Here is a 56,548-nt window from a genome sequence, read left to right as displayed (position 1 = left end):
AGGGCGTCGTCCGGGTCCGGGCGCAGACCGGCGAGGTCGAGCACGGTGGGCACGATGTCCACGGTGCGGATCCGGTGCCGGTGCAGGCCGGCGGCGACGCCGTCACCGACCAGGACGACGGGCACCCGCAGCACCGCCTCGGCCATCGAGTTGAAGTGCCCGTTGGTGTGCTCGTCGAACTCCTCGCCGTGGTCGCTGAAGACGACCAGCAGCATGCGTCGACCGGCGGCGGCGACCCGGCGGGTGAGTCGGTCGAGGAAGGGTTCCAGCCGGGTGGTCAGGAAGTGCGCGACACCGTCCAGGTAGAGCTGCATCAGCAGGTCGTACGCGCCGGTCTCGTAGAGGTGGCCGGCGGCCCGCTTGTAGCGGAACAGCAGCTCGGCGTCCTCCGGGTCGCGGTGGCTCTCCACGAGCCGGTCGACGAACGCCGGCTTCTCCGCCGGCAGCATCGCCTCCAGTTCGTCGACCTTGTCGCGGAATGCCTGGCCGCCGAAGCGGAGGTTGTGGAAGCCGTAGGGAATGTGCACGCCGCCGAAGTGGGCCAACGCGACGCAGCCCTCGGAGGCGGCGACGGCGTCGACGAAGGCGTCGTCGTCCTCGTCGAGATAGACGTCGACGTCCCCGGTGAAGCCGAGTTCGGGGCCGAGGATGATCGGGAAGTCGACCTTCATGATGGTCTGTTTGCCGGCCCGCCTGCCGTGGGTGAAGATCGACGGTGCCCGCAGCCGGCCGTTGTAGAACTCGTGCAGGCCGTTGTGCAGGGGGTAGCGGCCGGTGAGCAGCGCGCCGTGCGCGGCGGCGGTGTAGGGGGCCGCGGTGATCGTGTTCGGGAAGAACGCGCCCCGGCCGACGAGGTCGTCGAGGACGGCGGTGGGTGGTGCCGCCAGGTCCGGGAAGCGTCGACGCCAGAGGTTCAGCGGGTTGGCGGCGATCGCGTCGCCGCGCAGCGTGTCGATCGAGACGAAGACGATGTGGTCGTACGGCTGCTCGCCCACGGTGCTCCGATCCTTCGGTCCGGCGTGCCGGGACTGGTCGACGGCATCGATAGATTCCACTATTATCATGCCGATGATCTCGATCTACAACGGTCGGCGACACCGACGTCGAGGACGTTGATGCGCGTCCTGGTGACCGGAGCGGCCGGTTTCATCGGCAGCCATCTGGTGGAGCGGCTGCTCGCGCGCGGCGACGAGGTACGCGGCGTCGACTGCCTCACCTCCGGCTATCCGCCCACGGCGAAACTGGCCAACCTGGCCGCGGTCCGCCACCACCCCCGTTTCGAGCTGACGACCGTCGACCTCGCCGGTACGCCGGCCGCTCCCCTGCTGGACGGGGTGGAGGTGGTCTTCCACCTGGCCGGTCAGCCCGGTGTGCGGACCTCCTGGGGCAACGGGTTCGGCGACTACGTGACGCACAACGTGCTCGTCACCCAGCGGGTGCTGGAAGCCGCCGCCGCGACCGACCCGGCCCCCCGCGTCGTGATGGCCTCCAGTTCCTCGGTGTACGGCGAGGGGCACCGATGGCCGACGCCGGAGGACGCACCGGCACGGCCGGTCAGCCCGTACGGCGTCACCAAGCTCGCCGCGGAGCACCTGTGCCGGGTCTACGCCGACCTGCGCCGGGTCCCCACCGTGGTGCTGCGGTACTTCACCGTCTACGGGCCCCGGCAACGACCGGACATGGCCTTGCACCGGATGTTCGACGCCCTGGCCACGGGCCGGGAGTTCCCGGTCTACGGCAGCGGCGGGCAACTGCGCGACTTCACCTACGTCGACGACGTGGTGGCCGCCACGCTGGCCGCCGGGACGCGTCCGGTGCCGCCCGGCAGCGTGCTGAACGTGGCCGGCGGGTCGGCACGGTCCCTGACCGACCTGATCGCGCTCGTCGAGGAGGTGACCGGCCGGTCCGTACCGGTGCGCGACGGCGGGGCGCCCCCGGGCGACGTGTCCCGCACCGGCGGGTGCATCGACCGGGCACGGGAGCTGTTGGGCTGGACGCCCCGGGTCGGGCTGCGCGACGGGGTGCGGGCCCAGGCGGAATGGCACCTGCGTGCCGACTGAGCCGACCGGCGTCATCGCCGACCTGCACGGGCACTCCCGGCTCTCGGACGGCTGGAACCGTCCCGCCGAGCTGGTCACCGTGCAGGCCCGCGCCGGTGTCGAGCTGGTGTCGCTGACCGACCACGACACGCTGACCGGCACCGCCGCCGCAGCGGCCCGGGCCGCCGAGCTCGGTCTGTCCTACGTGGTCGGTGTGGAGATCACGGCGGCTCCGGTGCGGCACGACAACCACCTGTTGGCGCACGGCGTACGCGCTGACGACCCCGACCTGGCCGCGTTGCTGGCCACCAACCGGCGGATCTGGCGACGGGACGCGTTGGCCGCCCGCGCGGCGCTGCGCGAGGCCGGGTTGACGGTGCCGGACAGCGCCGCGTACGACGACAGCGCCGCCCTCGTCATGCCGCACAGTGTGGCGCGTGACGTGATCCGGACCGGCCGGGCGACCCACCCGCAGGTCTGGCAGGTCATCGACGACGCGCTGGCGCGACAGCCTCCCGAGGCGTACGCGGGGATGCCGGAGCCGGTGGAGATCGCCGAGGTGGTGCACCACGCGGGCGGACTGCTGGTGTGGGCGCACCCGGGACGGTCCCGCAGCCCGGAGCGGATGCGGGCGGTGCTGCCGCTGCTCGACGCGATCGAGGTGCACACTCCCCGGCACGACAGCCACGCCACGGCCGAGTGGGCCGCGCTCTGCGCCGAGACCGGCATTCCCGCCTGCACCGGGCGCGACCACCACGGCTATCCGAGGTACCAGCCGCCGCCGGTGCCGTTGGACGCGCGCTACCTGCAACGGTTGGCGGACCGGATCGTCCGGCCGGACGGTCCGGTCCCGCCGGCGCGGTCAGCCGCTGGTGTCGACGGTCGACCCGACCAGGGTGGACCGGCGTAGCTTGCCGGTGTCCGTGTGCGGAATCGCCTCCCGAAACTCGTAGGTCAGCGGCATCTTCGCGGTGGAGAGCAGTAGCTGGCAGTGCCGTCGCAGGTCCGCCTTCGCCGGTGGTGCGGCGGCGACCGCCGGGACCACCACGGCGTGCACGGCCTGCCCGAGTACGGCGTGCGGACGGGCGGCGACGGCCACGTCCGCGACACCGGGATGTTGACGCAGTACCTCCTCCACCTCGGCCGGATAGACCTTCACCCCGCCGACGTTGATCATTTCCGCGCGCCGACCGACGATGTGCAGGTAGCCCTCCTCGTCGAGGAAGCCGGCGTCACCGAGGCTCATGAAGCCGTCGCGCTCGGGCAGGGCCGGCCCGTCGCCGAGATAGCTGGGCTGCCGGGTGAAGCGGGAGCGTAGGAAGACCTCCCCCACCTCGCCCGCCGCCGCGACGCCACCGTCCTCGCGGTAAACCCGTACCTCGCAGTCCACCGGTCGCCCGACGCTGCCCGGGTGCCGCAACCACTCGTCGCCCCGGATCCACAGCGCACCTATGCGCTCCTGACTGGAGTAGCCCTCGTAGAGGGTCTCCGGCGCAAACACCTCCATCCAGGCGCGCTTGAGCTCCGGCGGGGCGCCCGCCGAACTCTGGTGCACGCAGGTCACCGAGGAGACGTCGACCTCGCGCAGTGCCGGCACAGCCAGCAGCCGACGCATCAGGCTGGGCACGATGATGAAGTAGTTGACCCGGAATCGCTCGATCAGTTCGGGGATCCGGGCCGGCACCACCTGCGGCACCAGCACCACCGTGTGGCCGAGCGCCAGGCCGTGGTAGAGCTTGGTGAACCCCGCGTGGTGCAGCGGGATCATGGCGAGCTGGACCTGCCCGACGTCCAGGCCCACCGCCCGGTCCCCGGCCGACGGGAAGTCCTCGGCGGCGTACACCCAGTCGGGTCGGCGCAGGATGATCCGGGGACGTCCGGTGCTGCCGCCGGTGGCGTGTGCGGAGCGTGGGGTGCCGGCGGGGAACGCCGCGGGGTCGACCTGCGGTGCCGTCCACAGCTCCGCCGCCGGGACGGTGGTCACCGCGTCGTGCGGTGCGGTGGCCACGACCACGGCCGGGTGAGCGGTGTCGAGCAGGACGGCGAACTCCCGTTCGGTCGACTCGGGGTCCAGCGGTAGTACGGTGGCGCTCAGCTTCCAGGCGGCCAGGGTGGCCACCACATGCTCCAGGCCCATCGGCAGGCGTACCGCGACGAGCACGCCGGGGCCCACTCCGGCGGCTGCCAGTCGACCGGCCGCCGCGTCGCTGGTCCGGTCCAGGTCGCCCCAGGTCAGCGAAGGGGTCCCGACGGCGTCCGGCACGGTGACCGCCGTTCGCTCGGGATGCCGGGCGGCCAGCTCCCTGATCCGGTCGCCGATGCGGATCGTCGGGGCCGTCGTTGACAGCTTCTCGGAATGGATCATAGGGTCAATCATATCGAGATCTGTCTTTCGCAAAGACCTCCGAGCCCGGTCCGGGCCGAGCCGCCCACGGCCCTGCGGCCGGTCCGCCTCGATGTCAGGGAGTCCTGAATGCGGGTGCAGGAAGCGATCGCCGCCTCGGTCCACCGGCTCGGGGTTCGGCACGTCTTCGGCCTGATGGGCCGGGGCAACATGGGCTTCCTGCTCGACATGGTGCACCGGCACGGGATCGGCTACATCGGTGCGCGGCACGAGACGAACGCGGTCACCATGGCCGACGCGTACGCGCGCAGCACCGGTCGGCTCGGTGTCGCGACGGTCAGTGTCGGTCCGGCCTTCAGCAACGCGCTGACCGGGATCCTGGAGAGCGCACGGGGCCAGACGCCGCTGTTGCTGTTCGCCGGGGACACCGTCACCACGCACGGGGACTACGGGCAGTTCCTGGCTCAGGCGCCGCTGCTCGACGCGGCCGGGGTCGCCCACCGTCGGCTCGACGCGCCGCACCGGATCGGCCCGGAGATCGCCGAGGCGGCCCGGCGTGCCGTGCACGAGCGTCGGCCGGTGGTGTTGACGGTGCCGCTGGACGTGCAACGCCAGCCGGTCGAGACGTTGGTCGAACCGGTCGGGCCGCCCGAGCCGGCACCGCACCCGCTCCCGGACGCCGCCGCCCTGGACGCCGCGGTGGAGGTGATCCGGCGTAGCCGTCGACCGGTGCTGGTCGCGGGCCGTGGCGCGCTCGCGCCGCAGGCCCGGGCGGCGCTGATCGAGCTGGCCGAGCGGGCCGGCGCGGTGCTCGGCACGACCCTGCACGCCGACGGGCTGTTCGCCGGTGAGCCGTGGAACGTGGGACTGCTCGGCGCGCACTGCACCGCGTACGCCGCCGAGCTGAGTGCGACGGCGGACACGATCATCGCGTTCGGCACCGGGCTGGACCGGTACACCACCCGGGGCGGGCACCTCTTCCCGCAGGTGCGGGAGATCGTGCACTGCGAGCTGGATCCCCGGCGTAGCGCCTCGGCTCCGGTCACCGTCCGGCTGACCGGGGACACCACTGCCACCGCCCGATCCCTCGCCGCCGAACTGCGGCGCGGCGGACACCGGGCCACCGGGTTCCGGACCGGCCCGTGGGACCCGCCGCCGCCGTCCCCGGCACCCGCGACCGGCGCGCCGGCACCCGGCTTCGTCGACCTCACCGAGTTGCTGTCCACACTGGACGCCTGGCTGCCGGCGCACCGCTCGGTGGTGCAGGAGAGCAGCCACGCGGCCGGGAACGCGGTGGGTCACCTGCGGGTGGCCGCGCCCCGGGCACGGGTCAGCACGTTCGACTTCGAGTCGATCGGGTTGGGTCTGGCGACCGCCGTCGGCACCGCCGTGGGCCGTCCCGACGCCCCCACGGTCGCCGCCGTCGGTGACGGCGGCGCGCTGATGGCCCTCGGCGAGCTGGAGACGGCGGTCCGCCACCGGTTGCCGATCCTGCTGCTGGTGCTCAACGACAGCGCCTACGGCGCGGAGGCACGGGAGTTGGAGATGCGCGGCCTGCCCATCACCGACGCGCTCTTCCCGACCACCGACTTCGCCGCCGTCGGCCGGGCGTTGGGGGCGGCCGGGACGGTGGTCCGGGACGTCTCCGACCTGGTGGCGATCCGGGACTGGATCGCCCGCCCGGAGGGGCCGTACGTCCTGGACTGCCGGCTCGACCCGACCCTGGTCTCCGGCTGGTTCCAGCTCGCCATCGCCTCGCCCGACGGTTACCTGCGCAAGCCCCGGTGGCAGCCATGACGAGACGACGGCCGGCACCGGTCGGGCAGGAGGGACGAGACACATGATCGTCATCATCGGAGCCGGACCGGCCGGTCTGTCAGCGGCCTATCACCTCGGCGACGAGGAGTACACCGTCCTGGAGTCGGAGGACGAGCCGGGTGGCCTCTGTCGCTCCTTCGACCTGGGGGGCGCCACCTTCGACCTCGGTGGGCACGCCTTCTTCACCAAGCACGACTACGTCCGGGACCTGGTCGAGCAACTCTGCGAGCCGGGGGTGTTCGCGCAGCCCCGCGAGGCGTGGGTGCACAGCCACGACACCTTCGTCCGGTACCCCTTCCAGAGCCACCTGCACGGGCTACCGTCGGAGGTGGTGGAGGAGTGCCTGGTGGGCCTCTACGAGGCCGCCCGTCGGCAACCGCTCGCCGCGCCACCGGCGAACCTACGGGAGTGGATCGAGCTGACCTTCGGGCCCGGTATCGCGGCCCGCTTCCTGCTGCCCTACAACGAGAAGCTGTGGGCCTTTCCGCTGACGGACATCGCGCCGGGCTGGACCAGCAACCGGGTGGTCACTCCGGACGTGGCGGCGATCGTCGGCGGGGCGCTGCGCCCGGACCGCTTCTCCGACTTCCCGAACGCCGTCGTGCGGTATCCCGCCACCGGCGGCTTCGCCAACCTCTACCAGGGCTTCCTGCGTACGGTCGGCGACCGGATCCGGCGGCATGACGTCGTGGAGGTCCGCCCCGGGGAGTCGACGGTACGGGTCGAGGGTGGCGCCACGATCGGCTACGACCACCTCGTCTCCACCATGCCGCTGGACGAGTTGGTGCGGCGTACCGACGGTCTCGACGACTGCTGCCGGGACGCCGCGAACGAACTGCGCCACAACAGCCTCTATCTGGTGAACCTGGTCTTCGACCGGCCGGCCATGACCGAGATGCAGCGGGTGTACTGCGCCGATCCCGACATCCCGTTCCACAAGCTGGTGCTCAACTCGAACTCCAACCCCGAGCTGCGCGCACGCTCGTGCTTCGGCATCCAGGCCGAGGTGAGCTTCTCCGCGCACAAACGGGTCGACCCGGAGGGCCTGTCGGAGCGGGTGCTTGCCGCGCTACGGCGGATCGGCATCGCCGGGGCCGACGACCAGGTCAGCGCCGCGAGTGTGGTCACCGTGCCTCGGGCGTACCCGGTGCAGACGTCGGCGACCGTCGAGGCGCGCGCGCATCTGCTGGCGGAGTTCCAGCAGCGTCGGATCCACTGTGCGGGCCGGTTCGGCGAGTGGCTCTATATCAACTCGGACGACGCGGTGCTGCGCGGCCGGGCCCGGGCCGAGGAGATCCTGGCGCACCGGGCCGGCAGCTCAGTCGACTGACTCCGCCGGGGGCAGCCCCAGCACCGCGGTCATCCACGGCAGCGCGACCTGGAGTTGGCGCAGCTGGAACTCGCGGACCAGCGGCAGCTTCGGCAGGAACGGCAGACCGGCCCGGCTGGCGAAGAAGCCGGTGACCAGGGTGACCACCCTCGGGTCGGGTTCGGTGAGCACCTCTGCGGGCTGCGGCCCGCCTTCCAGGGTGAGACTGGGCAGCCAGAATGCGAGGTCGAACTGCGGATTGCCGAGGGCGGCATGATTCCAGTCGAACAGCACCGGTTGGCTGCCGCGAAAACAGAGGTTGTCACTGCGGACGTCGAGGTGGGTGACCGAGTCGCCGTCCATGCCGGTGAAGTCGGCGGCGTCGAGAATGGTGGGCAGGCACTTGTCCAGCCACTGCGGGGAACAGACCCGCAACGCCAGGAACTGCGCCGGGTCGCGGGCGATCTCGGGCCAGCCGCCCTGGCCGTACTGGGTGTGCGAGGCGGGGACCAGACCGTCGATGGCGGGGCGGGCCGCCAGGTCACCGAGCGTGTCCCGGACCGCCCGGAGCTGCTCGGGAGACCAGGGCGGCGGCCAGGTCGAGTCGGAGAGGTCCTCCAGCACGAGTACGGGCAGCTCACCGTCGTCGTACCAGCCGAGCAGCTCCGGCATGAACGGCGCGTGCAACTGCCGGTAGACGGCGTGCTCGCGGCGCAGCCAGATCGCGCCGGGCTCGTCGTCGGCGTGTTTGACGAAGACGGTGCGGCCGTCGTCGAGCCGGGCGAGCCACCGTCGGTTGTTGGAATATCCACGCCGGACGCGGACCGCATCCACCACCCGTTGCCCGGTCGCGTGGGCGATCCGTTCCGCCTCGTCGATCGCGATCACCGCGTCCGCCTGCATCGAGTCACGATAACAGAGGGCGTGATCAACCAATTCACGCCGGTCACCCACGACCGGGAACGACGATCAATGGGTATTGCCCGCTCGACGGCCACCCCATATCGTCTGGCAATGCTGACTCGACCGGGCCGATCCGCTGTCACGACGGATGTTCACGGCCGGGTCGACGCGCGGTGATCAGGGCGGAGGGGCTCTCCAAGACGTTCCGGCGGTACGAGCGCGAGCCGGGCGTGCTGGGCAGTCTACGGACCCTGTTCAGCCGGCGTCACACCACCGTGACCGCGGTGGACGAGGTCTCCTTCGAGGTGTCAGCCGGAACCCGGGTGGCGTACCTCGGGGCGAACGGTGCCGGCAAGTCCACCACGGTCAAGCTGCTGACCGGCGTGACGACCCCGACCAGCGGGCGGTGCACGGTCGACGGGATCGAGCCGTACCGCGAGCGGGTCCGCAACAGCGGCAACATCGGTGTCGTGTTCGGCCATCGCAGCCAACTGTGGTGGGACCTGTCGGTGCCGGACTCCTTCCGGATCCTCAAGCACATCTACGACATCGACGAGGCCGCCTACCGGCGCAACCTGTCGCTGTTCCGGGACGTGCTCGACATCGATGCGCTGGGCAACACCCCGATCCGGGAGCTCAGCCTCGGTCAGCGGATGCGCGCGGAGATCGCCGCCAGCCTGCTGCACACCCCCGCCGTGGTCTTCTGGGACGAACCCACGATCGGTCTGGACCTGGTGCTCAAGGAGGCCGTCCGGGCCCTGGCCAACCAGATCAACCGGGAACACGGCACGACGATCTTCCTCACCAGCCACGACATCAGTGACATCTCCGCCATCTGCGACCAGGTACTGGTGGTCGACCAGGGCCGGATCGTGCACCAGGGCACGCTCGCGGCGCTGCTGCGGACGGCCCGCCATCGGGCGGTGCACTTCGACCACCGGGGAGACGAGTCGCCGGGACAGGTGGCGGCCCGGATCGAGGAGGCGCTGACCGGCACCAGCGTCTCCATCGACGACCAGCGGCGGGTGACGATCAGCTTTCCCGTCGACCGGCTCACCGCCCGGGAGGTACTCACCTGGGTGCTGCACCGCTTCGACGTGACCGACTGTTTCGCGCCGGAGCCGGACCTGCAGACGGTGCTGCGGGAGATCTACGGTGGTCGCCAGCCGGCGCGGAGCACGGCTGAATGACGGTCGGCGTCCCCTCCCTGCGTCTGCGCCGCTACCTGCCGTTCGCGGTGAGCGGCCTGCAGGCGACCCTGCAGTACCGTGCGAGCTTCTTCGTCAGCCTCGCCACCACGGCGACCAGCACCGCCGTGGTGGTCTTCCTGTGGCGTGCGGTCTACGCGTCCAGCCCCGACACGGGCCCCGGCGGCTTCGGGATCGAGGGCATCACCACCTATCTGATCGCCGCCCAGGTGCTCGGTGTGCTGCACGCCAACCAGGTCGACAGCGAGATCGGGCAGGACATCCTACGCGGTGACATCGCCGTCGCGCTGATCCGTCCGGTCAGCTACCCAGTGATGCGGATCTTCACCGCCCTGCCGGTGCTGATCACGAATCTGCTGATGGTGGGCCTGCCCACGTTGTTGATCTTTGCGGTGCTCTTCCCCCTACAGTCCCCGGCCCCGGTGGACCTGCTGCTGTTCCTGGCTGCGGTGCCGTCCTCGGTGGTCATCGCGTTCAGCCTCAACATGCTGGTCGGGCTCTGCGGCATCGTCACCACCAACATCTGGGGCATCCGCATCGTCAAGGAGAGCGTCGTGGTGTTCTTCGCCGGTCAGCTCGTACCACTCGACCTGATGCCGGCACCGCTGGCCGCCGTCGCCTCGGTCCTGCCCTTCCAGTCCATGGTGTACGCGCCGGTCCGCCTGCTCACCGGCCGGTACGACGGCGCGCCCGACGCGGCGGCCATCCTGGCCGGGCAGGTGGGCTGGGCGGTGCTGCTCGCCGGCGCGTGCGCGCTGCTGTGGCGGGTGTTCGTCCGACGCGTACAGGTGCTCGGCGGATGACCCGCCCCGGTCGCGCGCCGCGCCGTTCCCCGCTGCGCTACGCGCGGCTGACCTGGTTCCTCGGCGGGGTCAGCCTCCGGCGACTGGTGGCGTACCGCACCGACTTCCTGCTCGGCGGCGTCGGTTTCCTGCTCCGGGTCGGCGTCCAGGTCCTGCTGATCGGCAGCATCTTCCAGTTGGTGCCCACGGTCGGCGGTTGGTCCCTGGACAGGGTGCTGTTCCTGCTCGGCTTCGCGCTGCTGCCGCGCGGGCTCGACCGGCTCTTCACCGACTACCTGTGGGTGGTCGCCTGGCAGCTGATCCGCAGTGGCGACTTCTACCGGCACCTCATCCGGCCGGTGAACCCGCTGTTCAGCGTCCTGTCGGAGCGCTTCTTCTGGCCCGACGCGCTCGGTGAGCTGCTGGTCGGGTTCGCGCTGCTCGGGTACGCGGGCCGGCGGCTGGGCCTGGACGTCGACGCCGAGATGGTCCTGGTCGGTGCCGGTCTGGTCGTCTGCGGCACGCTGATCTACACCGGGATCAAGCTCGTCTTCGCCTCGATCGCCTTCTGGACGATCACCAGCCAACCCGCGATGCACGCCGCCAACCAGCTCTCCGAGTTCGCCGCGTTCCCGCTGGAGATCTACCCGGGCGTGCTGCGGTCCGTGCTGACGTGGGTGCTGCCGTTCGCGTTCACCGCGTACATCCCGGTGGAGTTCCTGCTCGGCGGCGACGGCCGGTTGGTGTGGCTCACCCCGCTGGTGGCGGCGGGCGCGCTGGGCGTCGGTTACGGCATCTGGAGCATGGGCATCCACCGGTACGAGATGACCGGTAGCTGAGAGGAGAGGCAACGGCATGAGAAGACAGCTACCGCTCGGTGAGCCGCTGGCGCGGGGCTACCAGTTCTATGCCTTCCCGTTGGCGATCCTGGCCACCGAGGCACGGGCCCGGGACTGGATCCTGAGCAACTACATCCACGTCGCCTTCGACCCCAAGGCGCCGGACTCACCGGTGCCGTTCGGCTTCTATCTCTATGACCACGCGATCAGTCCGTGGCTGGAGGTGGTCCGGACCAGCCGCGAGTGGGTCGCCTGCGTCGGCGGGGACATCGTCGCGCTCTGCCGCGACTCCATCGGCGCCGGCTACTACCCCTATCTCAACCTGGACGAGCACCACCTGCCCGGCCGGGCGCCCTACCAGCAGTGGCACCAGACCCACGACGTGCTGCTCAGCGGCGTCGACGACGACGAGGGCACCTTCACCGTCTACGGCTACACGGCCAACGGGTCGCTGCGGACCACCACGGTCGGGCAGGACGACGTCGCCCGCGCGTACGCGAGCCTGGACGAGGTGGAGAACGACTGCTTCCAGGTCTACTTCTACCGGTTACGACCGGACGCCAGCTATCGGATGCGGCTGCACGTGGTGGGCGGCGCGTTCGAGGAGTACCTGTCCGGCGCCAATCCGAGCAGCCGGGTCGACATGCTCCAGGAGGAGTGGGACCGGGCGTACGGTGTCGACTCCTACGCGCCGATCCGGGGATATCTGCGCGACTACCTCACCGGCGATGCGGCGTACGACATCCGGTACCTGCACGTGTTGTGGGAGCACAAGCGGCTGATGACGGAGCGGTTCGTCCGCCTGGCCGAACTCGCCCCGGCACTGGCCCCGCTGGTGGACGACTGCCGTGCGATGCAGACCGACGCGGTGGCGTTGCGCAACGGGATGCTGTGGCACGAGCAGAAGGGACGGTCCTCCCGGTTCGACGAGGAGGCCATGCCGCGCCTGGAGCGGATCTTCGACACCGAGGTGCGGGTGCTGCGGCAGGCCGTCGAGGAAATCCGGCGCCATCGGACGCGGCAGTCGGACACGGATCACCGGCACAGCCGCGAGGGCATGCCGGCGGGAGCGAGAGGGGGTGACAGGGCGTGAGCATGGACGCGGTGTGCACGGTGGTCCTGCGGATGCCGGCGCTGCGGCCGGACGACCACCTCCGGTTGCGGATCGTCGGCGGCGACACGCAGGACTTCCGGTACGACGAGCCGTCCGGAGAATGGACGACCACGCTCGATCCGGCGGCGCATCCCGACGGCGTCGACGTCGTCGTCGTTCTCGGCGGTGACCCCCAGCTCGACGGGCCGCTGCACCTGACCGCCGCCGACCTGACCGCCCCGACCTGCCGCCTCGACGGGCGGGTCCACTTCGCACGGCACCACGACATCCTCGTCGGCGAGACGCACGTCGCCCGGCACTTCTTCCCCGGCGACCCGGACTCCGACCAGCGCTACGACGTCATCGTCGTCGGCTCCGGCGCCGGCGGCGGCACCCTGGCGTACCAACTCGCCGAGACGTCGTGGCGGGGCGGCCGACCACCGCGCGTCCTGCTGTTGGAGGCCGGCAGCTATCTGTTCGGTACGCACACCGGCAACCTGGCCCGGTACCAACCGGTCGGTCCCGACGTGTACCCCAACATCTTTCACCACTGGGGTGCCTTCGGGCGACGCCGCTGGCGGGCTGCCGACGCCGAGAGCGCCAGGGCGCGGATCGCCCAGGGCTTCAACCTCGGCGGCCGGACCCTCTTCTGGGGAGCCTCGGCACCCCGGATGCACCGCTGGGAGTTCCGCGACTGGCCGGAGACGGTCCGCGACGAGCTGTGCGACGTCTGGTACGACCGCGCGGAGCAACTGACCCGCGTCACTCCCCTGGTCCCGTCGTCCTACCAGACGATGGTCAAGGCGAGGCTGCGGGAGTTGCCCGCGTTGGCCGAGTTCCGGCACTTCGATCCGCCGATGGCGATCGAGTACTACGGCCCGGTCCCCGGGGCGGTGCCTGCGGGTATCTGGTCGGCGGCCGAACTGCTGCTCAGCCGGGCCATGCAGGACGATCGCTTCGGCAACCTGCGGGTCCACCTGAACCACGAGGTGGTCGGGGTCGAGCGGGCGGCGGGCGAGGTCACCGGCGTGGTCGCGTACGACCACCTGACCGGCCGGGACCGCACCTACCGACTGGCCGACGACGGCGTGGTGGTGCTGGCCGCCGGCACGGTCGGCACTGCCGCCGTCGCGCAGTCGTCCGGCCTCGCCGAGGACAATCCGCTGGTCGGGCGCGGCATCACCGACCACCCGATCCACGTGGTCAAGTTCTGGGTGCGGCAGGGCGGGGACTGGTACAGCCGCTTCGACTCCAGCAAGACCGTCTCCCGGCAACTCACCGACGTCACCGACACCGACCCCGCGCATCCGTACAGCGTCACGCTGGACCTGGGTGCGAACCTCAACCAGTTCCGCTTCGTCAACGCCCTGGAGTTCACCAGCGCGAACCTGGCCACCGTCGACGGGAAGATGCCGGGCGAGCTGGTGTTCATGGTCGAGGCGCCGCTGGTCGAGCAGAACGCCGTCACCCGGACCGAGACCCGGCCGGACGGCGTGAAGCCCGCCGCGCTGCCCACCATCCGCATCCATCCCAGCCCGCGCGCCCACCAGGTCCAGGACACCCTCGACAAGATCACCGCCGACGTCGTGTCCGCCTTCGGCGGCGAGGTGTACGAGCAGCTCTGGGCTCCGCTCGGCGGCGTATCGCACGAGGTCGGCACCATGCGGATGGGTCGCGGCACACCGGGCCGGGAGCGGCCGGGGGTGGTCGACGAGGACCTGCGTGTCGTCGGCCACCGCAACCTGTACGTCTGCGACCTGTCCGTCTTTCCCAACTCACCGGCGGCCAACCCGACGCTGACGTTGGCGGCGCTGGCCCTGCGCCTCGCCGCCCACCTCAGCACCTGACGGCACCCCGCGGGAAAGGCTTACTGCTCCGGGGCCGAGGTCACGACCTCGCGTAGCCCGTGCAAAAGCCGGTCGATGTGCTCGGCGGTCGTGCCGATGCCGATACTGGCCCGGATCGCGTACCCGTCGGTCGGACGGCCGAGCCGCTCGGCCGCGCCGGCCAGCAGCTTCCGGGTGAGCGGGTGGGCGCAGAACAAGCCGTCGCGTACGCCGATCCCGTGCTCGGCGGAGAGCCGGTGGGTGATGTCGGTCGCCTGCCGGTCGGCGACGGTGAAGCTGACGATGCCGACCCGGTCGTGGTCGGCGTCGAACGTGCGCAGCTCCGCCACCTGGGGCAGGGCGCCGAGCCCGTCGCGCAGCCGGGTCAGCAGCTCCTGCTCGTGGCGGGCGAGTACGTCCGGCGCGGCGGCGGAGATCGTGGCGCATGCGGCGGCGAGCGCCACCGCGCCCAGCAGGTTCGGTGTGCCGGCCTCGTGGCGAGCCGGGCCGGTCTGCCACTGCACCTCGGCGGGCTCGTCGCCGACGTGTCTGGTGGCTCCGCCACCGGACAGGTACGGGTCGGCGGCGTCGAGCCAGTCGGCGCGGCCGGCGAGGACTCCCGCGCCGAACGGCGCGTACAGCTTGTGCCCGGACAGCGCCAGGTAGTCGATGTCGGCGTCGGCCATGGAGACCGCGCGGTGCGGGGCCAACTGGGCGGCGTCGACGACGATCCGCGCGCCGTGCCGATGCGCGATCTCCGCGATCTCGGCTATCGGCCAGACCTCTCCGGTGACGTTGGACGCGCCGGTGACCGCCACCAGCACCGGCCGCCCGCTGCCCAGGTCGGCCAGTGCACGGGTCAGCTCGGACGTCACCTCGGGCAGGTCGGTGGGCACCGGCAGTCGGTGCACGTTCGGCCAGGCGAGGAGGTTCGCGTGGTGTTCGCCGGCCCAGTGACCACGGTGGTGTGCGGTGGCAGGGCCCGGGCGAGCAGGTTCATCGCGTCGGTGGTGTTCCGGGTGAAGATCACGTGGTCGTCCGGCCGGATGTCGAGGAAGTCCGCGACGGTCTGGCGGGACTGCTCGTATGCCAGCGTGCATCGGCGCGAGGCGGCGCCGGCGCCCCGGTGCACGCTGGCGTACCAGGGCAACAGTTCGGTGACCGCGGCGGCGACCGCGGTGAGGCAGGGTGCGGTGGCGGCGTAGTCGAGGTTGGCGTACGCGACGGTGGTGCCGTCGGAGAGCCGGACGGGAAGGTCGTCGCCGAGCACGGCAGGAGCGATCGTGGGCACACTGGTCCTTCGTGACGGTGGACCCGTGTGGGTCCGCGCTTGCCGCCGGCGATCGCCGACGGCCTGGTCCTCACCCGGAGGCACCCCACCGCGGATGTACGAGGGTTGCCGGTCAGCAGGCCGGGGCCTTGACGCTGACACTCATGACCGCTGCCGATGCTGCCACACCGGCGAGCGCCTCCGCCAGAGCGCTTCGCGCACCCGGCACGTCCCTGTTCGTACGACACCGGACGGTCCACTGAGTCGTCCCTCCCGGCGCGGTGTGGCAGGTGTGCGGGAGGGACCGGATAGCCTGCCTGCGGTGTCCGGCGACCGCGTGACCGGAGGAGTCGATGCTTCGATGACGGCAGAGCGGCCGGTGCCGACCCAGGAGGACGTGCTCGGGTACTTCGACACGCTGTCGAACTGGGGTCGGTGGGGCGACGACGACGAACTCGGCACGCTCAACCACATCATCGACGACGTCCGGTTGGCGGCGGCGCGGGCCGTACGCCACGGCCGGAGCGTGTCGTGCGCGTGGGAGGTCGCCGTGCCGGGAGAGATGGAGCGGTCGACGACGGCGTGCCCGTGCGCCGCCGACATGCCGGGTGCCGAGAACATGCCGCCCGCCTTCCACGCCGACCGGCGCTGGGGCTTCTCGTCCGAGCGGCTCAGCCTCTCGTTCCACGGCAACACCGTCACCCACCTCGACTCGCCGTGTCACATCTTCTGGGACGGCGTGATGTACAACGGGCGGTCGCACGCGTTGGTGGACGCCGCGACGGGGTCGGCGTGGGCGGCCGTCACGGCGGCGGCGAACGGGATCGTCACCCGTGGTGTCCTGCTCGACGTGGCGAGGGCCCGGGACGTGCCATCGTGGGAGCCGGGGCAGGTCGTGTTCCCCGAGGATCTCGAGGAGGCCGAGCGCCGGCAGGGCGTACGGGTGGGGTCCGGCGACGCGGTGCTGTTGCGGACCGGCCGTGGCCGGGTCCGCCACGAGGGCGGTACGGCCGGCGGTGTCACCCAGGCCGGCTGGCACGCGTCCTGCCTGCCGTGGCTGCACGAGCGCCAGGTCGCACTGATCGGCGCGGACACTCCGCAGGATGTCCAGCCGTCGGGATACGACGACGTCTTGATGCCGGTGCACGCCGTGAGCCTCGTCGCGATGGGTCTGTGGTTGCTCGACAACTGCGACCTGGAGGCGTGCGCGACGACCGCCGCCGACCTCGGTCAGTGGGACTTCCAGCTCGCCGTCGCGCCGATCCGCCTGGCCGGGACGTCCGGCAGCCCGGTCAACCCGATCGCCACGTTCTGACCGCAGCGGGCCTGGCCTCGACCGGCTCGTGTGCGGGTCGCGGCACGGGACAAGACGCGAATCCGACGCGGTGTCCGCACGGTTGCAGCGTCCCGAGCAGCAGGGGCAGACGCGGCACCGGCACGGCCGAGGCGGCGTTGCCGGCCGACTCGGGCAGCACCCGGTTCGGGGTCGGCCCGATGGGGGTGGCCGTCGGGAACGCGACCGCCACCCACCGGATCACCATCACCCGTGACGGCGTCCCGGCCGAGGACCAGTTCGACTACCAGCCGGTGGTCAAGCGGCTGCCGAACGCGTTGTGGGGTGGCCGGCTCACCCCGTCGCCGACCGACCCGGCGCTGACGCCGGATCTGCTGACCGGGTACACCATCACACCCCGCCCGACGGCGACGCCCGAGCCGGCGTGGCTGGACCGGAGCGCGGTGCAGGCCGACACGGCCCTGTTCGAGGTCTCCGACGCGATCCGGCTGCGTGCCCCGGCGGCGGTGGCGGATCTCGACGGCAGCGACGCCGAACGCGCGAAGCTGATCGTCGGCAGCATGACGGCGCCCACCGTGACTGCTGCCCGGGCCGGACTGCTGACGGACCTGCTGCCCGACGCGTCGGTCGACCTGACCGGCTTCGACATCAGCCAGTTCCACGAGATCCCCCGGGTGGCCGCTCATGTCTGACAACACCGTCACGTTCGCCGCGCACCGCCGCCCGGCGCTGGAGGCCGGCGACTACGACATCACCGTGACCCAGGCGGTCGCGGTCGGCTCCGCGACGGAGTCGTTCGGCACCAGCCGCCGGTTCAGCGTCGGCGGCGACCGGTTCGCCCTGCCACCGACCGCGATCCGCGCGGTCTTCCCGCCCGACGGCAGCCTGGGCGATCACGGCAACGTGCTGCCGCACGTGGTGCTCGACCGACCGTCGCTGCCCTGGGAACGCGATCCGGGCGGGGGCGGCGACGACCGTCCGCCGTGGTTGGCGCTGCTGCTCTTCGACGAGGACGAGAAGCCGCAGCCACGGACCACCACGGTGGGGGCGCTGACCCGGGAGGGCAGACTGCCCGAGCAGGCGACCGTCCTGGAGCGACACGACTCCGCCGACGACCCGGTGACCGTGATCGACGTACCCGCCGCTCTGCTGACCAGCCTGATGCCCGCGTACGCCGAGCTGCGGCTGCTGGCCCACGTCCGGGGTGGCACCGGGTCGGATGCCGACCCCGACGCGGCGGTGGTCGTCGGCAACCGACTGCCCGGCGCCGGTACGACCAGCACGGTGCACCTGGTGTCGCTGGAACACCGGTTCCGGGCCGACGGACTCGGTGCCCCCGGGCTCGACCTGCCGCATCCGGGCAGGGGTGGCACCGGCGGTTCCACCGTGCCGCTGGTGAGCCTGGCCAGTTGGCGGTTCGCCTGCGTCAGCGCCGACCACTCGTTTCCCGGGCTGGTGCGGGATCTGGCCTCCGACGGCGGCGACCTGCGGTTGCCCGACGTGGGCAACGCGACCGCGAACGGGTTCCTGGCCCAGGGGCTGGTGCCGCTGCGGCACCGGCTGCGCCAGGGTGGCCGCAGCATCGGCTGGTACCGGGGACCGTTGAGCACCGGGGCGACCGACGGAGAGCCGGTCACCCCGGCCCGCAGCGCGGACGCCTTGCTGAGGCTGCACACCGACGTCGGCATGTTCGACGTCAGCCACGCCGCGGCGTGGCAGCTCGGTCGCCTGCTCGCGCTGCGCAGCACCGACATCAGCAGCAGCCTCTACGCCTGGCGGCGTCGCCGGGACATCGCCGCCAAGCAGACCGTTCCGGTCGACTACCCGCTGGCCGTCCCGGCGGCGGACACCGACATGCCGGAGGGCCTGCTCACCTGGCTGCGCAACCTCGCGCAACTGGACGGTGTGCCCCTGCCCTATCTGCTGCCCGACGAGAAGCTGCTCCCGGTGGAGAGCATCCGCTTCGTCGGTCTCGACCAACGCTGGATCCGTCACCTCGTCGACGGCGCGACCAGCATCGGGCGGCTCGGTCCGGCCGACGCGCAGCGGGACGCCGACGATCCGCCGCCGCTGGAGTATCCGACGGTCACCGGGGCGCTGATCCGGTCGGCCATCGTGCCCGGCTACCCGGGGCTGCTCGTCGACGCGTACGCCGACCCGGCCGGCACCCGGGGGTTGACGCCCTGGCGCACCGCACGGCTGACGCCGGACATCCTGCTCTGCCTCTTTGAGGGAGAGCTTGCCCGGCTGGACCTGCACCAGCCGCCGGAGGGTCAGCACCTCGCCGTCGAGCAGCTCAGCGAAGGCACGATCGGCAAGACGCTGCGAGCCCTGGGTGGCGTGACGGCCACCCCGACGCCGGTCGGTCCGCTGCCGTTGGGCGCGCTGCGGACCGTACCGGTGGCCGGGTTGGGTGCGGCGATCGCCGACGCGCTCGGGGACGACCCCACCGAACTCGGCTCGGACGATCTCGCGTTGCAACTCACCGAGACCGCCGAGCGGGTGACCTTCCTGCGCAGCTGAGCCGGGCGGCCCCACCTCGGCAGTGCCGCCCGGCACGCGGCCGGCGGCGCGCTGACCTCAGCGCACCGCCGGACTGCACGGGTATCGCGAACAGCATGGACCGGTCAGCGCGTGGTGGCGCGGGCCGCCGTGTCGATCAGGTCGGCCACCGGCTTCGGCTGCGAGACCGTGACCGCGTGCGAGGCCGTGATCTCGACGGTGTGCGACCCGGCCCGCCTGGCCATGAAGCGCATCGAGTCGGCGGGGATGGCCAGGTCCTGCGTGGTCACCATGAACCAGGACCGGATGGACTTCCACGCCGTCCGGGTGGCGGTGTCGTCGAGCGCGGCACTGGTGATCGGTCGTTGGGTGACGGCCATCAGGTCGGTGACCTTCTGTGGGACGTCGGCCGCGAACACCCGCCGGAACTGGTCCTGCTTGATGTAGAGGTCGGTGCCCGTGCCAGCGCCGGGGATCGACACCGGCACGGAGTCCAGGGCCGGGCCCAGTTGTCCGCCGGGGAACTTCGCGGCCAGAGCCGAGGTGCTCTCCCCCTGCTCCGGGGCGAAGCTCGCGATGTAGACCAGTGCCTTGACGTCGGTGTCGCCGTCGGCGGCCTCGCTCATCACCGATCCGCCGTAGGAGTGACCGGCCAGCACGATCGGGCCCCGCACGCTCTCCAGCACGCTGCGCAGGTGTTCGGCGTCGGCGTGCAGGCCGCGCAGCGGATTCGGGGCGGCGACCACCGGATAGCCGTCCCGTTTCAGGTGCGTGATGACGCCGTTCCAGCTCGACGAGTCGGCGAACGCGCCGTGGACCAGCACCACCGTGGGCTTGGCCCAGGGTCGGTGCCCCGCCACCGCCTGCGCGGAGCCGGCGACCAGCGCGGCCACCGCCACACCGGCGGCGACGGCCGTCCACGGAGCGATGCGCCTGGACAGGAACGGAAGGTTGATCTTCATGGGTGGATCCTCTCGATCGGGAGCGGCCCGAGCGGGCCGGGTCTCGGGTACGGACGGAGTGGTCAGACGGAAGCGGCGGCGCGGAGGATGACGTCGGCCACCGCCTGCGGCTGCGACGCCGGAAGCGCGTGCGAGGCGCCGGCCACCTCCACGGCCTCCCGCACGTTGGCGCGCTCGGCCATGAAGCGGAACACCTCGATCGGGATGGCGAGGTCCCGTTCCGGTGAGACGAACCAGGACGGGGTCGTCTTCCAGGCCGGCTCGCCGGACCCCTCGTTGAGGGCGGTGGTGTTGAACGGCCGCTGGGTGGCGGCGTCCAGGGCCGCCTGCTCCGCCGTGAGGTCCGCGCCGAAGTGCTCGTGGTAGCTCTCCGGGCGGACGTAGACGTCGGCGGTGCCGTCGCGCAGAGGCACCTGGTAGAGGTGCTCGCCGAGGGTGGCGCCGGGGAACTTTCCGGTCAGGTCGGGCACGTTCTCGCCCTTGTCCGGGGCCAGCGCGGCGACGTAGACGAGGGCCTTGACGTTGTCGTTGCCGGTCGCGGCGTTGGAGGCGACCGCGCCGCCGTAGGAGTGGCCGACCAGCACGATCGGACCGTCGATCGTGGCCAGCAGGTCGGCAACCGCGGCGGCGTCCCCGGAGAGGCTGCGCAGCGGATTCCCGGCCGCGATGGTGCGGTGTCCCGCGGCCTGCAGGCGACTGATCACGCCGTTCCAGCTGGCGGAATCGGCGAAGGCGCCGTGGATCAAAACGATGGTGGGCTTCATGACGTGTCTCCTCGACCTGGATGGTGGCGGCTCTACGGCGACCGTTGACGAATCCACGATCGGCTTGCGGGCCGCTCGCCGAATCAGTCATCCGCCTGCCGTGGAGGTCGGCGCGGGGCGGAAGAGACCCGGGACGACGGGTCCTTTCGCCGGGATAGTCCGCTCTCGGTGGTTGCTGCCGGCGAGCACGACTCACCGACACACGCCCGTCAGTCGAGGGCGGCCCACGGTTCGGTTAAGTCGTTCGACGGATGTCCCGGCACGCTGCGCCGCCTCAGTGGTCCGGGCTCGCCGCCCCGTCAGGCGAGGACGGTCGGGTCTCCCACCGTGCCGCCAGTCGTGGTTCCGGCGCAACACCGCGTGATGGACGGGTGGGCTACGTGCGCGGCCGCAGGAAGTTCACGCAGGTGACCATCAAATTCTGTCACGATAGTCATCGATCAGCACCGTTGCCGGTCCCGGTGTTCCCGCGACAAGCTGACCGTGGCGCACCCACACCACGCCACACGGACCTCGATCCAGGGAGGCAACACCATGGGCCGGAGAATTCGTACCGTCGCGGGGCTGACCGTGGCCGGCATCGCCGCGACGGTCGGTCTGTTCGCTCAGCCCGCGCAGGCCGCCGTCGACGTCCCGCCCTCGGGACTGAGCATCTTCGAGGGCACGTTCGCGACGCTGCTGCTGCACGTCGCCGAGCCCGACGGCACCTGCCTGGCCATGCCGCCGACCGCCGCCTCGCTCACCGGAGAACGTATCGTCGAGCAGGTCAGCGCGTTCAGCGGGCCCAACTGCACCGGACTCCAGTGGAACCTCGGCACGTTCCGGACCTTCCCCGCCGGCAAGTACCAGTCCTTCCGGGCGTACTCGTTCTGAGGTGAGGAGGGGTCCCCTGCTATACACCAGGCGTTAGCAGGGGGCCCTTCCTTACATCCAGGCGGCGTCGGATGGCGGCCTGCTGTTGTCGATCCGCTTCGTTGCTCAGGCTCAGCGCCGCCAGCCACGCCGTCCGGGCGGCGTGCCAGTCCCCCAGCGCATAGGCGGTGTCCCCCAGGCCGAGCTTCGCCCGGACCATGAGCACCCGGCCGCCGACGGCGGTGGACAGCTCGTCGGCCGCGGTCCAGTCCGCTAGGGACTCGGCGTACCGCCGCTCGCGCAGATGGAGGTTCGCGCGCCGCAGGTGGCACTCGCTGCGGCGGGCACTGTTGGCGAGTTGCTCGCTCATCGCCAACGCACGGCCGATGGTCTCGAAACTCTCCGCGCGATCACCGAGCTCGTACTGCGTGTCGGCGAGACGGCACAGCACATCCACCTGGGACACCTGCTCGCCGAGCGATTCGGCGATCCGCAGCGCCTCGTGGTGACAGGTGACGGATCGGTCGTAGTCACCGACCGCGAAGCTGACCTCGCCGAGATTGCGCAGCGTCAGCGATTCGCGGGACGCGTTGCCCAACTCGACGAAGATCACAAGAGCACGTTCCAGGAGGGTCAGTGCGGAGGCGCTGTCGCCGAGGGAGAAGTGCGCTCCGGCCAGGCTGCGCAGCATGTTCGCCGCACCGTTCGCGTCACCGGCGCTCTCGGCCGCTTCCAGGCATTCGCGGACCACGGTCGCCCACTCCTGCCACCAGCCGTCACGCTGGTAGAAGCCCTGCACCGTGAGTTCGAGCTGCCAGGCGTCGTACACCCGGCCTCGGTCGATGGCCTGACGCATCACGGCTTTGAGCACTTCACGTTCGGCGGCGAACCACTCGGCGGCCTCGCGGGCGTCCTGCGGGTTCTCGTCGACGACGCCCTCCTGCGCGGCGGGCGGATCCGCGTCGATCTCGTGGTTGAGGTAGCGGTTGGCCGCGTAGGCGGCCCGCCGGTGATAGCGGAGCAGACGGTCCGCTGCCGCGTCGCTTTCCGCGTCGGAGTCGCTCTCGTGCAGCAACTCCCGTGCGTACGCGGCGATCAGATCGTGGGCGCCGTACCGACCGGGCCGACGTTCCGTGATGAGCCTGCTCCACAACAGCTCGTCGACCACCTCGCCGGCCCCCGGCACCGCGAGACCGGCCAGGCTCGCCGCCGCCGGAAGCGTGACGTCCGGGCCCGGATGCAGGGCCAACAGACGGAAGAGACGGGCGGCCGACGGGCTGAGGCTCCGATAAGACCAGGAGAAGATGGCGCGCAGGTCACTGTCGGGATCGCCGACGTCGAATCCGTCGAGGCTGCCCTGGGCGTCGCGCAGCTCGCGTGCGACGGCCGACAACCGGTGTCCCGGGCGGGCCAGGGTCCGGGCGGCCACCAGGGCCAGTGCCAACGGAAGTCCCGCACAGCGCTCGACGATCTCGTCCAGCGCCTGCCGGTCGGCCAGGGCACGCGCGGTGCCGACGCGGGAGACCAGCAGCTCGCGCGCGTCGTCGTCCGACAGGACGTCGAGCGCGAGCACGTCCGCTCCGTGTGTCGCGGCGAGACCGGACAGGCAGTGGCGGCTGGTGACCAGAACGAGGTTTCCCGGAGCACCGGGCAGCAACGGCCGGACCTGGTCGGCGTCGCGGGCGTTGTCCAGGACGATCAGTACCCGACGCTCCGCGAGGACGCTGCGGTAGAGCCCGGATCGGGCCAGGTCGCCGGCAGGGATGTCCGGACCACGGATGCCCAACGCGTGCAGGAACGAGTGCAGCACCTCTCCCGGGGCCAACGCGGCGTCCCGGTCCAGACCTCTGAGGTCGGCGTAGAGCTGGCCGTCCGGGAACTCGTCGGTCAGTTGGTAGGCGAGACGGGTCGCCAGGCTGGTCTTGCCGATGCCGGGGATGCCCTCGAAGACCATGATACGTAGGGCACCGGCGGCGGCGCGGCCGTGGATGAGCGCCAGCGCCCGGCGCAGACCGTCCCGGCGGCCCGTGAAGTGGGGCAGATCCGGCGGTAGCTGGGCCGGGCTGACGAAGGAGTCGCCCGGCGGCGGGCCCTCGTCGGGCAGTGCGGGCAACGGTGTCGCGTCGACACCGTGCCGCAGCACGGTCCGGTACGCCTCCTGGAGCTCCCGGCCCGGATCGATTCCGAGATCGTCGGACAGGCGGCTGCGGAGTTCCTGGTACAGAGAGACGGCCTCGGCCTGCTGCCCGGCCTCGGACAGCGTGCGGAGCAACCTGGCCTGCACGGCTTCGTCCAGTGGGCGCTGCGTGGCGACGCGCCGCAGCATCGGTAGCACCAGTCGGGCCGTTCCGGCACGCAGTGCCAGGTCGGTGGCCTCGCCGACCACGTCGGCGTACTCGTTGTCCACCGCCTCGAAGTCGGCGACGGGATGGTCGAGCAGGTCCGGTGCGCCGCCGCACGGCCCGCGAGACAGGTGCAGTGCCTCCACGTAGGTCGTCAACGCCTGGGCGGGATCGTCGGCCGCCCGCGCCCGGCCCACCAGGTCGCGGAAGCGCAGCAGGTCCAGCCCGTCCGCGTCGACCACCATGCGGTAGCCGGCCGCGTCGCCGACGAGCCATCGGCCGGGGGCCCGGGGGCGCAGGCCGGGTTCGAACAACCGACGGAGGGTGCCCAGGTGGAGGTGCACGATGTTCACCGCGCTCCGGGGTGGCCGCTCGCCCCACAACAGCTTGACGAAGTCCGTGATGCCGACCGGGCGACCGGCCCGCGCCAGGAGCAGGGCGAGGATCAGACGCTGCTGGCGTGAGCCCGGGTCGACCTCGCCTGCGCCGCGCCACACCTGCACCGGCCCCAGCACCGCGAAGCGTACGAGCGGACCGTCCTGCGGATTCTCGGACCTCATCAGCATTGCGAGCGGTCTATGATCACGCTCCCAGCTTAGAGCTGTCAGCGAGGCGACTGAACCTTGGCCGCCCACGGTCGTAGTGCTCGGTGTGACGTCATCACATGAGCTGTTGTTCGGGCGTGAGCGGGAGTTGGCGTGCATCGGCCGCTTCCTGGAGTCGGTGCAGCGCGACGGGGATGTCCGATTGGTGCACGGCGAGCCCGGTGTCGGCAAGTCGGCGTTGTTGGACGCGGCGGCGGACCTGGGCGAGGCGGCCGGCTTGCAGGTGTTGCGGGCGTCCGGCTCCGAGTTCGAGGCGGACGTCAGCTACTCCTCGCTCAACCAACTACTGCTGCCGCTGTACGCCGAGATTCGGCGGCTGCCCCCGGCGCTGCGCGACGCGCTCACCGTCGCGCTCGGTTTCGGCTCCGGCCCGACGCCTGCGGCGCTACTGGTCTGCAATGCCGCCCGGTCCCTGCTCACCACCGTCGCCAAGAAGGCGCCCGTCCTGCTGATCGTGGACGACGTGCAGTGGGTCGACCGGTCCAGCGCCGTCGCGCTCGGCTTCATCGCCCGACGGGTGGCGAGGTCACCGGTCGGCGTGATCGCCGCCTTCCGGACCGGCACCGAGACCTTCCTCGACCGCCGTGGCCTCACCGAGGTCGCCGTCGAGCCGCTGAGCACCGAAGCCTCCACCCGGCTGGTGGACTCGCACTTCCCCACCATGGCGCCGCGTTCCCGGCGACGCCTGCTCGACCTCGCCCGGGGCAACCCGCTGGCCCTGGTCGAACTGCCGGCGACCCTGGCCGGTCCGGCGCAGCCTTCGACGTTCACGGACGTGGTGCCGCTCAGCGACCGGCTCCAGGCCGGCTTCGCCCACCGCATCGCCGGTCTGCCCGAGCCCAGCCGCCTGCTGCTGTTGCTCGCCACGTTCGAGGGCAGCGGCGAGCTTCGCGTCCTGCGCGGCATGACCGACCTCACCCATCTGGCACCGGCCGAACGAACCCAACTGGTACGGGTCGACGACGCGACCGGTCGCATCACCTTCCGGCATCCCCTCATCCAGTCGGCGATCGTGGCGTCGTCCACGCACGAGGAGCGGCGTCGGGCTCACCTGGCCATCGCTGGGGCGTTGCCGGGCGATCCGGAACGTCGGAGCTGGCACCTTGCCGCAGCCGCCGCCGGGCCCGACGAGGCGGTGGCGGCAGAGCTGGAGCGGGCCGCCCATCGTGTCATGCAGCGTGGTGACGCGCTGGCCGCCATCGCCGCACTGATGCGCGCGGCCGAGCTGAGCGCCACTCCGCAGAGCAGCGCACGGCGACTGGCGCAGGCGGCGTACATCGGCGCGGAGGCGGGTGGCTCCGGCGACGCGACCACCCTGCTCGCCCGGTCGCGCCAGACGAGCGTCGACGCGGCCGGTGCGCTGCACGCCGCCGGTGCCGCGGCCCTACTGATGATCAATGGTGACGGCGACGTGCACACCGCACACCGTCTGCTCGCCGGCGCGATCGAGACGGGCGAGCACGGCTGGCGGGCGGACGATGCGGCGCTCGACGAGGCGATGCACACGCTGCTGTTGCTGTCCTGGTACGCCGGCAGTCCCGAGCACTGGGCCGTGTTCGATCGGCTGCTGGGGATGCTCAGGCCGGGTCCGTCCGACATCCTGTCGGTGCTGAGCCGGACCTTCCCCGATCCGGTACGCACCGGGGCCGCGGCGTTGCCGGACCTGGAAGCGCTGATCGCGTCGTTGCCCGAGGAGGAGGATCTGACCCGGGCCATGCGGATCGGCACCGCCTCGGTCTATCTCGACCGGTTGGGCGAGAACCGTGAGTATTCGTGGCGGCTCGTGCGGCAGGGACGCGACGGCGGGGCGCCACGGCGGCAGTTGGCCGCCATGATGCATCTCTGCCTGGACGGTTTCCTCACCGGCCGGTGGGACGAGACGGAGGCGTTGGCCGTCGAGGCGCAGCAGGTGTGCGGCGACAGCGGTCTGGTGTTCCTGACGTGGTACTTCCTGTACAACCGGGCCATCGTCGCGGCCGGCCGGGGCCGGTCCGGCGAAGCCTTCGAGCTGGCCGACGAGATCACCCACTGGGCGCTGCCGCGCGGGGTCGCGGGAGCGGCGGCCATCGCCCATCACCCGCGTACGCTGGCCGCCGCCGCACAGGGCGACTTCGAGTCCGCGTACCGGCACGCCGCCGCCTCCAGTTCTCCCGGTGTCCTCGCCCGGTACGTGCCGAACTGCACCTATCTGATGTTCGACCTGGTGGAGGCCGCCGTCCGCACCGGGCGCATGACGGAGGCCCGGGCACACGCCGACGCCATGCGCGAGGCGGACGTGGCCGCCCTGTCGAGCCGCATGACGCTGTTGCAGCACGGCGTCGACGCGCTCGTGCTCGACAGCGACGACGCCGGTGCTCGACTCACGCAGACCCTTGACGACCCGGCTACCGAGCGTTGGCTGTTCGAGGCGTCGCGAATCCGGCTCGCCTACGCCGAGAAGCTGCGCCGCCATCGGGATCCGTCGGCCGCCCGCACCCATCTCCTCGCCGCCCGCGACGGTTTCGCCGCCATGGGCGCCGAGCCGTGGCTGGCCCGCGCCACGGCCGAGCTGCGCGCCACCGGCTACCGGCCGGTCGTCGCGGAGCAGTCGACAGTCGGTCTCGCCGGTCTCACCAGTCAGGAGCTGGAGATCGCCGGACTGGCTGCCGGCGGCCTGACCAACAAGCAGATCGCCGAGCGCCTCTATATCTCCCATCGCACGGTCGGCGCCCACCTCTATCGCATTTTCCCGAAGCTCGGCATAACGGCGCGAGCGGGACTGCGCGACGCCCTTTCCGCGCAATTACCCGAGCAGCAAAGAGGATAATCGAATGACAATGCAGTAGAAATTAACAGGCCACTCGTAGGCTTCTCCGGACGCTCTGGGAACGGACGGGGAATTCGATGTCGACAGTCACCGCGACCGAGGATCTCATGCGGGAACTACACCGCGACAACGGTGGCGTGCTGCTGCACTACCTGCGGAGGCTGACACCACCGGGGTCACCCTGCTCCGCCGAGGACCTGCTACAGGAGACGATGCTCCGGGCCTGGCGCAGCCTCGACCAGATGCCCCCGGGCCCCGAGCCGCAACGGCGCTGGCTGTTCACCGTCGCTCGGCGTCTCGCGATCGACGCGTACCGCAGACGGCAGAGACGGCCCGTCGAGGTCGGCCTCGCCGAGGCGGACCTCGCGCACCCGGTCAACGCGGCGGAGACGGCGATCGCGTCGCTCACGCTGCGGCGCGCAGTCGGTGAACTCGGCGCGACCCACCGGTCCGTCCTGTTGGAACTGTACGTGCATGGGCATTCCATCGACGAGGCCGCCGCCGCGCTCGGCATTCCCGCCGGGACCGTGAAGTCGCGCGCCCATTACGCCATACGACATCTGCGCCATTCACTGATGAACGCCTGAACGGCCGCGGCTTTCCGGGGTGGCCTGACCGGTGGCAGCAAGAAGGGTGTCTACCGGCTCGCTCAGGTCCTGTCGCTGATCGAGGGACCCCTTCGGATAGCGGACACCGACTTCCCGAATGGCCAGTGGATGCGGGACCTCGCCGAGTGGAACGTCACCAAAGCCCTGGCCGCGATCTGACGCGACACCACGCGGCGTCGCCACCCTCTGCGTGGGTTCACTGCCGGGACGGGCTGATTCCTTCCAGGGCGAGTCGCACCAGCCGCTCCGCCTCGGCCGCGCTCGTCGATTCCGCCGCCAGTGCGATCGCCTTGACGAGGGTCACCAGGTCGATCATCTCGACGTCGGCCCGCACTGTCCCCTCCTCGGCGGCTCGTCGCCGCAGCGGTTCACCGGCCGCCACGAGCATCGCGGAACAGGACTCGCTCTCCGGTGGCGCCTTGAGCAGGGAGGTGACCAGGCCGCGCGTGGTCGTGCTGTAGACCGCCAGCTCGCACAGCCAGGTCGTCAGTGCCTGGCGGGCGTCCGGCCCGGTCGACAGCTCCCCGGCGCGGGTGCAGAGCGCTTCGACCCGGTCGTGGAAGACCGCCTCCAGCAGCGCCCAGCGGGACGGGAAGTGCCGGTGCAGGGTCGCCGAGCCCACGCCGGCGGCTCGGGCGATCTCCTCCAGCGACGCGTACGCGCCGTCCCGGGCGACCGCCTCGCTGGCCGCCGTGACGATCAGCGCGCGGTTGCGTTGTGCGTCAGCTCTCATCGCCTGCCGTTTGAATAAGTGGGGTGTCCCCCCATATCGTAACCGACAGGAAGTGGGGTGCCACCCCATTTGTTCCGAGGAGGAGACATGGCCGTCCTTGTCATCGGCGCCACCGGCAAGCAGGGCGGATCGACCGCCCGGGCACTGCTCGACCGGGGCGTCGCGGTACGCGCCCTGGTCCGCGACACCACCAGCGCGGCCGCACTCGCCCTCCGCGACCGAGGAGCCGAACTGGTCCGGGGCGACCTGGACGATCCCGCCTCGCTCCTCGCCGCAGCGCGCGGAGCGGACGGCGTCTTCTCCATCCCCTTCCCGGATCTCACCGATCTGCAGGGCGATGCCGAGCTGCGCCGAGGGCGGCACCTCGTCGAGGCCGCCCGCAGGGCCGGGGTGCCGCAGTTCGTCCACAGCAGCGTCGCCGGTGCCGGTGACTTCCACCGCAACCAGCCGGGCTGGGCCGAGGGCCGCTGGGACCGGCACTACTGGGAGAGCAAGGCAGGAATCGACGAACTGGTCCGCAGCAGCGGGTTCGCCCGCTGGACCGTCCTCAAGCCCGCGACCTTCATGGAGAACCTGCTGGAAAAGTCCTTCCTGTTCGGCGACGCGTCCAGCGGCACCATCGTCACCGGCTTCGCCGAGGACACCCGCATCGCCTGGATCGCCGTGGACGACATCGGTGCGGCTGCGGCGACCGCCTTCACCGGACCGGGCACGCTGGACGGCAAGGAGGTGGAACTCGCCGGTGACATGCGCACCATGACCGAGGTCGCCGCGATCCTCAGCGAGGTCACCGGCCGGGCCGTCACCGCGCCGGTCCTCACCCCGCAGGAAGCGGTCACGCGCGGCCTGCCGCCGTTCATGGTCAAGGTCGTCGAGCAGATCAATGAGAACGGCACCCCCGCTCGACCGGAGATCGCCCAGGCGCTCGGCCTGCCCACCACGGACTTCCGCACCTGGGCCCGCCGCACCCTCACCTGACCGCTCGGGTGCCGGGCCGGCTGCGGGACGGCCGGCCCGGCAAGCCCGACGAGGTCACCCGCCCGGTCGAGGTCAGGACGGTCGTCGGGCCACCGCCTGGATCTCGATGAGCAGGTGCGGATGGGGCAACTGGTGCACGGCGACGGTGGTGCGGGTGGGCCCGGTCTCGTCGAAGTACTCGGCGTAGACCTCGTTGTAGCCGCCGAAGTCGTTCATGTTGACCAGGTAGGTGGTGATCTGGACGAGGTCGTCGAGGTCGGCGCTGACCGAGCGCAGGATGTCGCGGACGTTGTCGATGACCGCCCGGGTCTGCGCGCGGATGTCGAGGTCGGTGACGCCCATCGGGTCCGCTGCGGCGCCGACGATCGTGTTGTCCGGCAGTCGGCTGGACGTACCCGAGACGAAGATCAGGTCGCCGGCGACCTTGACGTGCGGAAAGCGGCCGCGCGGCGTGGCCATGCCGGGCACCACACCGTCGGGCCGACGGTCGCGTCGGGCGCCGTTCTCGTTGTGTGGGGTCACGACGCGACCCGCAGGGACGCGGTGCCGAGTGTGTCGACGGTGACCCGGACGTGGGATCCGGCCCGCAGCGGTACGGCGGCGGTGGCCGCACCGGCGAGCAGGATCGCGCCGTCGGCCAGGTCCACACCGCTGGCGGCGGCGAGCCGGACCGCTTCGGCGAGCGCCCGGCGGGGGTCGCCGAGGATCGCGGCCGTGGATCCGATCTGGACGGAGCGTCCGTCCACCTCCAGCAGTACGCCGAGGTTGTCGATCCCGTCCGGCAGCGGTTGCCAGGCGCCGAGGACGAAGCCGCTCGCGGAGGTGTTGTCGGCGATGACCTCGGGCAGGGTGAAGCGGAAGTCGACGTACCGGGAGTCGATCACCTCGAGGGCCGGCGCGACCGCCGTGATCACACCCGCGTGGACGAGGAAGGCGACCTCCGGTTCGACCTTGGGGTGGATGTGGGCGGACAGTCGGAGCGTGCCGCCGTCGGGGATGTGCATGGCGTCGGTGAGCCGACCCCAGATGACCTCGTCGACGCCCATCTGTGCCATCTTGGCGCGGCTGGTCAGCCCGAGCTTCAGTCCGACGGGACGTTCGCCGCGCGAGAGCCGGTGGTCGACCACGGCCTGCTGCACCCGGTAGGCGGTGGGTACGTCCAGCGCGGTGTCGGTGCCGAGCTGCGGGATGGCGGTACGGCTGGTCGCCGCGGCGTCGAGGCGTCGGGCGAGGTGGTCGGTGGTGCTCATCGGTCTCCTCCGGTCGCGGTGGTCCGGTCGGTGGCGGCGACCAGGTCGAGGGCGACGTCGACGATCATGTCCTCCTGTCCGCCGACCATGCGGCGACGGCCCAGTTCGACGAGGATCGAGCGGACGTCGATCCCGTAGCGCTGCGAGGCCCGCTCGGCATGACGCAGGAAGCTGGAGTAGACCCCCGCGTAGCCCAGGCTCAGCGTTTCCCGGTCGACCCGGACCGGCCGGTCCTGCAACGGCCGGACCAGGTCGTCGGCGGCGTCCATCAGCGCGAACACGTCGCAGCCGTGGTCCCAGCCGTGGAGTTCGGCGACGGCCGCGAACACCTCCAGGGGTGCGTTGCCGGCGCCGGCGCCGTGCCCGGCCAGGGAGGCGTCGACCCGGGTGGTGCCGTGCTCCACGGCGGCGACGCTGTTGGCCACGCCGAGGGACAGGTTGTGGTGCGCGTGGATGCCGATCTGCGTGGCCGGGTCGAGGACCTGGCGGTACGCGTCGACGCGTTCGGCGACGTCCCGGGTCAGCAGCCGACCGCCGGAGTCGGTGACGTAGACGCAGTGCGCGCCGTAGGACTCCATCAGTTTCGCCTGCGCCGCCAGTGCCGCCGGGTCGTTCATGTGCGCCATCATCAGGAACCCGGACACGTCCATGCCGTTGTCGCGGGCCCATCCGATGTGCTGGGCGGAGATGTCCGCCTCGGTGCAGTGCGTGGCGATCCGTACGCTGGTCACGCCCAGGTCGCGGGCGGCCTTGAGGTCGGCGATGGTGCCGATGCCGGGCAGCAGGAGGGTGGTCAGTCTCGCGGTGGTGACCGCCTCGGCCGCCGCGGCGATCCAGTCCGCGTCGGATGCGGCGCCGTGCCCGTAGTTGACGCTCGAACCGGCCAGTCCGTCGCCGTGGGCGACCTCGATCGCCGCGACCCCGGCCGCGTCGAGGGCGGCGGCGATCGCGCGGACCTGGTCGACGGTGAACTGGTGCCGTACGGCGTGCATGCCGTCGCGCAGTGTCACGTCCTGGAGATAGAGCCTGGTCATGCCGGCACCTTCCGGTCGGCGCGGGGTGCGACCATCCGTTCCGCCGTGCGGAGTGCGGCGGAGGTCATGATGTCGAGGTTGCCGGCGTACGCGGGCAGGTAGTGCCCGGCGCCGGAGACCTCCAGGAACACCGACACCTGTACGCCGGTGAACCGGGTGCCCAGCGCGGGCACGTACGTGTCGACGTGGTCGAACTGGACACGTTGTTTCAGCCGGTAGCCGGGCACGTATCCGGCGACGGTGGCGACCATGGCCTCGATGGACGCGGTGACGGCGTCCTGGTCGACGTCCCGGTCGGGACAGAGGCAGTAGACGGTGTCGCGCATCATCATCGGTGGTTCCGCCGGGTTCAGCACGATGATCGCCTTACCGCGGCGGGCGCCGCCGACGACCTCGATCGCGCGTGCCGTCGTCTCGGTGAACTCGTCGATGTTGGCCCGGGTGCCGGGGCCCGCCGACCGGGAGGCGATCGACGCGACGATCTCCGCGTAGTGCACGGGTGTCACCTGGCCGACGGCGGCGACGATCGGGACGGTCGCCTGCCCGCCGCAGGTCACCATGTTCACGTTGGGCTCGTCGAGGTGCTCGTCGAGGTTGACCGGCGGCACCACGTACGGGCCGACGGCGGCCGGGGTCAGGTCCACCACCAGGCGACCGTGCTCGCGCAGCAGTGCGGCGTGGCGGCGGTGCGATCCGGCCGACGTGGCGTCGAAGACGACCCCGACGTCGGCGAACTCCGGCATCGTCAGCAACCCGTCGATCCCGTCGGCGGTGGTGGCCACGCCGAGCCGGCGGGCTCTGGCGAGGCCGTCGGAGTCCGGGTCGACGCCGACCATCGCCGTCATCCGCAGCGACTCCGACAGGCGCAACACTTTGATCATCAGGTCGGTGCCGATGTTGCCCGGCCCGATCACGGCCACTCCGGTGCTCATGCCGACTCCCCCGGGCTGAAGCAGGCCCGGACCGAGCCCAGGCCGGAGATCCGCGCCTCGTACGTGGCGCCGGGGGTGACCGGCACCATCGGTCCGAGTGCCCCGGACAGCACGATGTCACCGGCGGTCAGCGGCGTATCCGCGCCGGCCAGGGTCTGCGCGAGCCAGGCCACCGCGTGGACGGGGTTACCGAGGCAGGCGGCGCCCGCCCCGACCGACACCGGTTCACCGGCGTGTTCGAGCACCATCCCGGCCAGTCGGAGGTCGACGTCCGCCAGCGAGCGGGGCTGGTTGCCGAGCACGAACAGGCCGGAGGAGGCGTTGTCGGCGACGGTGTCCACGATGGAGATGTCCCAGCCGGTGATCCGGGAGTCGACGATCTCGATGGCGGGCAGGACGTGGTCGGTGGCCCGGATCACGTCGGCGGGTGTCACCTGCGCGAACGGCAGGTCGGCACCGAGCACGAACGCGACCTCGGCCTCCACCCGGGGCTGCAGCAGCCGACCGGAGTCGATCTCGGTGCCGTCCGGGACCGCCATGTCGGCGAAGAGCACCCCGAAGTCGGGCTGGTAGACGCCGAATGCCTGCTGGACGGCGGCCGACGTCAGGCCGATCTTCGCGCCGACCCGGCGGCGGCCCGCCGCCTCCCACTGCGCGACCTGTGCCTGTTGCACCTGGTACGCGGCGTCGACGTCGCCGACCGGCAGGAGGTCGCCGCGCAGCGGCGCGACGGGGGTACGTGTCTCGTAGGCGGTCCGCAGCACTCGGGCGGCCCGGGCGACATCACTCATGACAGGTCCACACAGACGTTGGTCAGTTCGGAGTAGAAGTTCAGGGAGTGGACGCCGCCCTCCCGGCCGACGCCGGAGGCTTTGGCTCCGCCGAACGGGGTGCGCAGGTCCCGCAGGAACCACGTGTTGACCCACACGATGCCGGTCTCCAGGCGCGTGCCGGACCGGTGGGCGCGGCCCACGTCGCGGGTCCAGACGGTGGCGGCGAGGCCGTAGTCGCTGTCGTTGGCCAGGTCGAACGCCTCGTCCTCGTCGTCGAACGGCGCCACGTGGCAGACCGGGCCGAAGACCTCCTCCCGGTTGACGCGGGCGTCGGGCCCCAGGCCGGTCAGGACGGTCGGCCGGACGTAGGCGCCGCCGTCGCGGGCGTCGGCGAAGGTCGGTATGTCGCCGCCGGCGAGCACGGTGGCGCCCTCGGTGCGGGCCAGGTCGTAGTAGCCCAGCACCTTGTCCTGGTGGGCGTGGGAGATCAACGGCATGTTCGCCGTGGCCTCGTCGGCGGGCCAGCCGAAGGTCAGCTCGTCGGCGCGGGCGGCCAGCCGGGTCACGAACTCGTCGAAGACCGGTCGCTGCACGAGCAGTCGTTCGGTGCAGAGGCACACCTGGCCGCCGTTGGTGAACGAGGAACGCACCGAGCCCTCGATCGCGGCGTCGAGGTCGGCGTCGGCGAAGACCAGGCCGGCGTTCTTGCCGCCCAGTTCGAAGGAGACCGCCTTCACGCCGTCGGCCGCCGCCCGCATGATCGTCTGTCCGGTGGCCGACTCTCCGGTGAAGGTGATCGCGTCGACGTCCGGGTGCTGGGTCAGGAACTCCCCTGCCGAGTCCGGTCCGAAGCCGTGCACCACGTTGAAGACGCCGTCGGGCACTCCGGCCGCCGCCATCACCTCGGCCAGCAGCGTCGCCGACGACGGTGTCTCCTCGGAGGGTTTGACCACCACGGTGTTACCGCAGGCGAGGGCCGGTGCGACCTTCCAGGTCAGCAGCAGCAGGGGCAGGTTCCAGGGCACGATCACGGCGACCACGCCGACCGGTTTGCGCACGGCGTAGTTCAGGGCTCGGCCGCCGGTGGGGGTCGGGGTCGTGAAGGACTCCGTCGGGGCGGTCGACACGATCTCGGCGAACGCGCGGAAGTTCGCCGCGCCACGGGGGATGTCCAGGGTGCGGGCCTGTGAGATGGACTTGCCGGTGTCGCCGACCTCCGCCGCCACCAGGTCGTCGAAGCGGCGTTCCAGTTCGTCGGCGACCCGGTAGAGCACCGCGGCCCGCTCCCGCTCCCCCATGCGTCCCCAGGGTCCGCGCAGCGCCGAGCGGGCGGCGGCCACTGCGGCGTCCACCGTGGATCGGTCGGCCTCGGCGACGTGGCGGATGGTCTCGCCGGTGACCGGGGAGATCTTGGCGAAGTGCCGGCCGGACGTGTCGAACACGCCGTCGACGAAGTTCGGCAGGACGGTCGGCTCGCCGGCCGGTCGGCCGGCGAGCAGACTCGGGGACCAGAGCCCGTCGGTCATCACAGGCGTGCCTTTCGGTCAGGACGTGGTGGGCGCGGGTTCGGGGGTTTCGGCGGTACCGGACTCGGCGACCAGGGCGACCACGGCGGCGTCGACGGTGGACTCACCGGTGACCGAGGCGGCTGCCTCGTCGGTGACGACCAGTACGGTGGTGCCGACGCCGACGTTGAGCGGGTCGACGGCGACCAGTTCGGGGCCGTCGGGCCGGACCCGGACCCGGACGAGGCGTCGGCCCTGGAGTGAGGGCAGGATGCGGTCCGCCCACACCTTGCCGACGACCTCGCCGAGCACCATCAGGCTTCTCCGCGCAGGCCGGCCATGACCTCGCGGATCCGGGCGGTCTCCGGGTTGTCGAGCAGCGCCGCGGTGGTCGGGTGCGGTTTCGGGTAGACCTGCGAGCTGCGCAGGTCGCCGTGGGCGCGGATGGCGGCCTCGCCGGCGGCGACCGCCTGACGTACGGCGGCGAGGGTGCCGCGTACGGCGACGGCAAGGTAGCCGCTGGTGACTCGTTCGACGCCGACGCAGCGTACGTCGGCGGTCTTGATCATGGCTTCGATGCCCGCGGAGAGGGCGACGACGCCGCGGGTCTCGACGATGCCGATGGCGATGTCGGAGGACATGTCTGGATCTCCTTACCGGCTGTCAGTTGCCGACGAGTTGGGGGTCGGCCGCCAGCGCGCTGACGGCGTCGCAGGGGCTGGCGAAGACGATCGAGCGCACCGAGCGGCTCTTGGCGCGGGCGGTCTCCTCGCCGATGTCGACGGCCTCCTCGACGGTGGCGAGGTCGCCGCGGACGGCGACGGCGATGATGCCGCCGCCGAGCCGGACGACCTTGGTCACCTCGACCTCGGTGGCCTTCACCATCGCGTCGACGGCGTCGAAGATCGGGGTGAAGCCTTCGGCTTCGACGAAGCCCACGGCTGTGTTCCGCATGCTGTCTCCTCTAGTGGTGGTCTGGCAGGTTCCAGGACAGGACGGCGCCGCCGGTGCCCCAGATGGGGCCGTAGGCGTGCAGGTGTGCCGGGCCGGTGCTCGCCCCGGCGCCCGCGGCGAAGGCCAGGGCCCGGAACTGGCTGTCGGCCTGGGCCTGTCGGGCGAACTCCTCGCGTACGGTGAGGGCTTCGTCGATCTTGCCGGCGGTGAGCAGGTCGAGGATCCGGGTGTTCCACTGCTCGTGGGCGGGTGCGCCGATGCGGTCCTGGTCGGGCTCGATCCACTGTTGGATGAGCCCGGAGGACATCCCGGTCACCACGACGACGGCGGCGCGCAGTCCGGCGTCGCGGGCGGCGGTGGCGCCGGCGCGTCCGACGGTGGCGAGGGTGTCGGCGTCGGCGTAAAGGTTGCAGGAGACCTGTGCCCAGCGCAGTCTCCGCTCCGGGTCGAGCAGTGCGGAGGTGACGATGGTGCCGGTGTCGATCGGGAATCCGTCGTAGCGGGTCCGTCGGGCCTGGAGTCCGTCGGACTGGACCCGGGCGGCCCAGCGTTCGGTGAAGTCGACGTCGAAGCGGAGGTCGTAGTCGAGCAGGCCGTAGTCGTAGGCGTACCAGTTCTCGTCGACGTGCTGGCCGCGCGGGTTGGGGTCGCACTGGAACTGGTGGCCCAGCACGGTGAACCACTGGGTGGACAGCAGCAGCACCACGTCGGGTTCGAGTCGGCGCAGCCGGGCGCCCACGTCGCGGGCGGCGTCGGCCAGTGCCGACCAGCTCGGTGCGGCGTGTCCGGCGAGCAGGTGCGGCATGCCGGGCAGCAGCGCGCCGGCGACGACTCCGGTCCGGTCAGCCATGGTGGTCCCCCTCGGGTACCCATTCGACGACCGCGTTGCCGGTGCCGATGATCGTGCCGTAGCCGAGGACGTCGCCCGCCACCTTGGGCCAGCCCATCGCGGCGAGCATCCAGGTGAGGCTGCCGGCCTTGGTCTCGCTGGCGGTGGCCTCGATGTGTTCGGGGATGAGTTCGCGCAGCGGTGCGGTCGGCCCGCGTCGGATCGCCTCGAGCAGCTTCATGTCCCAGCGGTACTGGTGGTTGTTGTAGGGGTGCTCCCGTTCCATGTCCTCGGGCAGCTCCGGTTCCTCGTGCCAGTGCAGGTGCGACAGCGAGTTGGAGGCGAGCAGGACGGCGCGGCGGCCGGTGGCTTCGACGGCCCGTCGGGTGGCTTCGCCGAGGACTTCCATCTCCTCCAGGGAGGCGTCGGAGTAGAAGTACGGGTTGTTGTTGGCCGAGAGGGAGACCACGGGGATGTCCCAGGCCGGGTTGGCCAGGTGCAGGGCGCCGATGGTGGCGTAGTCGACGCGTACGCGGGGATCGTGCAGGGTGCGGGTGACCAGGCCGAGTCCGTTGGCCTCCTCGGCGATGGCCTCGCCGAGTTCGACGTCGGTGCGGAAGTCGTAGTGGTAACGGAACAGGTGCGGGAAGATCGGTTCGACGGAGGTGCCGCGCGGGTTGGGCACGCAGTTGACGTGGTGACCGACCATCGTGATCCAGTGCGGGGCGTGCACGATGAGCACGTCGGGCTTGTGGACCTCGCGGATGCGTGTGCGCAGGCGCTCGTACGCCCAGCGCAGCGTCTCCCAGCCGCCGGTGGAGCGGGGTTCGTTCTGTGGCGGGTTCTCGGCGTAGATCAGGTGGGGTGGGTGCGGGCTGAGGCAGCCGGCGACGATGCCGCACCGCCGCGTCGGGGTGGTCGGTGGCGGGGTGCGTCCGGCGGTGGTGGCACCACCCCGGGCCGTTGTCACCGGCACCCGGAAGACCTTGCTCATGAGCGTCCTTCCCCGCGTAGTACCCGCACGTGGGAGCGGTCGTGTGGGGCGGTGCCGAGGATCTGCAGCCCGTCGTCGTCGAGCGCGAGTTCGTCGGCGGCCAGTGCGGTGTCGTGTCGGATCCAGGCCCGCAGCGGGGCGGGATGTCCGCCGTGGACCTCGACGAGGGTGTCCTCGGCCAGCCCGCTGTCGGGGGCGACGTAGGCCAGGCGTCGCCGGCCGCGCTGGCCGGTGTAGGCCGGCTGGGTGGTGACGGTGGTCCGCAGCCAGCGTCGCTGGTCGCGGAGCCGTTCCCGGGTGCCGGCGGTCGCGGTGGGGTCGACCCGGCCGTCGGCGTCGAGTTCGACGCCGTAGCGCTGTCGTGCCTCGGCGGCGGTCAGGTACTCCTGGGTGACGTCGTCGGCGACGTGCTCGGGCAGCCGGTCCAGCGGGTCGCCCCAGCCTCCGCCGCCGGCGGACTCCATGACCAGCAGGTCGCCGGTGCGCATCGGGAAGCCGGCGACCTTGCCGGGGGTGGCGAAGTCGACGCGTTCGCCGTCGGACCGTCGGATGTGGGTCACGGTGGGCGCGCCGGGGCCGCCATGCCGCAGACCGTAGGGCGGGACGGTGGTGCGGTCGGTCTGCACCGAGTACGCGCCACCGCTGGCCAGCAGCCGGGTCTCGCGGCGGCTGCCGAGTCCGCCTCGGCGTGCGCCGTCGCCGCTGGAGCCGGTGCGCAGCTCGCAGGACTCGACGAGGATCGGGATCTCGGTCTCCAACCGTTCGACGGACTGGATGGTGGAGATGTCGCCGAGGTCGACGGGGTTCATGGCGCTGGGGCCGTCGGATTCGAGGAACCCGCCGTTGCCGCCGGCCGGGTAGTCGTAGTAGAGGTATGGCCGGCCGGTGTGTTCGTCGACGCCACCGATGAGGTTCTGGAAGGTGGTGCCGAACTGGTCGGCGGCGATGAGGTCGGGTGCCACCTGGCTGAGTGCGGCCATCACGGCCGAGATGACGCGCTTGCGGACCTCGCTGTGCGCGTTGGCCGGGGCCGGGTAGCTGACGTGCACGACGGTGCCCGGCTCGGTGTGGACCCGCAGGGGCCGGAACGCGCCGTGGTTGACCAGGCCACCGGGGTCCAGGGCCGATTTGACGGCGATGAAGACGCCGGCGACGGTCATCGCCCGCGAGGAGTTCACCACGGCGGCGACCTGGGTCGACGAGCCACGGAAGTCGGCCTCGATCTCGTCGCCGTCGACGGTGAGCGCGCAGCGGACGATGGCGGCGTCGTAGTGTCCGTCGGTGTAGAGGTCGAGGTAGTCCTCGTAGCGGTAGGTGCCGTCGGGCAGGGCCTGGATCATGGTGCGCAGGCGGTGCTCGGTGCGGTCCATGTTGGCGGCGACGGACTCCAGGATCAGGTCGGTGCCGTGCCGGGCGACGAGTTCGCGCAGGCGGCGTTCGGCGGTGTGGCAGGCGGCGATGCTGGATTCGAGGTCGCCGCGGCGTTCCTCGGCCATCCGGACGTTGGCGAAGACGATGTCGAACGCGGCCCGGTTGGGTTGTCCCTGCTCGATGAGCCTGATCGGAGGGATCCGCAGCCCTTCCTGAAGGATCTCGGTGGCCTGGCCGGAGACGCTGCCCGGGGTCATGCCGCCGATGTCGGCCCAGTGCATGCGGACGCAGGGGAAGAGGAAGAGTTCTCCGTCGACGAAGACCGGGCTGATCAGGGTGACGTCGTTGAGGTGACTGCCGCCGCGGTAGGGGTCGTTGACGATGTAGAGGTCACCGGGGCGCATCTCGTCGGCGAAGTCGGCGAAGATCTCGGCGACCGAGGCCGGCATGGCGATGACGTGGCCGGGCATGTCCCGGCCCTGGGCGACCATCTGCCCCTGAGGGTCGAACAGGGCGCAGGAGAAGTCCTGTGCGTCGGCGATCACCGGCGAGTGCGCGGTGCGGAAGATCGTCTGTCGCATCTCCCGGACGATCGAGATGAGACCTTCGGTGACGACTTCCAGGTCGATCGGGTTCACAGTCATGCGGATGCCTCACTGGTTCCGGCTCGATCCCGATGGTGGGAGAACGGACCATCTGGGGTGGGCCACCGTGGGTGGGCCATCTGGGGTGGACCATAACGCGCTGGACCATAATGTGGTCCTAGGGTTATATTATGAAACCTAGCAACCGAGAAGGTGGGAAGCAAGATGTCGTACGCCACTGACACCAGCCCGGACGACGGGCCGACGCCCCGCGAGTCCGGCACCCAGGCGCTCGACCGCGCCCTGAGCGTGCTGCTCGCCTTCCGTGGCAACGACGCCGAACGCAAGGTCAGCGACGTCAGCCGCGAGCTCGGCCTACACAAGTCGACCGCCAGCCGACTGTTCCGCGCGCTGGCCGACGCCGGCTTCCTGCACCGCAACGAGGACAACGGCAACTACCGGCTCGGGGTCACCGTCTTCGAGCTCGGCGCGCGCTACCTCGCCGGCCTGGACCTGCACACCCTCGCCCGCCCCCTGGTGCACCGGCTGGCCGAGGAGGAGGGCGAGAGCGTCAACCTGTCGGTCCTGGAGGACCTCGACGCGATCTCCATCCACGTCGTGCAGGGCACCCGCAACCTGCAGCTCGTCTCCCGGCTGGGCCGACGCATCCCGCTGTGGTGCAGCGCCGCCGGCAAGGCCCTGCTGATCGACCAGGACGACGCCGCGCTGCGCGCCACGCTGGCCGACGCGCCGTTCACCGCGCTGACCGCCCACACGATCACCGACCTGGACACGTTCGTGTCCCGGATGGCGACCGTCCGCGAGCAGGGCTGGGCGCTCAACGACCAGGAGAGCGAGGAGGGACTGCGGGTCGTGGCCGCGCCGGTGCGCGACCGCCACGGCCGGGTCACCGGCGCCATCAGCGTCTCCGGCCCGATCTTCCGCCTCGACGAGGCCCGGGTGACGCAGCTGGCCGAGGCGGCCCGCCGCACCGCCGACGAGCTGTCCCGGCAACTCGGGTACGGCTTCGGCGACGTCTGGGGCGACTGACCCGGTCAAAACTTCTCCTGCACGACGTCCGCACGGATCCGTACGTGGAGCAGGACCGGCCCGGCCAACGGCAGCACCTCGTCGAAGGCCGCCCGGGCACCCGCCTCGTCGGTGACCGTCCACGCCGGCACCCCGAGTGCACGGGCCACGGCCGCGAGGTCCCGCTCGGGGAAACGGGCCAGTTCGGGGTCGACCCCGCGCGGGGCGAGTTTGCGGACCTCCGCGCCGTACGCGGCGTCGTCCAGGAGCACCAGCAGCACCGGTGCGCCGACCCGGGCCAGGGTGTCCAGCTCCCCGAGACCGGTCAGCAGGCTGCCGTCGCCCTCGAAGGCGACCACCGGCCGGTCGGGACGGCCGACGGCGGCGCCCACCGCGAACGGCAGTCCGACGCCGATGCTGCCGAACTCCCACGGGGCGAGGAAGGACCGGTCGGTGGCGGCCGAGTCCAACAGCAGGTTGGGCCAGCCGCCGAAGTGACCGACGCCGACCACCGTGGTCCGCTGGCGGGGCAGGCGTTCGGCGCAGATCCGGATGAAGGCCCGGGGGTCGATGCGGCCGGGCCGGGACTCGATGTCCAGGCCGGCGAACGGGTCGGCGCCCGCCAGTTCGGCGGCCAGGTCTGTGCTGCGCCAGTGCGGTCGGGGTACCGGCGTCAGCACCGCCGACACCGCCTGCGCCGTCTCCCCCGCGTCGCCCAGCACCCCGGCCGTCACCGGCCAGCGGGCCCCGATCGCGGCCGGGTCGACGTCCACCGCGACCAGCACCGCGTCCGGGAAGAGCGCACCGTGGTCGGCGGTCCACCGGTTGAGTCCGGCCCCGAACGTGACCACCAGGTCCGCCTCGGCCAGGGTCCGCCGGGTCAGCGGCCGGGACAGCCCACCGGCCACCCCGAGGTCGTACGGGTGCCCCCGGAACAGACCGGCGGCCATCAGCGTGGTGGCGAGCAGGGCTCCGCTGCGGTCGGCGAGGTCCCGGATCGCGGCCGCCGCCGGTTCGGCGCCCCGGCCCGCGAGCAGCACCGGGCGGTGCGCCGTACGGAGCCGGTGGGCCAGCGCGTCGACGTCGGCGGGGTCCGGCGCGAGTGGTCGTGGCGCGCGGGGCACCATCGGCGCCGGGGCGGGCGGGTGCTGCGGAACCTGCTCGTCGGCCAGGTCGATCGGCACGTTCAGCACCACCGGGCCGGTCAGCTCGCGGGCGGCCCGGAACGCCAGCCCGACGTCGCGCATCGCGGTGCCGGCGGTGTGCACCGGGACGAACGTGCCCGCCGTGGCCAGCGCGTACGGCTGCTGGTCGAAGTGCTGCACGTGCAGCGGGTCGCCGGGCGGAGTGTCGCCGGCGATCAGGACCAGCGGGGTACGGGCCTGCCGCGCGATGGTCAGCGCCGCCCCGGCGACCGCCAGTCCCGGCCCCTGGGTGACGGTGGCGACGCCGCAGCGGCCGGTGGTGCGGGCGTACCCGTCGGCCATCATCACCGCGGCGTTCTCGTTTCGGGCCGCGACGAACCGGACGCCGTGCCGCTCGGCCAGGTCGGCGACCAGGTACATGTTGGCGTCGCCGAGCAGACCGAAGACGGTGTCGACGCCGTGCGCCACGACGGCGTCGGCGATCGCCTCGAACACCCTCACCGCGCGTCCCCGTCGAGGTAGCCGCCGGGCGGGCGCAACGCCACGCTCAGCGCGCCGAGGAAGGAGTCGTTGGCCGCCGCGTCGAAGCGGGGACCGGCCAGCCGGGCGGCACGCTTGGTCATCGTGCGGCCGACCACCGAGGTGGCCAGCAGCCGGTCGGTGATCGCGTCCACGGCGGCGGGCAGGTCGTCGGCGGCGACCACCCGGGTGACCAGGCGCAGATCGAGCATCTCGGCGGGTTCCACCCGCTCGCCGAGCAGCAGCCAGCGCTTGGCCAGGTCGGCGCCGACCAGGTCGGCGAGGATCGCCATGCCGCTCCAGGTCAGCGGGATGCCGTAGGTCACCTCGGGGAAGGTGAAGAACGCGCTGTCGGCGGCCACCCGCAGGTCGCTGGCGAGCCCGAGGACGGCGCCCGAGCCGATGGCCGGGCCGTTGAAGGCGGCGACCGTGGTCTGGTCCAGCCGGTACCAGCGTTCGACGAGGTCGGCGGTGCGCCGCTGGACGTGCATGGTGGTCTCGGGGTCGAGGTCGGCCAGCTCGCGCAGGTCGGTGCCGGCGCAGAACGCGGTGCCCTCGCCGGTGAGCACCACCACCTCCACCGTGCGGTCGCGTCCGAGGTCGTGCAGCACGTCCTCGAAGCGGGCGAGCATGTCGAGGTCGAAGCTGTTGCGCCGCAGCGGCCGGTGCAGGGTGACCCGGGCCAACCGGCCGGAGCGGTGCAGCAGGACGGACTGATCAGTGGTCATGGTGACTCCGAGGTCAGGAGGGCTCGGTCGACGAGCGCGGCGGCGTGGCCGACGTACGACAGCGGGTCGAGCAGCCCGGCCAGTTCCGGGCCGGGCAGGGCGGCGGCCACCTGCGGGTCGGCGCGCAGCACGTCGACGAACGGCCGGTTCTGCTCCAGGCTGTCGCGGACGATCCGCATCACCAGGTGGTGGGCCTGCTCCCGGCCCAGTGGGTCGGCGAGGCGGAGCATGATCGCCTCGGAGAGCACCAGCCCACCGGTGAGGTCGAGGTTGGCGCGCATCCGGTCCGGATCGACGCCGAGGTCGCCGAAGACCTCGACCAGCCGTTCCAGGGCACCGCCGATGAGGATGAAGCACTCCGGCAGCAGTTTCCACAGCGTCATGCCGACGCCCATGTCGCGGTCGTCCTGCGCGACCATGGTCTGCATCGCCAGCGGCACCTGGGCGCGCAGCGTACCGGCGGCGGCGATCACCGCCTCGCAGCGGATCGGGTTGCGTTTGTGCGGCATGGTGCTGCTGCCGACCTGGGTGGCGCGCTGCGGTTCGTGGGCCTCGCCGACCTCGGTACGCCCGAGGAAATAGATCTCGCGGGCCAGTTTCTCGGCGCTGGAGGCGACCAGTCCGAGGACCATCAGACACTCGGCGAACCGGTCCGAGGTGGCGTGCCACGGGGTGTCGGCGACGCCGAGACCGAGTTCGTCGGCGACGGCGCGTTCCAGGGCGAACGCCTGCGGGCCGTAGCCGGCCATGGTGCCGGCGGCGCCGCCCATGCTGGTCACCAGCAGTCGTTCGCGCATCTGGGCCAGACGGGCCCGGTGTCGTTGCAGTTCGCTCTGCCACACCGCGCAGCGCAGGCCGAACGTGGTCGGCAACGCCTGCTGGCCGTGGGTGCGGGCGGCCATCGGGGTGGTGCGGTGTCGCAGCGCCAGCCGGCGCAGGATGCGGACCAGTTCGTCGACCTGACGGGAGACGATGTCCAGGCCGGCCCGAGCGCGCAGCACGAATCCGGTGTCCATCACGTCCTGGGTGGTGGCGCCGAGGTGGACGTAGCGGCCGGCGTCGCCCTGGCAGGCGGCGGTCAGTGCCCGGACCAGCGGCACGAGCGGGTGCACGGTGTCGGCGGCGTCGGCGGCGAGCACCGTGGTGTCCAGCCGGTCGAGCCGGGCCGCGTCGGTGATCGCCTGGGCCGCGGACGAGGGGATGACGCCGAGGCCGGCCTGCGCGCGGGCCAGGGCCGCTTCGACGTCGAGCCAGGACTGCATGAGTTGGCGGTCGTTGAACACGCCGCGCATCTCGGCGTTGCCGAAGAAGCTGGTGACGGTCAACGAGTCCAGGAAGCACGAGCCGAGCTGCATCAGCGTTGCTCCTCACCGGTGAGCAGGGCGAGCGCGGCGCGCCGGTCGACCTTGCCGGACGGCAGCAACGGCAGGTCCGGCACGGTACGGATCAGCGTCGGCACCTTGTGTCGGGCCAGTCGGGCGGCGGCCGCCCCGGTGAGCCGGTCGGGGTCGGGGGTGGTGTCCGGGGCGGCGACGACGAGGGCGGCGACCTCTTCGCCCCAGCGCGGTGACGGCAGGCCGAGTACGCACACCTGGGCGACGGCCGGGTCGTCGAGCAGGGCCGCCTCCACCTCGGCCGGGCTGATGTTCTCGCCGCCCCGGATGATCAGCTCCTTGACCCGACCGGTGAGGGTGAGGACCCGGTCGGTGTCCAGCGCGCCCAGGTCGCCGGTGCGCAGCCAGCCGTCGGTGGTGATCGCGGCCTCGGTGGCGGCCGGGTCGTCGACGTACCCGGCGGTCACCGACTCGCCGCGGACCAGCAGCTCACCGGCGTGGCCGGCGGGCAGTTCGGTGCGGGTGCCGGGGGTGACGACGACGGCGTCCAGGTCCGCGACGATCCGTCCGACGGTGTCGCCGGGGTTGCCGCAGCTCCCGTCGCCGGGGTCGACGCTGATCGTCGGGCCGGCCTCGGTCTGCCCGTAGATCACGGCGATGCGGTCCAGGCCGAGTACCCGCCGGGTGCGGGCGAGCAGCGCCGGCGCGCACGGCGCGCCGCCGAGGAAGCCGACCCGCAGCGACGACAGGTCGAAGCGGTCCGGCGCGGCCTCCACGGTGTCCGCGAGCATCGTGGCCATCGTCGGGACGGCCTGGAGCACGGTGCACCGGTGCCGGGCGATCTGGGTGAGCACCGGTTCGGTGCGGAAGCGGCTCACCGACACCCACAGCGCCCCGGTGACCAGGGCCAGCACGGCACCGCTGCTGAGCCCGGCCGCGTGGGCCAGGGGCAGCGGTGAGGCGATCCGGTCGGTGGCGCCGAGTCCGGCGGCGTCGGCCGTCCACCGCGCGTTGGCGATCAGGTTGCGGGCGCTGAGCGCGACCATCTTCGGCGGGCCGGTCGAGCCGGAGGTGAACTGGATGTTCAGGGTGGCGTCCGGGTGTCCGGCGGGGGCGGGCACGGCGCCGTCGCCGATCCCGGCCAGGTTGTCGCCGAGGACGTGCCAGCCGTACGGGCGGGCGGAGCCGGGCAGTGCGGCGAGCGCCTGCGCGGCGGTGGCGGCGCCGTCGCGGTCGCGGAGGCGACGGGCGACGAAGAGTCGGCGGGGACGGCTGCGGGCCAGTGCCGTGGTCAGCTCCGGGGTGCTCAGCCCCGGATGCAGGGTCACCAGGGCAGCGCCCCGCCATGCCGCGGCGGCCAGCAGGACCAGCCAGTCGAGGCTGTTCTCGGCCCACACGGCGATCCGGTCGCCCCGGCCGACGTCGAGCGCGGCCAGCGTGGCCGCCCGTCGGCCGACGAGGTCGGCGAACTCCCCCGCCGACACCGGCCGGTCCTGGTCGAAGGCGTACAGGGGGCGGTCCGGGTGCTGGGCGGCGTGGTCCAGGACGGTGGCGTCGAGGGCGTTGGTCACCGGATCACTCCTTGACGAGCAGCAGGTTTCCGTGGTCGTCGACGGTCGCGGTCCACCCGGCGCCGACCACGGTCGTGCTGCCGCTCTCCCGGATGACGGCCGGACCGGGCACCGTGCGGCCGGGAGCCAGGTCGGTGCGGCGGTGGACGGTGGCGTCGACCCAGCCCTGCGCGCCGTAGACGCGGGTCGGTGCGGGCTGCGGGGTGGTGCCGGCCGGAGGTGCGAACCGGACGGCGGGTCGGGGACCGTAGGCGGTCAGCCGGCAGTTGACGATCTCGGCCGGGTGTCCGGAGCGGGCGTAGGCGTACCGGTCGGCGTAGGCGGCGTGGAAGGCCGCGACCAGGTCCTCGGCCGTGGCCGGTAGCTCCTCGACGGGGACGGCGAGGTCGAAGGACTGGCCCCGGAACCGCATGCCCACCGACAGGCCGAAGGTGACCTGGTCGGGTTCGACGCCGTCCTCGGCCTTGAGTTGGGCCCGCGCGGTGTCGCGCAGTTCGGCCACCACGGCGCGGACGGCGCCGAGTCCGGTCTCGTCGGCCGGCACCAGCACGGTGCGGACGTAGTCGTGCCGGGCCTGGGCGGTGACGAAGCCGAGGGCGGAGAAGTTGCCCGGTACCGGTGGCACGAGGACCCGGCGGATGCCCAGGTCGTCGGCGAGCACGGTGGCGTGCATGGGGCCGGCGCCGCCGAAGGGCATCAGCACGAAGTCCCGGGGGTCGTGGCCGCAGGCGACCGAGATCTCCTTGATCGCGCTGGTCATCTTGGCGGTGGCGATGGTGAGGATGCCGTGTGCCAGTTCCAGGTCGTCGAGGCCGAACTCGGTGGCCAGGCGGTGCATGGCCGTACGGGCGGCGGCGACGTCGAGGCGTACCTCGCCACCGAGGCTCTCCTCGGGGTCGAGGTGGCCGACGAGCAGGTGGGCGTCGGTGGTCGTCGGCTCGGTGCCGCCCCGGCCGTAGGCGGCCGGGCCGGGGGTGGAACCGGCACTGCGGGGGCCGATGCGGAGTTCGCCGCCGAGGTCGCGCCAGGCGATCGAGCCGCCACCGGCACCGATCGTGTTGATCTCCACCTGGAAGGTGCGGTTCGGGTAGCCGGCGATCGTCCCGTCGTTGGTCATCAACGGGGTGCCGTTCTTGATCAGGCAGACGTCGGTGCTGGTGCCGCCGATGTCGCAGGTGATCACGTTCGGGTAGCCGGCCAGGCCGGCGACGTGGACGCTGGCGGCGACGCCGCCGGCCGGGCCGGACAGGGCCAGGTTGATCGGCAGCCGGCCGGCCTCCTCGGTGGACACGACGCCGCCGCTGCTGGTCATGATCGACAGCGGGTGGGCGTAGCCGCCGGTCGCGAGAGTGTCGCCGAGCCCGCGCAGGTAGTCGGAGACGGTGGAGCGGACGCTGGCGTTGAGCACGGTGGTGGCGAAGCGCTCGTACTCGCCCTGTTCCGGCACCACGTCCGAGGAGATGGTGCAGACCAGGTCGGGATAGCGTTCGGCGAGGCGGGCGGCGGCGGCCCGCTCGTGGGCCGGGTTGCGGTAGGAGTGCAGCAGGCAGACGGCCACGGCCTTCGGTCCGGCGGCGGCCACCCGATCCAGCACGCTGTCGAGGGCGGCGGTGTCCAGTGGCCGCACGACGCTGCCGTCGGCGCCGATGCGCTCGGGCAGGACGTGCCGCAGGCGACGGGGGGTCAGCGGGGGACGTCCCGCCTCCTTGACGCTGTAGAGCTGCGGCCGGTGCCCGAGTCCCATCTCCAGGACGTCGCGGAAGCCCTCGGTGGCGACCACGCTGACCGGCTCGCCGGAGCCTTCCAGCAGCGCGTTGGTGACCCGGGTGGTGCCGTGGACGAAGCGGTCGACCTCGTCGAGGCGTACGCCGAGCTTGGCCAGTCCCTCGAAGATGGCCGCGGCCGGGTCGTCGGGCGTGGACAGGGTCTTGGCCTCGGCGAGCCGGGCGGTGGCCGGCTCGTACACGATGACGTCGGTGAAGGTGCCACCGATGTCGACGCCGATGCACAGCATGGCGAGCCTTTCGATAGTGGTGGGCGCGCGGGCTCCGGCGGCCGGCAGCGGCGCGCCGTCAGGTCCGGGCGGGTCAGAACGTGACGCCGTAGCGGCGCAGGGTCCTGCTGGTGACGGCCCGCAGGATCCAGTCGAAGAGGTAGCCGAGCAGGCCGAGGGTGATGATGCCGACGAAGACCCACTCGGTCTTGGCGTAGTTGCGGGCGGTCCAGATGAGCGATCCGAGGCCGCTCTGTGCCGCGACGATCTCGGCGGAGACGATCGTCAGGAAGGAGTTGCCCATGGCCAGCCGCGCGCCGGTCACCACGTGGGGCACCGTCGACGGCAGGACCACCGAGGCCAGGGTGCGTACCGCGTTGGCGCCGAGCGCGCGGGCGGCGCGCAGCCGGAGTTCGTCGACGGACAGGACGCCGGCCAGGGTGTTGAGCGCGACGATGAAGACGGTGGTGTAGAAGATCAGCGCGATCTTCGACGCCTCGCCCGGTCCGAGCCAGATGATCGCCAGGGTGACGAAGGCGATCGGCGGGACGAACCGGAAGAACTGGATGTACGGGTCCAGCATCAGCCGCAGCCACGGTACGCAGCCCATCAGCAGTCCGACCGGTACGCCGATGACGACGCCGAGCGCCCAGCCGGTGAGGATCCGGGTCGACGAGGCGCTGATCGAGCTGGCCAGCGTGCCGTCCTGGATGAGTTCGACCGCGCCACGCCAGGTGAGCAGCGGTGAGGGCAGGAAGAAGGCGGTGTAGTTGCGGCTGACCAGGTCCCAGATGACGACGCCGAGCAGCACCGACAGGGCCGACAGGCCGATCCGGGTCAGTTGAGGTCGGCTGGTGCGTCGGCGGGCCGGGCCGGTCGTGTCGCGGCTGGTCTTCTCCGGCACCGCGCGCAGGTCCACGCTCATCGTCGTGCCTTCCTGTCAGCGCCGTCGGGTGTCGGGGGCTGCCGACCGTCGTGTCCGTCGTCGAGGCCCTGGGCCTGCAGGGTGCGGGCCACCTCGGCGCCGATGTCCTCGCGGAGTTCGCGGAAGAGTGCGGCGCTGGCCGGGTCGGTCAGGTCGCGGGGTCGGGGCAGGTCGCACGGGTACACGTTCTTGATGGCCGCCGAGGGGCCGGCGGTCATGGTGACGATCCGGTCGCCGAGCAGGATCGCCTCGCCGATGTCGTGCGTGACGAACACGATGGTCGCGCCGGTCTCCCGCCAGATCCGGTCGAGTTCGACCTGCATGACCAGTCGGGTCTGGGCGTCCAGGGCGCCGAAGGGTTCGTCCATCAGCACGACCGACGGTTCGTTGGCCAGCACCCGGGCCAGTTGTGCGCGCTGGCGCATGCCGCCGGAGAGTTGGCCGGGGAACCGGTCGGCGCTGTGGCTGAGGCCGACCATGGCCAGGTAGCGGTCGACGTCGGTGGCCCGTTGGGCCTTGGCGACGCCGCGCATGCGCGGGCCGAAGTCCACGTTCTGTCGGACCGTCAGCCACGGGAAGAGCGCTTCGGCGCTCTGGAACACCACGCCGCGGGAGACGTCGGGGCCGGTGACCCGCGCGCCCGCGCAGGTCACCTCCCCACCGACGGGTGTGACGAATCCGGCGATCGCGTTGAGCAGTGTCGACTTGCCGCAGCCGCTGGGGCCGAGCAGGCAGACGAACTCCCCTGCGGCAATGTCCAGGTTCGCCTGGCGGACCGCTACGAAGTCGCCGAACCGGATGTCGACGTCGCTCACGGACACCGGGGAGCCGGTACGGTTCACGCCACTCCCCTGATCATGACGGTCGCCGGGTCGGCCTTCTGGCTGACGATGTTGCTGTCCTGCTGGAACTGGGCGATCTCGTTGTAGCGCTGGATGTCCTCGTCGGTGAAGTCGCGGACCTGGCACTGCACGCCTTCGAGGAGGGACTGGGCCTCGGCGGCGGGCACCTTGATCGCGGTCTCGGTGACGGTGCCGGCCTTGGCCGGGTCGGCGGTGAGCTGCTCGCAGGCCTGGGCGATGGTGTCGACGACCTTCTTGGCCGTCTCCTTGTTGCCCTCGTACCAGGCGCCGTCGACGCCGATCACGAGGTTGTAGACGTATCCGATCTCGCCGCTGGTCAGCAGCACGGTGCCGCCGTTGGCGACGCCGCGCGAGGGCCACGGCTCCCACATGATGTAGCCGTCGACGTCGCCGCGCTGCAGCAGCGCCGGCATCTCGGCGGGTGAGGCGTTGACGAACTCGACGGTGTCGCGGGCGATGTTGCGGCTGTCGAGCACCTTGTTGGTGGCGTACTCGTTCACGGTGCCGGGCACGACGCCGTACTTCTTGATGCCGGCGACGTCGGTGATGCCGGAGCGGGCGACGAGCTTGATGAAGCTGGGCGACTGCGAGAAGACCGCGAGTCCCTTGATGTCGCCCCGGGTCGCGCGGTTGAGCAGGCTGGATTCGGTGCTGGCGGTGACCTGGCCCTGCTTGGCCAGGATCGCGTCGAGCCCGCCGGTCCCCTCCTGGTACTGGGTGACGGTCACGTCGAGCCCGGCCTGGTCGAAGAGGTTCTCCTGGTCGGCGAGATAGATCGGGGAGTACGCCGGGTCGACGCCGACGCCGAAGTTGACGGCGGGGGTGGGGCCGGCGCTGTCGCCGCCGGACTCGCCGGAGGACTGGTTCTCGGAACACGCCGCCATGGCGACGGTCATCAGCAGGGCGGCGGCCGCGGCCGTTACGCGCATTCTCATGGCTACCCCAGACTTCAGCGGCTCATATTGTGGTCTCGGTTGCTTAATATGGGACGCTACTGTGAGGCGCTTTACAACGTCAAGAGGTGCGAGCGACAGGCTCTCAACACAGACAGTAGCCAAAGCCCCCTGGACGCCCCGTCGCGCTCACCGGGCACCGAGGAGATAGCGACCATGAAGTACCTGAACAACCCACTTGGTGCGACGAATCCGAAATCTCAGGCGAGAGCGCCACACGAGAAGCTCGTCACGCACCGTGTCGACCGCTTGATCGTGGAGCGGCTTCTCTCCCGGTCGCGTGGCCCCTGCCCCGGTGGCGCGCAGCGGTAGCCTGGAGGGGCAGCCGTCTTCCGAGACGGCCGCACGGCGGTGGGGCCCGCCGTACCCGAACCGTGCCGTTCCCGGCCACCAACGGTCCCTACCTGATGACCCTCGTGCACGCCCACGCCCGGGCGTGGAGACCGACCAGGTAGGAGCCCGTGTCCGTGCCGCGTGACCACCACCGCGATCCCGCCGCTCCCGGCACGCCGCGCGCACCGGTCGATCCCGACGTCGACGTCCCCCCGTGGCCGCCCGGCACCGGCCGAGTACCGCGACGGTTCGAGATCCTCGCCGTGATCGCGGCCGGCGGTGTACTCGGCGCCTGCGCCCGCTACGGCGCCGTCGTGCTGTCTCCGACCGCGCCCGGCGCGTTTCCGTGGACGACGTTCTGGATCAACATCACCGGCTGCGCGGTGATGGGTGCGCTCATGGTCCTGATCACCGAACGGCGCACCGCGCATCCACTGGTGCGGCCCTTCCTCGGCACGGGCGTGCTCGGCGGCTACACCACGTTCTCCACCTACGCGCTGGACGCCCAGCACCTGATCGACGGCGGACGGGCCGGCATCGCGGTGCTCTACCTCGCCGTCACCCTCCTGGCCGCGCTGGCTGCCGTGTGGGGTGCGGCGGCGCTCACCCGGCTGCTCGTCCCGACCCGCCCCACCCGAGACGGAGACGCCGGATGAACTGGCTGATGGTCATCGTCGGCGCCCTCGTCGGCGCACCGCTGCGCTACCTGATCGACCGCGCCGTCCAGACCCGGCTCGGCACCGCCTTCCCGTGGGGGACCCTCACCGTCAACCTCCTCGCCTGCGTCGGCCTCGGCGTCCTCACCGGCGTCGGCACCGCGACCGCCGTGCCCCCTGCCCTGCAGCACCTGATCGGTCCCGGACTGTGCGCGACGCTGAGCACCTACTCGACCTTCTCCGTCGAGACGGTCCGTCTGACCGAGACCGGCGCGCCGCTGCGCGCCATCGCCAACGCCGTCGGCAGTGTCCTGGCGGGGCTGGCCGCGCTCGCACTCAGCAGCCACCTCGCGGTCGCGTTTCTCGCCTGAGCCCGGCGTCCTACACTCTCCGACGTGGAACGCCTGGACGACGTCACGACACGTAGGGTCCGCCTGGTCGACGTGCTGTCGCAGGCCCGCGACCACGCCGATGGCGGCGCCCCCGTACTGCTGGGGATCGACGGCCCGAGCGCGAGCGGTAAGAGCACCGTGGCGAAGAGGCTGGCAGCGCTCGGTGACGCAGTCCTGGTCGAGGTGGACGAGTTCTGGACCTGGGGGGACGACCCCGCGTGGTGGGACTACTTCGTCGACCACGTCCTGGTACCCCTCGCCAGCGGTCGGAACGCCCACTTCCGGGCCCGGGACTGGGCCACCGACACCGCAGGAGTCGCCACCGGCGAGTGGGTGACGACCGCCGCCGGCGCCCTGGTCATCGTGGAGGGCGTCACGTCCACCCGGCGCGCGGTGGCGGACCGCTACGCGTACCGGATCTGGGTGGACGCCCCCGAAGCATCGCGGCTGCGGCGCGGCATCGCGCGCGACGGTGAACAGCACCGCGATGCGTGGCTCGACTGGCTCGCGGTCGAACGTGACTTCTTCGCGGCAGACCAGACCGACACCCGAGCACACCTGCACGTCCACGGCGAGCCGACGGTGCCCTGCGACGACGTCGGCGAGGTCGTCGTGCGCCGCCGGCCGCAGCCGTGAGACCGGGCAGCGCCTACTCCCGCCAGCCGGTCAGCTCGACCCCCTTGGCCAGGTCCACCCGGAAGCCCAGCGCGATCTCGCCGCTCTCGCCCGGCGCGAGCGCCAGCCGCCAGGTCACCTCGCCCAGCTCCGTCCGCTCGACCGGCGGCGGTACGACGGTCGTCTCGCGTACCACCACCGCCTCGTCCCGCGAGACCGGAAGCTGATCACGCACCTCGACGGTCGCCGGGCGGGACGTGTGGTTGTCGACGGTGATCCGGTACTCCACCTCGCGCCGCCGGGTCGACCCGAGCGTGGCCTTGGTCTCGGCGCGTCGGTACAGCTTGCGTTCCACCCGCATCCGGTCGTCCACCCCGAGCGCCACCTCGGTCTCCTCACCCGGCGCCCACATCGGCAGCCGGGTGGAGGCGACGAAGTCGGCGTCGTGGAACACCGCGGCCGGGCCGGCGAGCAGCGCGTGCTCCGACGTGTTGCGGATCGTGGCCCGCAGGTGGGCCTCCGCGGCGCGGACCGGGGCGGTGACATGGTCCAGCCGGGCCGGCAGGTCCAGCACGGCGATGGTGGCCCGATGGGTGCTGCCGTCGGCGGGCACCGCCACCGGCCGGGCCGGTCGGTAGGTGGCCGCAATGGTCCCCTGCTCGACCTCGGCGACGCTCTCCCGCAGCCTCTGCGGGACCGGCGGCGCGGCACGGGGCGAGCTGGCGGCCGGCGCCGCGCCGAACGCCGGCATCCCGGCCACCATGTCCGGCGCCATGCGCGGTAGTGGCGGCCGGAGCCGGTCCAGATACCAGGGCGACAGGTCGGGTACGCCGCTCGTCGCCGCCGGCCGGGCGGTGGAGAGACGAAGGTCGCACTCCGGCCAGTCCTCACCGGTGCTCTGGCTGACCATCCCGAACCAGGTCACGGTCATCGTCTCGTCGACCAGCCGCAGATCGTAGGAGGGTTGCCACCGGGCGCCCTCCACCAGGTAGGTCAGCTCCAGCTCGACGTCGGTGTCGTCGGCCTCGACCGCCACGATCACCTCGGCGGCCAGCCGGTCCGGCTGTTGCTTGCCGTGCAGGGCGTCGAGGTCGCGCCCGACCGCCGCCGACTCCTCCCGCAGCTCGGTCCGTCGACGGGTCAGCCCCCGTCGCCGGGCCCGCGAGTCGGCGAGCTGAGCGGCCACCGAATCGGTGAAGGCGGCCACGTCGTCGGGGGCGGCGTCACCGGCGGCCAGCGCGCGGGCGTACGTGCCACCGGCCCGCTCGGCCAACCGGGTGAGGAACTGTCCACGCTGTTCCTCGATGCCGTCCGCGTCGTCGACCTCGGCCAACTCGTCGGTGACCTCGCGACGGCGCTGCTCCAGGGCGACCACCTGCGCGTCGGTGCTGCGGGCCTGTCGCCACGTGGTCACGTCCACGCCGAGGACGGTGGCCGCGCCCCGACCGCCGACCCGGACCGAGTCGCGCCGCAGGCCGAGCGGGAGCGGCGCGACGCGTACGCGGTGCTGACCGGCCGGCAACCGGAGACCGCCGCGACGGGTGACCCGGGCCCGGTCGGGATAGACGGTGACGCCGACGACGGGGGCATCGATCTCCGCAGTGTCCACGGCGGCGAGGGTAGTCGACCCCTGTGACCGTTACTTCCGGCACTCGTGACCCGCGTCGTGGCGGCGACGAGCGCTCACCGAAACACTTCCGCCACCTTTCCGAAACTACCGGTTGAAAACCCTGGAACATTCTGCCAGCCTGATAGTCATCGATCTATGAGATCGCTAACATTGATCTTCCTCACCAGGGAGGTGTCTCGCACCGTCACCAGGCCCGACCATCCGGGTGACACGTCCACACCGGAGTCCTCCGCCCACGACCACGTCCTGGTGGGCGACGGACTCGATCACCGCCACCCTTCACCTGCCGATCAGACGGCCGAACACGACTCACCACCGCACGGATGCCGGTCGTGAGTCCTGGCCTCGACCGGCGGACCCGGCATTGCGGGGCGCTCTGGCGAGCGCACCCGATCAGTGACAGATACGTCCCATCCCATCAGTGGAGGATCAGCATGATCTCCCGGCCCCGTCCCCCCAGGCGTCGACTCAGAGCGCTCTACGTTCCCGGAGCCGCCGCGCTGGTCGCCGTCTTCGTCGCATCGCTGCTGCCCACACTCGCCCACGCCGCCGAGACCACCCTCGCGGCGGCGGCGAACCAGTCCGGCCGGTACTTCGGTGCGGCGGTGGCGGCGAACAAGCTCAGCGACGGCGCGTACACGACGATCCTGAACCGCGAGTTCAACAGCGTCACGCCCGAGAACGAGATGAAGATAGACGCGACCGAGCCGCAGCAGGGCAACTTCACGTTCACCAACGCGGATCGGATCGTCAACCACGCTCTCAATCGGGGCTGGAAGGTGCGTGGCCACACGCTGGCCTGGCACTCGCAGCAGCCCGGCTGGATGCAGAACATGTCCGGCACCCAGCTGCGTAACGCGATGCTGAACCACGTCACGCGGGTCGCGACCTACTACCGGGGCAAGATCCATTCCTGGGACGTGGTGAACGAGGCGTTCGCCGACGGCGACAGCGGCGCCCGGCGCGACTCGAACCTGCAGCGCACCGGCAACGACTGGATCGAGGCGGCCTTCCGTGCCGCCCGGACGGCGGACCCGGGTGCGAAGCTCTGCTACAACGACTACAACACCGACAACTGGAACTGGGCCAAGACCCAGGCCGTCTATCGGATGGTCCAGGACTTCAAGAACCGGGGCGTACCGATCGACTGCGTCGGGTTCCAGTCGCACTTCAACGCCCAGTCGGCGTACAACAGCAACTACCGCACCACGCTGTCCAGCTTCGCGGCGCTCGGCGTCGAGGTGCAGATCACCGAGCTGGACATCGAAGGCTCCGGCACCTCGCAGGCCAACACCTACCGCAGTGTGGTCAACGACTGTCTCGCGGTCCCCCGCTGCACCGGCATCACCGTGTGGGGCATCCGGGACACCGACTCGTGGCGCTCGGGCGGCACCCCGCTGCTCTTCGACGGCAGTGGCAACAAGAAGGCCGCGTACACGGCCACCCTGGACGCGCTGAACAGCGCCGGTCCCGGAACCACCCCCACGCCCACCACGCCGGGGCCCACCAACCCTCCGTCCGGCTCCGCCAGCGAGATCGTGGGTTCGCAGTCCGGCCGGTGCGTGGACGTGCCCAACTCCTCGCGGGACAACGGCACCCGCGTCCAGCTTTACGACTGCAACAAGCAGACCAACCAGGCCTGGACCTACAACAGCTCCACCAAGCAACTCCGCGTCTACGGCGACATGTGCCTCGACGCCGCTGGCACCGGCAACAGCGCCGCCGTCCAGATCTACGCCTGCCACACCCAGACCAACCA

49 protein-coding genes, 2 pseudogenes and 1 riboswitch (1 of these 52 cut by a window edge) are annotated in these 56,548 nt (G+C 71.6%); of the genes and pseudogenes, 22 read left to right on the top strand and 29 right to left on the bottom strand.

The features are described 5' to 3' along the window. Positions 1–995: the 5' portion of a sulfatase-like hydrolase/transferase gene (locus tag ACIBO1_RS23055; protein ID WP_396749845.1), read on the bottom strand. The gene continues 427 nt to the left of window position 1, outside the view; 995 of the gene's 1,422 nt are visible here — the first part of the coding sequence; the start codon lies at positions 993–995; the stop codon falls past the left edge of the window. 120 nt (positions 996–1,115) lie between these two features. Between ACIBO1_RS23055 and ACIBO1_RS23050 the strand changes: the two genes are divergently transcribed. Beyond that, positions 1,116–2,060: an NAD-dependent epimerase/dehydratase family protein gene (locus ACIBO1_RS23050; RefSeq protein WP_396749843.1), complete on the top strand. Its 945-nt coding sequence runs from the start codon at positions 1,116–1,118 to the stop codon at positions 2,058–2,060. After that, a complete protein-coding gene (locus ACIBO1_RS23045) occupies positions 2,050–2,949 on the top strand; it encodes a PHP domain-containing protein (protein WP_396749841.1) in 900 nt (299 codons plus the stop codon). The genes ACIBO1_RS23050 and ACIBO1_RS23045 overlap by 11 nt, the downstream gene beginning before the upstream one ends. Here the strand turns inward: ACIBO1_RS23045 and ACIBO1_RS23040 are convergent. Further along, a complete protein-coding gene (locus ACIBO1_RS23040) occupies positions 2,902–4,404 on the bottom strand; it encodes a class I adenylate-forming enzyme family protein (RefSeq protein ID WP_396749839.1) in 1,503 nt (500 codons plus the stop codon). The two genes, ACIBO1_RS23045 and ACIBO1_RS23040, sit on opposite strands and share 48 nt — an antisense overlap. Before the next feature lie 108 nt (positions 4,405–4,512). On the opposite strand from ACIBO1_RS23040, the gene ACIBO1_RS23035 reads away from it, so the two are divergent. Both ACIBO1_RS23035 and ACIBO1_RS23030 read left to right on the top strand, forming a co-directional pair. Continuing rightward, positions 4,513–6,180, top strand: coding sequence for a thiamine pyrophosphate-binding protein (locus ACIBO1_RS23035; RefSeq protein ID WP_396749837.1), 1,668 nt, complete (start codon positions 4,513–4,515; stop codon positions 6,178–6,180). Positions 6,181–6,223: 43 nt separating this feature from the next. Beyond that, positions 6,224–7,531, top strand: a complete 1,308-nt coding sequence (locus ACIBO1_RS23030; RefSeq protein WP_396749835.1) for a protoporphyrinogen/coproporphyrinogen oxidase — start codon at positions 6,224–6,226, stop codon at positions 7,529–7,531. On the opposite strand, the gene ACIBO1_RS23025 is transcribed toward ACIBO1_RS23030, so the two are convergent. Continuing rightward, positions 7,520–8,413, bottom strand: coding sequence for an aminoglycoside phosphotransferase family protein (locus tag ACIBO1_RS23025; protein WP_396749833.1), 894 nt, complete (start codon positions 8,411–8,413; stop codon positions 7,520–7,522). The two genes, ACIBO1_RS23030 and ACIBO1_RS23025, sit on opposite strands and share 12 nt — an antisense overlap. Before the next feature lie 173 nt (positions 8,414–8,586). Between ACIBO1_RS23025 and ACIBO1_RS23020 the strand changes: the two genes are divergently transcribed. The 5 genes from ACIBO1_RS23020 to ACIBO1_RS23000 are packed head-to-tail and all read left to right on the top strand — an operon-like array spanning position 8,587 to position 14,182. Then, positions 8,587–9,603 (top strand): ATP-binding cassette domain-containing protein, encoded by a 1,017-nt coding sequence (locus tag ACIBO1_RS23020; RefSeq protein ID WP_396749831.1) that lies wholly within the window; start codon positions 8,587–8,589, stop codon positions 9,601–9,603. After that, the gene (locus ACIBO1_RS23015) at positions 9,600–10,424 is read left to right on the top strand and encodes an ABC transporter permease (protein ID WP_396749829.1); all 825 of its coding nucleotides are present in this window, start codon (positions 9,600–9,602) and stop codon (positions 10,422–10,424) included. The genes ACIBO1_RS23020 and ACIBO1_RS23015 overlap by 4 nt, the downstream gene beginning before the upstream one ends. Then, positions 10,421–11,242 (top strand): ABC transporter permease, encoded by an 822-nt coding sequence (locus ACIBO1_RS23010; RefSeq protein ID WP_396749827.1) that lies wholly within the window; start codon positions 10,421–10,423, stop codon positions 11,240–11,242. Before ACIBO1_RS23015 ends, ACIBO1_RS23010 begins: the two co-directional genes overlap by 4 nt. Before the next feature lie 16 nt (positions 11,243–11,258). Next, positions 11,259–12,335, top strand: a complete 1,077-nt coding sequence (locus ACIBO1_RS23005; protein ID WP_396749825.1) for a hypothetical protein — start codon at positions 11,259–11,261, stop codon at positions 12,333–12,335. A gap of 2 nt (positions 12,336–12,337) precedes the next feature. Beyond that, positions 12,338–14,182 (top strand): GMC oxidoreductase, encoded by a 1,845-nt coding sequence (locus ACIBO1_RS23000; protein ID WP_396749959.1) that lies wholly within the window; start codon positions 12,338–12,340, stop codon positions 14,180–14,182. Between the two features lie 20 nt (positions 14,183–14,202). On the opposite strand, the pseudogene ACIBO1_RS22995 reads toward ACIBO1_RS23000, so the two are convergent. Further along, positions 14,203–15,431: pseudogene (locus ACIBO1_RS22995) on the bottom strand (aminotransferase class V-fold PLP-dependent enzyme). A 51-nt stretch (positions 15,432–15,482) separates the two neighbouring features. Then, a riboswitch (SAM riboswitch) is annotated at positions 15,483–15,601 on the bottom strand. A 191-nt stretch (positions 15,602–15,792) separates the two neighbouring features. On the opposite strand from ACIBO1_RS22995, the gene ACIBO1_RS22990 reads away from it, so the two are divergent. The 3 genes from ACIBO1_RS22990 (at position 15,793) to ACIBO1_RS22980 (ending at position 19,248) form a co-directional block, all read left to right on the top strand. Then, positions 15,793–16,746 carry a cyclase family protein gene (locus ACIBO1_RS22990; protein ID WP_396749823.1) on the top strand — a complete coding sequence of 318 codons (954 nt, stop codon included), beginning with the start codon at positions 15,793–15,795 and terminating at the stop codon, positions 16,744–16,746. 137 nt (positions 16,747–16,883) lie between these two features. After that, a complete protein-coding gene (locus tag ACIBO1_RS22985; RefSeq protein ID WP_396749821.1) occupies positions 16,884–17,417 on the top strand; it encodes a hypothetical protein in 534 nt (177 codons plus the stop codon). After that, positions 17,410–19,248: a hypothetical protein gene (locus ACIBO1_RS22980; protein WP_396749819.1), complete on the top strand. Its 1,839-nt coding sequence runs from the start codon at positions 17,410–17,412 to the stop codon at positions 19,246–19,248. Before ACIBO1_RS22985 ends, ACIBO1_RS22980 begins: the two co-directional genes overlap by 8 nt. A 104-nt stretch (positions 19,249–19,352) precedes the next feature. Here ACIBO1_RS22980 and ACIBO1_RS22975 read toward each other — a convergent pair whose 3' ends face one another. Beyond that, positions 19,353–20,189 (bottom strand): alpha/beta fold hydrolase, encoded by an 837-nt coding sequence (locus ACIBO1_RS22975; RefSeq protein ID WP_396749817.1) that lies wholly within the window; start codon positions 20,187–20,189, stop codon positions 19,353–19,355. 62 nt (positions 20,190–20,251) lie between these two features. Further along, the gene (locus ACIBO1_RS22970; RefSeq protein WP_396749815.1) at positions 20,252–20,953 is read right to left on the bottom strand and encodes an alpha/beta fold hydrolase; all 702 of its coding nucleotides are present in this window, start codon (positions 20,951–20,953) and stop codon (positions 20,252–20,254) included. 534 nt (positions 20,954–21,487) lie between these two features. Between ACIBO1_RS22970 and ACIBO1_RS22965 the strand changes: the two genes are divergently transcribed. After that, positions 21,488–21,826 (top strand): hypothetical protein, encoded by a 339-nt coding sequence (locus tag ACIBO1_RS22965; RefSeq protein WP_396749813.1) that lies wholly within the window; start codon positions 21,488–21,490, stop codon positions 21,824–21,826. 19 nt (positions 21,827–21,845) lie between these two features. On the opposite strand, the gene ACIBO1_RS22960 is transcribed toward ACIBO1_RS22965, so the two are convergent. Continuing rightward, on the bottom strand, positions 21,846–24,713 hold the full coding sequence (locus ACIBO1_RS22960; protein WP_396749811.1) for an AfsR/SARP family transcriptional regulator: 2,868 nt from the start codon (positions 24,711–24,713) through the stop codon (positions 21,846–21,848). 85 nt (positions 24,714–24,798) lie between these two features. Here ACIBO1_RS22960 and ACIBO1_RS22955 point away from each other — a divergent pair, with 85 nt between their 5' ends. The 3 genes and pseudogenes from ACIBO1_RS22955 to ACIBO1_RS22945 all read left to right on the top strand — a co-directional run. Beyond that, positions 24,799–27,558 (top strand): ATP-binding protein, encoded by a 2,760-nt coding sequence (locus tag ACIBO1_RS22955; RefSeq protein ID WP_396749809.1) that lies wholly within the window; start codon positions 24,799–24,801, stop codon positions 27,556–27,558. Positions 27,559–27,635: 77 nt separating this feature from the next. Further along, the gene (locus ACIBO1_RS22950) at positions 27,636–28,145 is read left to right on the top strand and encodes a sigma-70 family RNA polymerase sigma factor (protein WP_396749807.1); all 510 of its coding nucleotides are present in this window, start codon (positions 27,636–27,638) and stop codon (positions 28,143–28,145) included. Between the two features lie 51 nt (positions 28,146–28,196). Continuing rightward, a pseudogene (locus ACIBO1_RS22945) lies at positions 28,197–28,325 on the top strand (aminoglycoside phosphotransferase); the annotation flags it as partial. A gap of 37 nt (positions 28,326–28,362) precedes the next feature. On the opposite strand, the gene ACIBO1_RS22940 reads toward ACIBO1_RS22945, so the two are convergent. Further along, complete coding sequence (locus ACIBO1_RS22940) at positions 28,363–28,899, bottom strand: TetR/AcrR family transcriptional regulator (RefSeq protein ID WP_396749805.1); 537 nt, start codon at positions 28,897–28,899, stop codon at positions 28,363–28,365. Positions 28,900–28,986: 87 nt separating this feature from the next. Here ACIBO1_RS22940 and ACIBO1_RS22935 point away from each other — a divergent pair, with 87 nt between their 5' ends. Next, entirely contained in the window at positions 28,987–29,877 is an 891-nt protein-coding gene (locus ACIBO1_RS22935) for an NmrA/HSCARG family protein (protein WP_396749803.1), read from the top strand. Between the two features lie 72 nt (positions 29,878–29,949). Here ACIBO1_RS22935 and ACIBO1_RS22930 read toward each other — a convergent pair whose 3' ends face one another. From ACIBO1_RS22930 to ACIBO1_RS22875, 12 genes are read right to left on the bottom strand one after another with little or no spacing between them, the layout of a single operon-like run. After that, a complete protein-coding gene (locus ACIBO1_RS22930; protein ID WP_396749957.1) occupies positions 29,950–30,336 on the bottom strand; it encodes a RidA family protein in 387 nt (128 codons plus the stop codon). A 59-nt stretch (positions 30,337–30,395) separates the two neighbouring features. Next, positions 30,396–31,127, bottom strand: a complete 732-nt coding sequence (locus ACIBO1_RS22925) for a 2-keto-4-pentenoate hydratase (RefSeq protein WP_396749801.1) — start codon at positions 31,125–31,127, stop codon at positions 30,396–30,398. Next, the gene (gene dmpG, locus ACIBO1_RS22920; RefSeq protein ID WP_396749799.1) at positions 31,124–32,161 is read right to left on the bottom strand and encodes a 4-hydroxy-2-oxovalerate aldolase; all 1,038 of its coding nucleotides are present in this window, start codon (positions 32,159–32,161) and stop codon (positions 31,124–31,126) included. Before dmpG ends, ACIBO1_RS22925 begins: the two co-directional genes overlap by 4 nt. Next, positions 32,158–33,093 carry an acetaldehyde dehydrogenase (acetylating) gene (locus tag ACIBO1_RS22915; protein ID WP_396749797.1) on the bottom strand — a complete coding sequence of 312 codons (936 nt, stop codon included), beginning with the start codon at positions 33,091–33,093 and terminating at the stop codon, positions 32,158–32,160. Before ACIBO1_RS22915 ends, dmpG begins: the two co-directional genes overlap by 4 nt. Then, positions 33,090–33,884, bottom strand: a complete 795-nt coding sequence (locus tag ACIBO1_RS22910; protein ID WP_396749795.1) for a 2-keto-4-pentenoate hydratase — start codon at positions 33,882–33,884, stop codon at positions 33,090–33,092. Before ACIBO1_RS22910 ends, ACIBO1_RS22915 begins: the two co-directional genes overlap by 4 nt. After that, positions 33,881–35,392 carry a 2-hydroxymuconic semialdehyde dehydrogenase gene (locus tag ACIBO1_RS22905; protein WP_396749793.1) on the bottom strand — a complete coding sequence of 504 codons (1,512 nt, stop codon included), beginning with the start codon at positions 35,390–35,392 and terminating at the stop codon, positions 33,881–33,883. Before ACIBO1_RS22905 ends, ACIBO1_RS22910 begins: the two co-directional genes overlap by 4 nt. An 18-nt stretch (positions 35,393–35,410) precedes the next feature. Beyond that, positions 35,411–35,686, bottom strand: a complete 276-nt coding sequence (locus ACIBO1_RS22900) for a EutN/CcmL family microcompartment protein (RefSeq protein WP_396749791.1) — start codon at positions 35,684–35,686, stop codon at positions 35,411–35,413. After that, complete coding sequence (locus ACIBO1_RS22895; protein ID WP_396694474.1) at positions 35,686–36,012, bottom strand: BMC domain-containing protein; 327 nt, start codon at positions 36,010–36,012, stop codon at positions 35,686–35,688. The genes ACIBO1_RS22900 and ACIBO1_RS22895 overlap by 1 nt, the downstream gene beginning before the upstream one ends. A gap of 22 nt (positions 36,013–36,034) precedes the next feature. Then, a complete protein-coding gene (locus ACIBO1_RS22890; RefSeq protein WP_117230022.1) occupies positions 36,035–36,325 on the bottom strand; it encodes a BMC domain-containing protein in 291 nt (96 codons plus the stop codon). Between the two features lie 10 nt (positions 36,326–36,335). Further along, on the bottom strand, positions 36,336–37,175 hold the full coding sequence (locus ACIBO1_RS22885; protein ID WP_396749789.1) for a 2-amino-5-chlorophenol 1,6-dioxygenase subunit alpha: 840 nt from the start codon (positions 37,173–37,175) through the stop codon (positions 36,336–36,338). Continuing rightward, a complete protein-coding gene (locus tag ACIBO1_RS22880; RefSeq protein ID WP_396749787.1) occupies positions 37,168–38,148 on the bottom strand; it encodes a tRNA U-34 5-methylaminomethyl-2-thiouridine biosynthesis protein in 981 nt (326 codons plus the stop codon). The genes ACIBO1_RS22885 and ACIBO1_RS22880 overlap by 8 nt, the downstream gene beginning before the upstream one ends. Then, entirely contained in the window at positions 38,145–40,163 is a 2,019-nt protein-coding gene (locus ACIBO1_RS22875; RefSeq protein WP_396749785.1) for a hydantoinase B/oxoprolinase family protein, read from the bottom strand. The genes ACIBO1_RS22880 and ACIBO1_RS22875 overlap by 4 nt, the downstream gene beginning before the upstream one ends. A 165-nt stretch (positions 40,164–40,328) precedes the next feature. Between ACIBO1_RS22875 and ACIBO1_RS22870 the strand changes: the two genes are divergently transcribed. After that, positions 40,329–41,153, top strand: coding sequence for an IclR family transcriptional regulator (locus tag ACIBO1_RS22870; RefSeq protein ID WP_396749783.1), 825 nt, complete (start codon positions 40,329–40,331; stop codon positions 41,151–41,153). A 5-nt stretch (positions 41,154–41,158) separates the two neighbouring features. Here the strand turns inward: ACIBO1_RS22870 and ACIBO1_RS22865 are convergent, their stop codons facing one another. From ACIBO1_RS22865 to ACIBO1_RS22830, 8 genes are all read right to left on the bottom strand, one after another. Beyond that, a complete protein-coding gene (locus ACIBO1_RS22865) occupies positions 41,159–42,778 on the bottom strand; it encodes a thiamine pyrophosphate-binding protein (RefSeq protein WP_396749781.1) in 1,620 nt (539 codons plus the stop codon). After that, positions 42,775–43,524: an enoyl-CoA hydratase/isomerase family protein gene (locus ACIBO1_RS22860; protein ID WP_396749779.1), complete on the bottom strand. Its 750-nt coding sequence runs from the start codon at positions 43,522–43,524 to the stop codon at positions 42,775–42,777. Before ACIBO1_RS22860 ends, ACIBO1_RS22865 begins: the two co-directional genes overlap by 4 nt. Beyond that, on the bottom strand, positions 43,521–44,879 hold the full coding sequence (gene purB / locus ACIBO1_RS22855) for an adenylosuccinate lyase (protein ID WP_396749777.1): 1,359 nt from the start codon (positions 44,877–44,879) through the stop codon (positions 43,521–43,523). Before purB ends, ACIBO1_RS22860 begins: the two co-directional genes overlap by 4 nt. After that, entirely contained in the window at positions 44,879–46,429 is a 1,551-nt protein-coding gene (locus ACIBO1_RS22850; protein WP_396749775.1) for a class I adenylate-forming enzyme family protein, read from the bottom strand. Before ACIBO1_RS22850 ends, purB begins: the two co-directional genes overlap by 1 nt. A gap of 4 nt (positions 46,430–46,433) precedes the next feature. Further along, a complete protein-coding gene (locus tag ACIBO1_RS22845) occupies positions 46,434–48,443 on the bottom strand; it encodes a hydantoinase/oxoprolinase family protein (RefSeq protein WP_396749773.1) in 2,010 nt (669 codons plus the stop codon). A 73-nt stretch (positions 48,444–48,516) separates the two neighbouring features. Next, a complete protein-coding gene (locus ACIBO1_RS22840; RefSeq protein WP_396749771.1) occupies positions 48,517–49,347 on the bottom strand; it encodes an ABC transporter permease in 831 nt (276 codons plus the stop codon). Beyond that, positions 49,344–50,168: an ABC transporter ATP-binding protein gene (locus ACIBO1_RS22835; RefSeq protein ID WP_396749769.1), complete on the bottom strand. Its 825-nt coding sequence runs from the start codon at positions 50,166–50,168 to the stop codon at positions 49,344–49,346. The genes ACIBO1_RS22840 and ACIBO1_RS22835 overlap by 4 nt, the downstream gene beginning before the upstream one ends. A gap of 17 nt (positions 50,169–50,185) precedes the next feature. After that, on the bottom strand, positions 50,186–51,145 hold the full coding sequence (locus ACIBO1_RS22830; protein ID WP_396749767.1) for an ABC transporter substrate-binding protein: 960 nt from the start codon (positions 51,143–51,145) through the stop codon (positions 50,186–50,188). 479 nt (positions 51,146–51,624) lie between these two features. Here ACIBO1_RS22830 and crcB (ACIBO1_RS22825) point away from each other — a divergent pair, with 479 nt between their 5' ends. The 3 genes from crcB (ACIBO1_RS22825) to ACIBO1_RS22815 are packed head-to-tail and all read left to right on the top strand — an operon-like array spanning position 51,625 to position 53,180. After that, a complete protein-coding gene (gene crcB, locus ACIBO1_RS22825; protein ID WP_396749765.1) occupies positions 51,625–52,152 on the top strand; it encodes a fluoride efflux transporter CrcB in 528 nt (175 codons plus the stop codon). Next, positions 52,149–52,523 carry a fluoride efflux transporter CrcB gene (gene crcB, locus ACIBO1_RS22820; RefSeq protein ID WP_396749763.1) on the top strand — a complete coding sequence of 125 codons (375 nt, stop codon included), beginning with the start codon at positions 52,149–52,151 and terminating at the stop codon, positions 52,521–52,523. Before crcB (ACIBO1_RS22825) ends, crcB (ACIBO1_RS22820) begins: the two co-directional genes overlap by 4 nt. Positions 52,524–52,547: 24 nt before the next feature. Beyond that, positions 52,548–53,180, top strand: coding sequence for a uridine kinase (locus tag ACIBO1_RS22815; protein WP_396749761.1), 633 nt, complete (start codon positions 52,548–52,550; stop codon positions 53,178–53,180). A gap of 13 nt (positions 53,181–53,193) precedes the next feature. Here the strand turns inward: ACIBO1_RS22815 and ACIBO1_RS22810 are convergent, their stop codons facing one another. After that, positions 53,194–54,768, bottom strand: a complete 1,575-nt coding sequence (locus ACIBO1_RS22810; protein ID WP_396749758.1) for a mucoidy inhibitor MuiA family protein — start codon at positions 54,766–54,768, stop codon at positions 53,194–53,196. Positions 54,769–55,223: 455 nt separating this feature from the next. Between ACIBO1_RS22810 and ACIBO1_RS22805 the strand changes: the two genes are divergently transcribed. Then, positions 55,224–56,548 (top strand): endo-1,4-beta-xylanase (locus tag ACIBO1_RS22805; RefSeq protein ID WP_396749756.1); only part of this gene is annotated, 1,325 nt, incomplete at its 3' end.

The sequence above is a fragment of the Micromonospora sp. NPDC049903 genome (assembly GCF_044460945.1).
Lineage (GTDB): Bacteria > Actinomycetota > Actinomycetes > Mycobacteriales > Micromonosporaceae > Micromonospora.
Note: the sequence above shows the minus strand (reverse complement) of the source record. Positions and strands in the feature narration are given on the sequence as shown.

Bases quoted from the DNA above. Each gene is read 5' to 3' on its own strand.
- ACIBO1_RS23050 (WP_396749843.1), top strand. From the start codon at position 1,116: ATGCGCGTCCTGGTGACCGGAGCGGCCGGTTTCATCGGCAGCCATCTG.
- ACIBO1_RS23040 (WP_396749839.1), bottom strand. From the start codon at position 4,404: ATGATCCATTCCGAGAAGCTGTCAACGACGGCCCCGACGATCCGCATC.
- ACIBO1_RS23035 (WP_396749837.1), top strand. From the start codon at position 4,513: ATGCGGGTGCAGGAAGCGATCGCCGCCTCGGTCCACCGGCTCGGGGTT.
- ACIBO1_RS23030 (WP_396749835.1), top strand. From the start codon at position 6,224: ATGATCGTCATCATCGGAGCCGGACCGGCCGGTCTGTCAGCGGCCTAT.
- ACIBO1_RS23025 (WP_396749833.1), bottom strand. From the start codon at position 8,413: ATGCAGGCGGACGCGGTGATCGCGATCGACGAGGCGGAACGGATCGCC.
- ACIBO1_RS23015 (WP_396749829.1), top strand. From the start codon at position 9,600: ATGACGGTCGGCGTCCCCTCCCTGCGTCTGCGCCGCTACCTGCCGTTC.
- ACIBO1_RS23010 (WP_396749827.1), top strand. From the start codon at position 10,421: ATGACCCGCCCCGGTCGCGCGCCGCGCCGTTCCCCGCTGCGCTACGCG.
- ACIBO1_RS23005 (WP_396749825.1), top strand. From the start codon at position 11,259: ATGAGAAGACAGCTACCGCTCGGTGAGCCGCTGGCGCGGGGCTACCAG.
- ACIBO1_RS23000 (WP_396749959.1), top strand. From the start codon at position 12,338: ATGGACGCGGTGTGCACGGTGGTCCTGCGGATGCCGGCGCTGCGGCCG.
- ACIBO1_RS22990 (WP_396749823.1), top strand. From the start codon at position 15,793: ATGACGGCAGAGCGGCCGGTGCCGACCCAGGAGGACGTGCTCGGGTAC.
- ACIBO1_RS22980 (WP_396749819.1), top strand. From the start codon at position 17,410: ATGTCTGACAACACCGTCACGTTCGCCGCGCACCGCCGCCCGGCGCTG.
- ACIBO1_RS22975 (WP_396749817.1), bottom strand. From the start codon at position 20,189: ATGAAGATCAACCTTCCGTTCCTGTCCAGGCGCATCGCTCCGTGGACG.
- ACIBO1_RS22970 (WP_396749815.1), bottom strand. From the start codon at position 20,953: ATGAAGCCCACCATCGTTTTGATCCACGGCGCCTTCGCCGATTCCGCC.
- ACIBO1_RS22965 (WP_396749813.1), top strand. From the start codon at position 21,488: ATGGGCCGGAGAATTCGTACCGTCGCGGGGCTGACCGTGGCCGGCATC.
- ACIBO1_RS22960 (WP_396749811.1), bottom strand. From the start codon at position 24,713: ATGCTGATGAGGTCCGAGAATCCGCAGGACGGTCCGCTCGTACGCTTC.
- ACIBO1_RS22950 (WP_396749807.1), top strand. From the start codon at position 27,636: ATGTCGACAGTCACCGCGACCGAGGATCTCATGCGGGAACTACACCGC.
- ACIBO1_RS22940 (WP_396749805.1), bottom strand. From the start codon at position 28,899: ATGAGAGCTGACGCACAACGCAACCGCGCGCTGATCGTCACGGCGGCC.
- ACIBO1_RS22935 (WP_396749803.1), top strand. From the start codon at position 28,987: ATGGCCGTCCTTGTCATCGGCGCCACCGGCAAGCAGGGCGGATCGACC.
- ACIBO1_RS22930 (WP_396749957.1), bottom strand. From the start codon at position 30,336: ATGGCCACGCCGCGCGGCCGCTTTCCGCACGTCAAGGTCGCCGGCGAC.
- ACIBO1_RS22925 (WP_396749801.1), bottom strand. From the start codon at position 31,127: ATGAGCACCACCGACCACCTCGCCCGACGCCTCGACGCCGCGGCGACC.
- dmpG (WP_396749799.1), bottom strand. From the start codon at position 32,161: ATGACCAGGCTCTATCTCCAGGACGTGACACTGCGCGACGGCATGCAC.
- ACIBO1_RS22915 (WP_396749797.1), bottom strand. From the start codon at position 33,093: ATGAGCACCGGAGTGGCCGTGATCGGGCCGGGCAACATCGGCACCGAC.
- ACIBO1_RS22910 (WP_396749795.1), bottom strand. From the start codon at position 33,884: ATGAGTGATGTCGCCCGGGCCGCCCGAGTGCTGCGGACCGCCTACGAG.
- ACIBO1_RS22905 (WP_396749793.1), bottom strand. From the start codon at position 35,392: ATGACCGACGGGCTCTGGTCCCCGAGTCTGCTCGCCGGCCGACCGGCC.
- ACIBO1_RS22900 (WP_396749791.1), bottom strand. From the start codon at position 35,686: ATGGTGCTCGGCGAGGTCGTCGGCAAGGTGTGGGCGGACCGCATCCTG.
- ACIBO1_RS22895 (WP_396694474.1), bottom strand. From the start codon at position 36,012: ATGTCCTCCGACATCGCCATCGGCATCGTCGAGACCCGCGGCGTCGTC.
- ACIBO1_RS22890 (WP_117230022.1), bottom strand. From the start codon at position 36,325: ATGCGGAACACAGCCGTGGGCTTCGTCGAAGCCGAAGGCTTCACCCCG.
- ACIBO1_RS22885 (WP_396749789.1), bottom strand. From the start codon at position 37,175: ATGGCTGACCGGACCGGAGTCGTCGCCGGCGCGCTGCTGCCCGGCATG.
- ACIBO1_RS22880 (WP_396749787.1), bottom strand. From the start codon at position 38,148: ATGAGCAAGGTCTTCCGGGTGCCGGTGACAACGGCCCGGGGTGGTGCC.
- ACIBO1_RS22875 (WP_396749785.1), bottom strand. From the start codon at position 40,163: ATGACTGTGAACCCGATCGACCTGGAAGTCGTCACCGAAGGTCTCATC.
- ACIBO1_RS22870 (WP_396749783.1), top strand. From the start codon at position 40,329: ATGTCGTACGCCACTGACACCAGCCCGGACGACGGGCCGACGCCCCGC.
- ACIBO1_RS22860 (WP_396749779.1), bottom strand. From the start codon at position 43,524: ATGACCACTGATCAGTCCGTCCTGCTGCACCGCTCCGGCCGGTTGGCC.
- purB (WP_396749777.1), bottom strand. From the start codon at position 44,879: ATGCAGCTCGGCTCGTGCTTCCTGGACTCGTTGACCGTCACCAGCTTC.
- ACIBO1_RS22845 (WP_396749773.1), bottom strand. From the start codon at position 48,443: ATGCTGTGCATCGGCGTCGACATCGGTGGCACCTTCACCGACGTCATC.
- ACIBO1_RS22840 (WP_396749771.1), bottom strand. From the start codon at position 49,347: ATGAGCGTGGACCTGCGCGCGGTGCCGGAGAAGACCAGCCGCGACACG.
- ACIBO1_RS22830 (WP_396749767.1), bottom strand. From the start codon at position 51,145: ATGAGAATGCGCGTAACGGCCGCGGCCGCCGCCCTGCTGATGACCGTC.
- crcB (WP_396749763.1), top strand. From the start codon at position 52,149: ATGAACTGGCTGATGGTCATCGTCGGCGCCCTCGTCGGCGCACCGCTG.